The organism is Vibrio agarilyticus, assembly GCF_012641465.1.
Taxonomy (GTDB): Bacteria; Pseudomonadota; Gammaproteobacteria; order Enterobacterales; family Vibrionaceae; genus Vibrio; species Vibrio agarilyticus.
The window spans coordinates 1-57,671 of the sequence record NZ_JABAIK010000020.1 but is presented as its reverse complement, the minus strand read 5'-3'; the positions used below and the strand labels follow the sequence as shown (position 1 = coordinate 57,671).

At 45.2% G+C, this 57,671-nt stretch carries 44 protein-coding genes and 1 pseudogene (1 of these 45 running past the window's edge); 26 read left to right on the top strand and 19 right to left on the bottom strand.

What is annotated here, in order from left to right; all coding sequences use genetic code 11:
- The 6 genes and pseudogenes from HGP28_RS16180 to HGP28_RS16155 form a co-directional block, all read right to left on the bottom strand.
- Positions 1-1,114, bottom strand: partial view of a response regulator gene (locus HGP28_RS16180; protein WP_168837513.1) — the 5' portion only. It extends 794 nt beyond the left edge of the window; the window shows 1,114 of its 1,908 coding nt (coding positions 1-1,114); the start codon lies at positions 1,112-1,114; its stop codon lies beyond the left edge, outside the window.
- Positions 1,115-1,119: 5 nt separating this feature from the next.
- A complete protein-coding gene (locus HGP28_RS16175; RefSeq protein ID WP_168837512.1) occupies positions 1,120-3,579 on the bottom strand; it encodes an ATP-binding protein in 2,460 nt (819 codons plus the stop codon).
- Positions 3,566-4,689: pseudogene (locus tag HGP28_RS16170) on the bottom strand (cytochrome-c peroxidase). The gene HGP28_RS16175 and the pseudogene HGP28_RS16170 overlap by 14 nt, the downstream one beginning before the upstream one ends.
- A 200-nt stretch (positions 4,690-4,889) precedes the next feature.
- On the bottom strand, positions 4,890-6,371 hold the full coding sequence (locus tag HGP28_RS16165) for a YfcC family protein (protein WP_168837511.1): 1,482 nt from the start codon (positions 6,369-6,371) through the stop codon (positions 4,890-4,892).
- A 109-nt stretch (positions 6,372-6,480) separates the two neighbouring features.
- Positions 6,481-7,611 carry a beta-aspartyl-peptidase gene (gene iadA, locus HGP28_RS16160; protein WP_168837510.1) on the bottom strand — a complete coding sequence of 377 codons (1,131 nt, stop codon included), beginning with the start codon at positions 7,609-7,611 and terminating at the stop codon, positions 6,481-6,483.
- Positions 7,612-8,760: 1,149 nt separating this feature from the next.
- The gene (locus HGP28_RS16155; protein WP_168837509.1) at positions 8,761-10,173 is read right to left on the bottom strand and encodes an endonuclease/exonuclease/phosphatase family protein; all 1,413 of its coding nucleotides are present in this window, start codon (positions 10,171-10,173) and stop codon (positions 8,761-8,763) included.
- A 545-nt stretch (positions 10,174-10,718) separates the two neighbouring features.
- Between HGP28_RS16155 and cyaB the strand changes: the two genes are divergently transcribed.
- The 4 genes from cyaB to HGP28_RS16135 all read left to right on the top strand — a co-directional run bounded on the left by cyaB (position 10,719) and on the right by HGP28_RS16135 (position 13,364).
- Entirely contained in the window at positions 10,719-11,279 is a 561-nt protein-coding gene (gene cyaB / locus HGP28_RS16150) for a class IV adenylate cyclase (protein ID WP_168837508.1), read from the top strand.
- Between the two features lie 171 nt (positions 11,280-11,450).
- Positions 11,451-11,672, top strand: a complete 222-nt coding sequence (locus HGP28_RS16145) for a DUF7661 family protein (protein ID WP_168837507.1) — start codon at positions 11,451-11,453, stop codon at positions 11,670-11,672.
- 182 nt (positions 11,673-11,854) lie between these two features.
- Complete coding sequence (locus HGP28_RS16140; protein WP_168837506.1) at positions 11,855-12,727, top strand: pirin family protein; 873 nt, start codon at positions 11,855-11,857, stop codon at positions 12,725-12,727.
- A gap of 79 nt (positions 12,728-12,806) precedes the next feature.
- Complete coding sequence (locus HGP28_RS16135) at positions 12,807-13,364, top strand: GNAT family N-acetyltransferase (protein WP_168837505.1); 558 nt, start codon at positions 12,807-12,809, stop codon at positions 13,362-13,364.
- Here the strand turns inward: HGP28_RS16135 and HGP28_RS16130 are convergent.
- The 6 genes from HGP28_RS16130 to HGP28_RS16105 all read right to left on the bottom strand — a co-directional run bounded on the left by HGP28_RS16130 (position 13,361) and on the right by HGP28_RS16105 (position 19,787).
- Complete coding sequence (locus HGP28_RS16130; protein ID WP_168837504.1) at positions 13,361-14,584, bottom strand: MFS transporter; 1,224 nt, start codon at positions 14,582-14,584, stop codon at positions 13,361-13,363. The genes HGP28_RS16135 and HGP28_RS16130 overlap by 4 nt on opposite strands.
- 10 nt (positions 14,585-14,594) lie before the next feature.
- On the bottom strand, positions 14,595-14,765 hold the full coding sequence (locus tag HGP28_RS16125; protein ID WP_168837503.1) for a hypothetical protein: 171 nt from the start codon (positions 14,763-14,765) through the stop codon (positions 14,595-14,597).
- A 132-nt stretch (positions 14,766-14,897) separates the two neighbouring features.
- Positions 14,898-16,196, bottom strand: coding sequence for a hemolysin family protein (locus HGP28_RS16120; RefSeq protein WP_168837502.1), 1,299 nt, complete (start codon positions 16,194-16,196; stop codon positions 14,898-14,900).
- 114 nt (positions 16,197-16,310) lie between these two features.
- Positions 16,311-17,858, bottom strand: a complete 1,548-nt coding sequence (locus HGP28_RS16115; RefSeq protein WP_168837501.1) for a DHA2 family efflux MFS transporter permease subunit — start codon at positions 17,856-17,858, stop codon at positions 16,311-16,313.
- A gap of 130 nt (positions 17,859-17,988) precedes the next feature.
- Positions 17,989-19,026, bottom strand: a complete 1,038-nt coding sequence (locus tag HGP28_RS16110) for an HlyD family secretion protein (RefSeq protein WP_168837500.1) — start codon at positions 19,024-19,026, stop codon at positions 17,989-17,991.
- A gap of 212 nt (positions 19,027-19,238) precedes the next feature.
- Positions 19,239-19,787 (bottom strand): MSHA operon transcriptional regulator, encoded by a 549-nt coding sequence (locus HGP28_RS16105; protein ID WP_168837499.1) that lies wholly within the window; start codon positions 19,785-19,787, stop codon positions 19,239-19,241.
- Between the two features lie 348 nt (positions 19,788-20,135).
- Between HGP28_RS16105 and HGP28_RS16100 the strand changes: the two genes are divergently transcribed.
- The 5 genes from HGP28_RS16100 to HGP28_RS16080 all read left to right on the top strand — a co-directional run bounded on the left by HGP28_RS16100 (position 20,136) and on the right by HGP28_RS16080 (position 23,930).
- Entirely contained in the window at positions 20,136-21,032 is an 897-nt protein-coding gene (locus tag HGP28_RS16100) for a LysR family transcriptional regulator (RefSeq protein WP_168837498.1), read from the top strand.
- 800 nt (positions 21,033-21,832) lie between these two features.
- Positions 21,833-22,261: a hypothetical protein gene (locus HGP28_RS16095; protein WP_168837497.1), complete on the top strand. Its 429-nt coding sequence runs from the start codon at positions 21,833-21,835 to the stop codon at positions 22,259-22,261.
- Positions 22,262-22,278: 17 nt separating this feature from the next.
- Entirely contained in the window at positions 22,279-22,803 is a 525-nt protein-coding gene (locus HGP28_RS16090; protein WP_168837496.1) for a hypothetical protein, read from the top strand.
- 168 nt (positions 22,804-22,971) lie between these two features.
- Positions 22,972-23,466: a hypothetical protein gene (locus HGP28_RS16085; protein ID WP_168837495.1), complete on the top strand. Its 495-nt coding sequence runs from the start codon at positions 22,972-22,974 to the stop codon at positions 23,464-23,466.
- A gap of 2 nt (positions 23,467-23,468) precedes the next feature.
- Complete coding sequence (locus tag HGP28_RS16080; RefSeq protein WP_168837494.1) at positions 23,469-23,930, top strand: hypothetical protein; 462 nt, start codon at positions 23,469-23,471, stop codon at positions 23,928-23,930.
- A gap of 146 nt (positions 23,931-24,076) precedes the next feature.
- Here the strand turns inward: HGP28_RS16080 and HGP28_RS16075 are convergent, their stop codons facing one another.
- The 3 genes from HGP28_RS16075 to HGP28_RS16065 all read right to left on the bottom strand — a co-directional run bounded on the left by HGP28_RS16075 (position 24,077) and on the right by HGP28_RS16065 (position 29,830).
- Positions 24,077-26,905, bottom strand: a complete 2,829-nt coding sequence (locus HGP28_RS16075) for an Hsp70 family protein (RefSeq protein WP_168837493.1) — start codon at positions 26,903-26,905, stop codon at positions 24,077-24,079.
- A 367-nt stretch (positions 26,906-27,272) separates the two neighbouring features.
- On the bottom strand, positions 27,273-29,204 hold the full coding sequence (locus HGP28_RS16070) for an Hsp70 family protein (RefSeq protein WP_168837492.1): 1,932 nt from the start codon (positions 29,202-29,204) through the stop codon (positions 27,273-27,275).
- Entirely contained in the window at positions 29,204-29,830 is a 627-nt protein-coding gene (locus HGP28_RS16065; RefSeq protein ID WP_168837491.1) for a DUF2760 domain-containing protein, read from the bottom strand. Before HGP28_RS16065 ends, HGP28_RS16070 begins: the two co-directional genes overlap by 1 nt.
- 255 nt (positions 29,831-30,085) lie before the next feature.
- On the opposite strand from HGP28_RS16065, the gene HGP28_RS16060 reads away from it, so the two are divergent.
- Complete coding sequence (locus tag HGP28_RS16060) at positions 30,086-30,616, top strand: 3'-5' exonuclease (RefSeq protein WP_168837490.1); 531 nt, start codon at positions 30,086-30,088, stop codon at positions 30,614-30,616.
- Positions 30,617-30,640: 24 nt separating this feature from the next.
- Here the strand turns inward: HGP28_RS16060 and yddG are convergent, their stop codons facing one another.
- The 4 genes from yddG to HGP28_RS16040 all read right to left on the bottom strand — a co-directional run bounded on the left by yddG (position 30,641) and on the right by HGP28_RS16040 (position 33,401).
- Positions 30,641-31,522 (bottom strand): aromatic amino acid DMT transporter YddG, encoded by an 882-nt coding sequence (gene yddG, locus HGP28_RS16055; RefSeq protein ID WP_168837525.1) that lies wholly within the window; start codon positions 31,520-31,522, stop codon positions 30,641-30,643.
- Positions 31,523-31,697: 175 nt separating this feature from the next.
- Entirely contained in the window at positions 31,698-32,144 is a 447-nt protein-coding gene (locus HGP28_RS16050; RefSeq protein WP_168837489.1) for a tellurite resistance TerB family protein, read from the bottom strand.
- 76 nt (positions 32,145-32,220) lie between these two features.
- Positions 32,221-32,592 (bottom strand): VC1380 family protein, encoded by a 372-nt coding sequence (locus HGP28_RS16045; RefSeq protein WP_168837488.1) that lies wholly within the window; start codon positions 32,590-32,592, stop codon positions 32,221-32,223.
- A 230-nt stretch (positions 32,593-32,822) separates the two neighbouring features.
- The gene (locus HGP28_RS16040) at positions 32,823-33,401 is read right to left on the bottom strand and encodes an FMN-dependent NADH-azoreductase (RefSeq protein ID WP_168837487.1); all 579 of its coding nucleotides are present in this window, start codon (positions 33,399-33,401) and stop codon (positions 32,823-32,825) included.
- 196 nt (positions 33,402-33,597) lie between these two features.
- Between HGP28_RS16040 and hrpA the strand changes: the two genes are divergently transcribed.
- The 16 genes from hrpA (at position 33,598) to HGP28_RS15960 (ending at position 57,598) form a co-directional block, all read left to right on the top strand.
- Positions 33,598-37,578: an ATP-dependent RNA helicase HrpA gene (hrpA, locus tag HGP28_RS16035; RefSeq protein ID WP_168837486.1), complete on the top strand. Its 3,981-nt coding sequence runs from the start codon at positions 33,598-33,600 to the stop codon at positions 37,576-37,578.
- Between the two features lie 147 nt (positions 37,579-37,725).
- A complete protein-coding gene (locus tag HGP28_RS16030) occupies positions 37,726-38,205 on the top strand; it encodes an outer membrane beta-barrel protein (RefSeq protein WP_168837524.1) in 480 nt (159 codons plus the stop codon).
- Positions 38,206-38,481: 276 nt separating this feature from the next.
- Positions 38,482-39,702 carry an outer membrane beta-barrel protein gene (locus tag HGP28_RS16025; protein WP_168837485.1) on the top strand — a complete coding sequence of 407 codons (1,221 nt, stop codon included), beginning with the start codon at positions 38,482-38,484 and terminating at the stop codon, positions 39,700-39,702.
- 14 nt (positions 39,703-39,716) lie between these two features.
- Positions 39,717-40,262, top strand: a complete 546-nt coding sequence (locus HGP28_RS16020) for a polysaccharide biosynthesis/export family protein (RefSeq protein ID WP_168837484.1) — start codon at positions 39,717-39,719, stop codon at positions 40,260-40,262.
- Between the two features lie 41 nt (positions 40,263-40,303).
- Positions 40,304-42,538, top strand: coding sequence for a GumC family protein (locus HGP28_RS16015; RefSeq protein WP_168837483.1), 2,235 nt, complete (start codon positions 40,304-40,306; stop codon positions 42,536-42,538).
- Complete coding sequence (locus HGP28_RS16010; RefSeq protein ID WP_168837482.1) at positions 42,538-43,251, top strand: hypothetical protein; 714 nt, start codon at positions 42,538-42,540, stop codon at positions 43,249-43,251. Before HGP28_RS16015 ends, HGP28_RS16010 begins: the two co-directional genes overlap by 1 nt.
- A 10-nt stretch (positions 43,252-43,261) precedes the next feature.
- Positions 43,262-43,996 carry a CpsB/CapC family capsule biosynthesis tyrosine phosphatase gene (locus tag HGP28_RS16005; protein WP_168837481.1) on the top strand — a complete coding sequence of 245 codons (735 nt, stop codon included), beginning with the start codon at positions 43,262-43,264 and terminating at the stop codon, positions 43,994-43,996.
- A gap of 102 nt (positions 43,997-44,098) precedes the next feature.
- Positions 44,099-45,364, top strand: a complete 1,266-nt coding sequence (locus HGP28_RS16000; RefSeq protein ID WP_168837480.1) for a hypothetical protein — start codon at positions 44,099-44,101, stop codon at positions 45,362-45,364.
- A gap of 25 nt (positions 45,365-45,389) precedes the next feature.
- Positions 45,390-46,787, top strand: a complete 1,398-nt coding sequence (locus HGP28_RS15995) for an O-antigen ligase family protein (RefSeq protein ID WP_168837479.1) — start codon at positions 45,390-45,392, stop codon at positions 46,785-46,787.
- 522 nt (positions 46,788-47,309) lie between these two features.
- Positions 47,310-48,449 carry an efflux RND transporter periplasmic adaptor subunit gene (locus tag HGP28_RS15990; protein ID WP_168837478.1) on the top strand — a complete coding sequence of 380 codons (1,140 nt, stop codon included), beginning with the start codon at positions 47,310-47,312 and terminating at the stop codon, positions 48,447-48,449.
- 2 nt (positions 48,450-48,451) lie between these two features.
- Positions 48,452-51,499, top strand: coding sequence for an efflux RND transporter permease subunit (locus HGP28_RS15985; RefSeq protein ID WP_168837523.1), 3,048 nt, complete (start codon positions 48,452-48,454; stop codon positions 51,497-51,499).
- Between the two features lie 756 nt (positions 51,500-52,255).
- Positions 52,256-53,359 (top strand): TRAP transporter substrate-binding protein, encoded by a 1,104-nt coding sequence (locus tag HGP28_RS15980; protein WP_168837477.1) that lies wholly within the window; start codon positions 52,256-52,258, stop codon positions 53,357-53,359.
- 225 nt (positions 53,360-53,584) lie between these two features.
- Positions 53,585-54,121, top strand: a complete 537-nt coding sequence (locus HGP28_RS15975; protein WP_168837476.1) for a TRAP transporter small permease subunit — start codon at positions 53,585-53,587, stop codon at positions 54,119-54,121.
- Between the two features lie 11 nt (positions 54,122-54,132).
- Positions 54,133-55,416: a TRAP transporter large permease gene (locus HGP28_RS15970; RefSeq protein ID WP_168837475.1), complete on the top strand. Its 1,284-nt coding sequence runs from the start codon at positions 54,133-54,135 to the stop codon at positions 55,414-55,416.
- Between the two features lie 195 nt (positions 55,417-55,611).
- Positions 55,612-56,967: a cache domain-containing protein gene (locus HGP28_RS15965; protein ID WP_168837474.1), complete on the top strand. Its 1,356-nt coding sequence runs from the start codon at positions 55,612-55,614 to the stop codon at positions 56,965-56,967.
- Positions 56,960-57,598 carry a response regulator transcription factor gene (locus HGP28_RS15960; protein WP_168837473.1) on the top strand — a complete coding sequence of 213 codons (639 nt, stop codon included), beginning with the start codon at positions 56,960-56,962 and terminating at the stop codon, positions 57,596-57,598. Before HGP28_RS15965 ends, HGP28_RS15960 begins: the two co-directional genes overlap by 8 nt.
- The last annotated feature ends 73 nt before the right edge of the window (positions 57,599-57,671 follow it).

The following is a 57,671-nucleotide window of genomic DNA, read 5'->3' as shown; positions in this document are numbered from 1 at the left end:
GGGCAAAATCGCACACCAGTTCGCAGTTAGGCGAGTAACGGTTTATCAGTTCAAAGTGGATTTGGTCACGCAGTGCTAATTGGGTCGCAGCTTCACGTGTTAAATCCATGCTGTTTGTAAGCGAAATTTGGCTTGGGCTGGCGCTTAGGTTATTGAGATCGAGTTGCGACAAAGTGGTGGCATTCTCAACACTGTATTTTAGCGCCAGCGCCACGCGATAACAGTGAGTCACCATGGTGTGGTGGCTCTCTTTTGCTAATGTTAATTGCTTGGTGATGTCGAGAAGGGTGCTAATAGGCTCTTTAAGCTGTTGGTTCATTGAGGTAATCAGCTGCGATTTCACGTCTGTGGTGTGAATTGCTTGGCTGGCTTGTTCCACCAATCGGTGCTCTAACTCTTTACGCTTGGTGATATCCCGTTCAACCGCAACAAACCGAACTAGTTTTCCTTGTTCGTAAATGGGGTTGATTGATAAATCGAGCCAATAGGGCGTGCCATTTTTATGGTAGTTAAGGATCTCTAATTCAATTTTTTGCCCTTGTTTTATAGCTTCCGATAAACGTCTAATATCGTCAAGTTGAGTCCCTTTACCTTGCAATAAATTACCCGGTTTTTTCCCCACTACCTCGTCTAAGGTATAGCCAGAAATATCGGTAAACGCTTTGTTGACCCAGATCACCAGCCCGTTTGCGTCGGAGATGATCACCGCATCGCTTGCGTACTCGGCTACTTGACCTAAGGTGGCGCGAAATTCAGACAGCTGCAGTTCGGAGGTTAGCGTCATCATTTTCTTTGTGCGCTCAAGTAAAATCAGCGACACAATCGCGACCGCCCAAATTGCATAAATCGCCAGACCTCGGTTAGAAGTCACTTTCCAGGTGTCGCTGCCCAATGGCGATAAGTAGTAACCAGTCAACGTCAGTAGGGTGCAGACAATAGCCCAGATAAAGGTGGTCGACTGATTTTTCGACAACAAGGAGACTAAAATCACCGTGATATAGGGAACCCCAGCGGCGACACCGAGCGGAATATTGAGGTCGATAGTAAAAATGGCCCCAGCAATCAGCGCCAATATCAGATGCTCTTTTAGCGCATGGGGTAAGTGTGTTTGCATGGGTCTTATCCCGTTTCGCGTTGTTGATTGAGTTTGTGAATGACGCGTTGCGCTTGATGGCTATTGACCAGCATGCGGTTAATGAGCTTTTGCAGTGTCTCGACATTTGGAATGTCACCGGAATAGGCCTCTTGCTCAATATGTTGAGTAAGGCGCACCATTTCACGCATACCAAACTCAAGCGCAGTGCCTTTGATTGAGTGAAGCACACGATATAACGCATTGGCATCTTCTTCGGTGTAAGCGCTGAAAAATGCGTCGGTTTTTTCATCAAATTCGGATTGGAGTGAGCGCAGCAAATCCACCGTTTCTTCAAAGCTCATCTCTTCGTCATTGAGTAAGCTGCTTGACGATATTTCTTCTTCCGTCATTGGCAATTGGGTCACAGGGTAGCGCACGAGTGGAACAACATTATTCGCGCGTGCAAAAGAGTCGGTATCGGTGATTTGGTCAATAAATTGCGCGATGGCATTTTCCAAGCTCACCTTTTGCAGCGGTTTGGTGAGCACAAAGTTAGCGCCAGCTTGCAGAAATTCATCGTGGGCTTGTTGAAACACATCTGCAGTATAGGCAAACACCACAGTGCTGATATTGAGCTCTTGGCGTAACCTGCGAATGGTTTCGATGCCACCAAGATTGGGCATGTGATTATCCATAATAATCAGGTTAAATCGCCGCTCATTTAAAATGGTCAGTGCTTGATGTCCATCGGTGGCTAATGTGATGTTGTGACCGAGAGAGTGAAGAAAACGCTCAGCAACCGCTGCGTTAACTCGGTTGTCATCCACGAGAAGAATATCAATTGAGGCGGTTTTTACCGACAACGCGTTTTGAGCCAATGCAATGGGCGTTTGGGGCGTAGTATTGCGCTCCGCAGCGATAGGCAGCGTATGGTTTGGTATTGGCGTGTTTACCTCTTTTGGCGTCGATAATTCGAGCGCCTGATTGAATGGTTGCTCTGCTTTAGTGGGTCTGGTTTCAAACATTTCCATCGCAATCGGAAGGGTAAGAGTAAACTGCGACCCGATGCCGGGTTGGCTGAACACAGTGATAGTTCCGCCCATTAGCTCAGTTATCTGTTTAACGATGGAAAGCCCCAGCCCAGTGCCGCCAAAACGCCGAGTGGTTGACAGCTCTGCTTGTTCAAATGGGGTGAAAATACCGGTTAATTTGTCTTTTTCAATCCCTATCCCGGTATCAGATACCACAATTTTGATGCCTTGATGCAGTTCACGTTGAGTTTCATGATGCGATAAGGGCTCGACGGCTACTTTGACATTACCCTCAGTGGTGAACTTGATCGCATTACCCGCAAGATTGAACAAAACTTGGCGCAAACGTGAAGCATCACCAATCAGACGAGCACGTTCGTCGAGCTGATTGCAAATCTCAAAGCGGATTCCTTTTTCTTTGGCAAGTGGGGTTAAAGAGTTTTGCAGCGGAATGAGTATGTCTGACAGAGCAAAAGATTTGCATTCCAAAACCATTTTGCCTTGCTCAACTTTTGAAAAGTCCAAAATGTCGTTGAGTAACGTCACCAGATGTTGACCTGAGGTCATGATCATCGCTGCGTGCTCTTGAATTTGAGGCTCTTTAGCGTCCTCTTGAATAATCTGAGCCAGCCCTAGCACGCCGTTCATGGGAGTGCGCAGTTCATGACTCATGGTAGCAAGAAACAGTGATTTGGCTTGGTTAGCCCGCTCTGTTCGTTCGATGGCTTCCTGATAACTGGCGTTGTTTCGTTTGAGCTCACTTACCCGCATCAAGTAAGTAATGACTATGGTAACGGAAACCACCAAAATAAAAGCAAATAACAGTTGAATCATATTATTGCGAACGTGAGAAGCCAGTTCTGTCATCGCTTTTTCGGAGTTCTCGACAAACGCCATATTTTCATGAGAAAGCAGCAGTGTAAAAAGGCGCTGTTTTTGCTGCTCGACGCGCTGAAAGGTTTGAATGCTGGCACCAAACTCGGAGCTTTCATCGACAAAGAACTCAATACCATCGATGAGCAGGGCTCTTGCCGCGCTATTGTCATTGGTGTTTAACACATTGAGCTGATGAGAAACCGACTCAAGTAAAGATTCTTTGACAATAATAATGCCAATGACGTTATCAAGTGCATCGGTGATTTTGATTAGTGATTTGGTAAATAAGTCAAGTTGAATAAAAGTCTCCATTTTATACAGACCAATATTTTGACGTGCTTCGAACTCTTGCATAATGGCTTGTGCTTGGTGCTCTAGTGCCACTAAGGTGCGGGTAAGGTGATAGGGATCGGTTTGAGTACTTATTTCATAAAGTGTCACAGCGTCGCGTATTTCAATCACCTCATGGCCAACCTCAGTCACCATGGCGCGATATTCAGAAATACGTTTGTATTCGGCGTAAAGCAAGGTCATCGCCGCTATGATACTGAGGCATAGTAATGCAGATATGCTAAATAAGAGTCTAGTTCTGTCCATCTTCGAGCTCCTTCAATATGGCTGGGCGCGGAGCTGAGAGCGCGGTGAGAAGGCTTTGATATCTTGTACGGTTTCTGGGGAAAAACTGCGCCCCAATTGACTTTTCGCCATGATAGAAACGGCTTCTTCGAGGGTTTGGGTTCGGCCATCGTGAAAGTAAGGCGCGGTGTCAGCAACGTTGCGTAAGCTGGCGACACGAAATAGGAACAAATCTTCACGCTTGCCCGTATTCATGTGGCGTCCGGTATCGGTTGAGCGATTGGCACCGCGAGTGTCATCACCAAAAAAACCGAAATTGATCACCATGCCTCCACCGATATTGGTGCCACGGTGACATCGCGCGCACCCTTGATCTTGAAAGGTATTCCAGCCACGAATTTGCTGCTCAGTCATTGCGGTTTCATCGCCAAGCAAGTAGCGATCAAAGGGTGAGTGTGGCGTGGTTAAACTGGTCATAAATTCCACCAGCGCGTGTTTAATGGTTTCGGTGGAAATAACGATATCAGCTTTGTCAAATAGGTCGTTGTAATGCTGCGAACGTTTTACATAGGTTTCGACTTGAGGCCAGTTTGAATCCATCTCGACCACGTTATGAATCGGCCCATCTAATTGGTCGTGTAAGTTATTGACTCGTCCATCCCAGAAAAAACGGTAATTGAACGCAGTATTATAGACGGTTAAAGAGTTACGAAATCCTTTGCCTTTCACCCCCGTTGACACTTCTATATGTTCAGCGCCATTGGTTTGCAGTTGATGACAAGTTTCGCAGCTCACAGCTTTATTGGAAGAGAGGTTGGGATCTCGAAATAACACCCAGCCTATTTTGGCTAAATTGCGGTCAATGTTCAGTTGAGTTGGGATTGGGGAAATGTCGCTATGATTGACGGCAGCAAGGCGCGTTGGCGCTTGTGACTGGGCTTGCTGACTGAGAAGGGGCTCAGTATCTGAGAGGCGATGTGCATCATGGTCGTGACCTGTATCGCTGTGCTCATGATGAGCAGATACGTTGTGATGTGAATCAGGAGATGTCATCACAGTTTCAAAAACCAATAGGCCAATTGAGAGCACTGTTACAACTGCGCCAGCGGTAAACCAAAGTTTATTTTTCATCGCATCACATCCAGTTTTGCGCTTATCACCATTCCTTGTTCAGAACTGCGTTCCGAATATGACTATTACTAACTTAGTTGCATAATGTTAAAAGGTAAAGCATTTGAGCCAGTCTGATTGTTGCGAGTGGGGTTGAGACAGAGAAGAGGCAGCGCACGTTAACTCAATGGCTAAGTGCGCTGAGAAAGAGAAGATAAAACTTATGCAGCGATATATAAAATCACACATGAACCGATGAATACTGCGCTAATGTATGGAATCACCCATTTAAAGAAGCGACCATAAGGGATATTAGCCATTGCAAGCCCAGCGACGACGGTTGCGGCGGTTGGTGCAAACAGATTTATCCATCCGGAGCCCAGTTGATAGGTGGTGACGACAATGTCGCGGTTCACTCCAGCAAAGTCGCTCATCGGGCCCATCAAAGGCATAGAAACAGTAGCTAAGCCAGAACTTGAAGGAATGAAAAACGCTAAAACAAGATGCGCGAGATAGCTGGTCACAGCAAAAACGCCGCTGTCTAAACCAACGACAGCACTCTCTGCCCAGCTCAGTATGGTGTCCGTGATGTTAGCGTCGTTCATTACGACATTGATGCCTTTTGCAACGGCAATCACCATCGCAACGCCCATCATATCTTTACAGCCAGCAACGAACGTGGAGACAAATTCACTTTCAGACATGCGATTAATCAAGCCGATAATAATCGCCGCGGTGAGATAGACGATAGAGATTTCTTGTAACCACCAATTTAAAGCAGGAACAAAGGTGACACCAATATCTTCCCATGGCACAACACCGTAAATCATCAATGCAAAAGCACCAAAAAACACCGTCATAGTTAAACGATGGCGGCCCGTGAACTCTATGGCTTTCGGCGTTTGAGAAAATTGGTCATTAAAAGTAATGTCTGCAAGAAGCGAATGCTTGGGATTTGCTTTTACTTTTGCTGCGTATCTCATGATAAAAACGCAGGTGATAAGGTAAAAAACGGCGAATGTAAACAAGCGTAGTAAAATACCGTCACCGAGTTGAATTTCCGCAAAACGCGATGCTACACCAGTAGCAAAGGGGTTAACGGTACTGGTCGCGACACCTATGCCACTGCCAAGTAGAATCATACCGGCAACGACGAGTCGGTCGTAGCCTGCGGCGATAAAAAACGGCAATAGGATCACCCATAGACTGACGGTTTCCTCACTCATTCCGTAAGTCGTTCCGCCTACCGCAAGAATAAATATTAAAATCGGGATCAGCCACTGCTCTCGGCCAGCAAAGCGTTGCGATATAGCATAAACCGCTGCATCCATCGCGCCAGATTTGATGGTGACGCTTAAAAAACCACCGATCATTAAAACGAAAAGAATAATCGAGCTTGCTTCACTAAACCCAGTCAAAGGAGCTGCGAGCAGATCAATGACGTTCTGTGGGTTACTTTCCAGTTCGGTGTAGGAACCAGGAATGGGTAATAAACGTTCTCCTCCTGCGTAATTGGCAACCTCAGATCCTTCAATAAGTACATTGGAATTGGCGGTGCGATAATCGTATTTTCCCGCAGGAACAAACCATGTAAGGACGACGACTAAGGCTGTGATAAAAAATAGCAAGGTGTAGACGGTGGGCATTTTAAACTGCCATTTCTTAGTGGCTTTGGCCGATTGTGTCACAGAGTGTGTACTCATATATTTGCTTCCTATTTGCAATAAAATGGACCTTGCGCTTGCTATGCAGAAAGACATTTTTCTTTCAATGCGTTAAGCACGGCTAATACGCTCCGCAAAAGCGAAGCTGCTAGATTCGAGCGATGCCTTGGCTCCAAACTTGTTGAATTTCAAGTGAGTTGGGGTCAAGAAGAACAAAATCGGCATCGAATCCGTATTCGATATGGCCTTTATGGGGTAATCCTAAACGTGCTGCAGGGTTGCTCGTGATACAGCGCAACGCGATTTCAAGCGGAATATCACAAGATAAAACCGCATTACGAACGGCTTCAAATAGTGAACTAATGCGGCCACTGTCAACGCCGATTACCTCACCCGAAGCGGAAAATCTCGGCAGACTGGCATTCGCATCCGAGCTAAACGTGATGTGATTAATATGAACACCAGCGTTTAATGCACGCTGCAACGCTTGTGGGGATGGTACTTCACCATCTTCAATTAACCCGGCATTGGTACTGGTCGTAAAATCAATGTAGCCACCGTCCAATGCGAAATTGAGACCTGTTTGGAAGAGGTTGGGGTTGCGATTGATGTGGGTTGGAAGGAAATATTCGGCCGTTATTTCCGTTTGTTCAATGATTTGAGTGAGTAAAGATAATTCTTCTTTGCCATCACCAAGATGGCAAAAAACGATGCCTTTTTTGCCTGCAAGATTGGCCGAGGTGCGCACTGTACGACCGATATGAAGTAGGTCATCAAAGTGAACCACGGAACCTCGGTGATCTGATAAAGCTAACTCACCAACGCCTAATATTTCAGGTATGTAAATCAGATCTTCTTCAAGTGACGGGGTAAGAGTGCGAAGCGGCAAGTGGTAAGATCCAGAATAGAAATAGCAACTTATGCCTTTAGCTTGCAGTTCTCGACTTTTTCCAAGCAAATTGGCAAGCGAACGTGTGACAGCATCGGTACCAAGTGCGCCAACCGCGGTTGTGACGCCAGCGCGCAGCATCTCTTGCGCTGTTATTTCGAGAGTTCGATTACCAAACCCACCTTCGCCGCCGCCACCAACAATATGAGTTAATACATCAATAAATCCAGGGACTAAATATGCGCCTTTGCCATCGTAGATATCAGCGTAAGGTGGGTGAGTGCTATTTATAGGCTTCAAAGAATGCACTCGTTTATCAGTAATGACAACATCACACAGTGAATGAGGTTCTGGTGTAAACACCTGAACATTTTTAATGATGCGCAGCATTGCAACGCCCTCAAAAATGAGCGAAAGGATCGCTGTGATAGTGTATACCCAATTATTATTCGACTAGTGTAATGAGCATTCCCCATGACTGCTTAAGATGAGTGGCATGTCTAATGAAAATACTCGTTATCATGTCAATATATTAGGCATGTTGATTTAAGCGAAGTTAATTAATCTTATTTCCCTTCTTTGGTTACGTGTCATAACCAAAGAGAGGGAAAAACTTGGCTTATTCTGATATATCGATAATTAAAATTGGGTAACAATATTCTTACGCTGTATAACTTAACGATACATATTCCCTTACTACTTGAAACTGCGGTGCGGGGGGCAACGTAAAGGGTTCGCTAGCGCAAAGCTCATCACATAGTCGTTCATGCTAGAAGGCTTTGCTGGCTTGCCACTTATCTGTAACTTACCCGTAATTCCAAGTTATTTGGGTTCAGGCGACGGATTTGTTGCAACTCATCAGTCTATTTGTATTGTTTAGATAAAATAGCGTTCGGTGAAATATCGTACCGATAAATCATATCGATTTCTTAGGAGAGGAGGGCTACTCGTTGCACCATTCACTGAGTGCATGACGAGTTAATTTATAGAATCCGATTACGGTAACTGCCGTAATAGTAGAGAAAGCGCAGCAAATTGCTTGTTTATAATCAAATTTATTTTGGATTTGAATATGCATTTGCAGCACCTAATCATGACAATGATTCTATATTATGTAACTTGAACAATAAATCAATCTGCTTATTTGTCTGATCTTAATGATTTTAGAAAGTAACGGGTGAAGTTAGGTGAATAATTATATAGTGATGATGGGGTTGTGGCGCAATATAATGTGCTATAAATTCACATAAAGTGCATAATTCAAAGCGTATGTTAACTTTGTAATTTGTGGCTTTGCTCACGTTAGGAAGGTGGATGGTCTTTGTGAGGAGTGTCGTAAATTCAGTGCCCAAGTGGGCACTGAATGAAACAACTACAAACTTTGTGGTTGTATTGCAATATCCTTTCTAATTGAAGCTGCAGGGCTTTGCATTACAAAGTCAGGGGTTGGCTTCCGCAAATCTCATCACATAGTTTGCCTATGTTTAGAGGTTTTGCGCATTTGCCACCTACCTGCAACTTCAAGTCGTTTGGGTATACTTAGTTCACTTTAACCGTTGACCAAACAAAGCGGTGATCAGATGAAACTTCTTTACTGTTACCGTACTTACCAATACGAGAGTCGTTAAACAGTAAGCGGCCTTCTTCATTTTCTGCTTGCCAGTAAACACCTGTATTCAATACTTCAAGGTCGGCAGAAGGGACTGCGTAGTCAACGCGGCTGCCAAACACTGCGGTGCGCGCTTCTGGGTATGGGTGGCCTTTGTCGTTGTTTTCAGCAACCGCGCCAGTAGATTCTGGTGTAAATTCATGGCCAACGTGTGCAACCGCTTGATGAACGCGTGAGTCGTTCATCAATTCATAAACGCCGTCAAAGCGCGCATCGGTGGCATCGCCAAATTCTGCATCGGCGTTCAAATCACCCATGATGACAAAACTTTCACCAGTAAAGCCACCTTGTGTGCCAGCATCATCATAGATGGTTTCGCCACCCTTGATGTATTCGTGCCAGAAACGGTTCTCGTCGCTGTTGCGGTGTTTGTTGTTATCACTTACCGTGTTAAAGCCCATTGGTGTTGGGTGAGCCAACAGAGCGTGAATCACTTTGTTACCGTCTTTGTTAGGAATGATGATAGGTGCATCAACGTGGTTTTTTGACGACATAGGAATGACATTCCATTCATCAGCGCTAAACCAAGTATCACCACACGCCATGCCTTCAGGGATCTCTTTTGAACCATCACATACGTTGATTTCTGGGTTCACCGCACCTGGCAGATCTTTGCGCTTAAAGTGTTGGAAGGTACGCGTGTTTGCTGTGTCGATTTCATATTTTGACATCAATGCAAAGGCGTAGTGACCATGGTAGAAACCAAATCCCATGGCATCGTCTGGATTGCTTGGCTCAATTTTGCCATCGTTATTCAGATCCATCTCTGAGTGCAGGCCCGTATTGGTCGCGTAGTTTTGCACAAATGGGTAATGGATTGGTTCTAGTAGGTCACCACCGTCGACACTATTTAAACTTTGCGGCACTGATAGATAGTTCTTCTGGAAGCCTTGGAGTGCGGCGTAATCGCTGCCGGTGCCATCGTTATTGAATTCGGTCAGTAGCAGAACATCAGGGCGATTTTTTTGAATGATAGCGGCAATATTACGAATTTGAATGATGCGCTCAGCAATGTTTTCATTCGGGTAGCCATTATTGACACCTTCGTTATTATTTTCTTTCCATTCCGCGATAAATTCATTTTGCTGATCAAGGGTATAGCTCATGTATTGAACCCATTGATCATAGCTTTGATCGTAGTCGGCTGTGGCGCCACCGTCATGGGCAAAAGAGACGTTAAATGAGGCGAATTTTACCTGTTCAGGCGTTTGCTCAGCATCGTTAGAGTTACAACCCACTAAAAGGGCAGAAGCGATTAGGGTTGCTAAAAGTTTTGTTTTCATAAATATCTCAAATACAAACCGCCCATCCATTAAGGGCGTCGCATGATAATTTATAAAAAGAGGTAATGTAAACGTTTGCTGGAATCGTTTGCTTAAAAAGGAATCATTTTTATAAAACTTTCTGTAACGAATCATTAGCTACGTTCACATATCTAAATAATTCTAGGCAGGTAGCCTAGTACCTCGCATCAAAGGTGTTACTACACCCTTTCCAATTGAAGTTGCAGAACTTTTTGATTAAAAATTAGGGAGTTAGCCATATATGGCCTCATCAGATAGTTCGTCTTTGTTCACGAAGTGCGCAGAGGCTTTGCTCGTTTGCCGCCTATTTGCAACGCCAAGTTGTTTGGGTATAAAACGGCCCGTATTAGTGAGTGGCTGAATGAGACCTGTGTACTACAAAGTGGCAGTGGTTAAGAGTACACTGAGAGACCAGCCCACTTGAAATTGCAGCGTTTTTCCAAGCTGTTTGGGTACCAGTCACTCTGGATGAATCACGCATCTTGAGGTGACGATGAAATATTGAATTAATTAGAGTGATAGATGTGAGCCAAGACCATTTTAAAGGGCGATTTGAAGTTGAATTAAAGTATCGCCTCACCTCAAAAAACGACTTTCTTGCTGTGCTTCAACGTTTTCCCTATGAGGTTATGGTTGAAAATAATCTTGAAACCGATTGGCATTTTGATAGTCCATCATTTGCGCTGAGGGAGCAAAATAAAAGTATCGTTATTCGCCAAATGCAGCCATCGGGTATTTTACTTTGGATTGTTAAGGGGCCAGAACCTGACCGTTGTCAGGCGGTGAATATCAGCGATGCCCTTAGTGCGCGTTCGATGTTGGAGACAATGGGGTATCAATTGGTTATGACTGCGCAAAAAACGCGTAGCATTTATTTCCTTGGTGAGTTTCACATTACTTTAGATTCGCTTGAAGGGATCGGTGAGTTCGCAGAATTTGCGATCATGACGGATGATGAATCGCGTCTCGAGGACTATCGGAAGGCGTTGGTCGAATTGGCGAAACAATTTGGTTTGACTGAAAACGATCGAGAACTCTCGTCATATAAAGCGTTACAGCACGCTTATCAGTCACGTTTTGAGTGATAAGAACGAAAACAGACATGCGGGCGTAGAGGCAACATATACCCGTCCTACTTGAAGTTGCAGTGGTGTTGACGGGCACTCACAAACCTCATCACATAGTTATCTATGCTCAGAGGCTTTGTTCGCTGGTCGCCTACCTGCATCTTCAAGTTGTTTGGGTATAGGTAAATTATGACCAAAAATTTCAATGTATTTGGTAAGCGCATGGTAGTAGTGCGGCACTATGATGAATGGCAACTGTTTTCCATTTCCGAAGTAGGGATGCGATCACGAATTTATGATGTGGTGATCCCATCAGATCTTTGTGAATCGAAACTCGTCCAATATCTTGATGACATTTATCATGAGATGGCTACGCCACGTCATCCTAAGGTGGTCGAATTTAGGGTGTGATGTCTGCACCCCATCTCATTCAATTTTACTGAATGAGATGGTCACATTTCATAGGGTCTATTTGTTCACTTCATGATCTAACCTAGGTTTAATCGATAAGTTATCTCGAATGATTAACCTGATAAATCCTAATGAGAAACGTATTGAAACTCACACGGCATCATCAATCTAAGGAGTGAACAATGAAAACACGTCATATCACCAAGTTAATCAACGCGCACCCGGCTTCCGATGGCGCTGGCGTTAAAATACATCGAATACCTGGCTTTAACGATACTGCGTTTTCACCTTTTCTAATGATTGATGAGTTTAAGTCTACTCATAGGGATGATTATATTGGTGGTTTCCCTCCTCATCCTCACCGTGGAATTGAAACCTTAACCTATATGTTAGAAGGGCATTTCCAACATCGTGATTCTATGGGTAACGTTGGTGAACTTAAAGCTGGCGGCGCACAATGGATGGCGGCTGGCCGTGGTGTCATACACAGTGAAATGCCCATGATGGATAGAGGGGCGTTGCATGGATTTCAGATCTGGATCAACCAACCAGCGCGCAATAAAAAGCAGCCTGCACACTACTTTGAGTTGCCCAGCGACCAAATAGTAGAACGAACCGTTACTCAGCAAGGGACCATGCGCCTTCTCACCGGCAGTGTTACGATTGCTGGTGAGCAGTATCAAACAGGTTTGCGACAAAGCGGCGTTGAGGCGACCGTGCTAGATTGGAATGGTGCAAAAGATGAGCTGATAACACTGACATTACCAAACGAGTTTAACGTGCTGCTCTATGTATATCAGGGTGAAATTTCAATTGATGGAAAATCGGCTAAAGTTGGACAGTTGGCGCAGTTTTCCGTTGGTGATGTAATTCAAATAGAATCAAATATGATAAGTGGTGCCTTATTACTTGCTGGTCAACCAATCAATGAACCAATCGTTCATCATGGTCCTTTTGTGATGAATAGCCTAGACGAAATTGAGCAAGCGGTGAATGATTACCAAACAGGAAAATTTGAACAATATGCAGTGACGAGTGCGAAAGAACCAACTTAACTTCGTGAAATTAACGCTGCGTCGTAGTACAAGACATTAGGGCAATAGTTTTTGAAGGTCATGCAGCAAGGAGAGAGCGATGATTGAACTGCGCGCGGCGAGACGAGAAGAGGCAGATTGCATTTACCAATTGATGCTTTCGGATATGAGTTGGAAACAATTTGATGCGCCTTATGTGCCTTTTGTTGCGCCAAGCCTGCGTGAGTTTCGCCGCGGCATGTTTAGTAAGCTGGTGGTGGGTGATGAGATGCAGCTTATCGTGGTTGACCAGCGGCCGATTGGTATTGTTACGCGCTATTGGGAGTGTCATTCAACGCGCTGGCTTGAGGTTGGGATTGCCATTTACGACTCGAGTTATTGGCAACAAGGCGTCGGTTATCAAGCGCTCATTAGCTGGATAAGCCATCTATTTGCTCAGCAGCGGGCTATTGCACGCATCGGATTAACCACTTGGTCAGGCAACCCTCGAATGATGGCGTGCGCCTCTAAGCTTGGAATGACTTTAGAAGGACGATTGCGTAAAGTGCGTTATTTTGAGGGAGTCTATTATGACTCCCTTCGTTATGGGGTGCTGCGTGAGGAGTGGGTCGCGCGTTACGGCGATAGATTAACCCAGCAGGAGTTTCTATCTCGTTAGGCTATTGCAGGAGCGACCGCTCGCTCAATGGGCTTGTCATTAATGGGCAGGTGAATCAAAGCAGCAATAAACGCAAGCACCACCGTTGACCACCAAATGGGTTCATAAGAGCCGTAGTAATCGTAAATTCGACCGCCAAACCAGGCACCCAGGAAGCTGCCTACTTGGTGCGTGAAAAAGACCAAGCCATATAGGGTGGATAGATAACGCGCGCCAAAGATTTGGCGAACCAAACCTGAGGTAAGCGGCACAGTACCAAGCCAACAAAATCCAATCGCTGCGCCAAAGATAGCTGCGCTGTTTTCAGTCACTGGCAGCGTAACAAAGCCTGCTATTACCGCAGTACGGAAAAGATAGAGCGCTGACATGACGTGTCGCTTACTAAATTTATCCCCCATGACGCCCCAAAAGTACGAGCCAAAGATATTGAATATGCCCACATAGGCCAGAGCCATTGCTGCGGTTTCCGCGGCAAGCGCTTTGTCGGCCAAATAACTGGGTAAATGCGTTGCGATAAACATAACGTGAAAACCGCAAACAAAGAATCCCATGTGGATTAGCCAGTAGCCTTTGTGGCGAAATGCTTCACCGAGCGCTTGTTTTAGCGTTTGCTCTGGCATTGCTTGTGCAGTCGCTGTTTGCGTCATGGCACCGTTTTGATTGCCACGCATAAATAGGGCGAAACCTATCATTAATGAGCACAGAAGACCAAAAACCAAAAGCGCGTCTTGCCAACCAAAATGGACAAGCAGTGCTTGAGCGCCTGGGATCATCGCAAACATACCAAACGAACCGGCTGCGGTGGTTAAACCAAACGCTTTAGCGGCATGTTGTGGCGGAACAACTTTGGCAACCGCGCCAAGGATAATCACATAGCTAGTGCAGCTAAGCCCAAGTCCAACCAACACGCCAAGCGACAGATAAAGCACACTTGGTTCGGTGGCGATTGAGGTCAAAATGAGTCCCAAAGCATACGCTATCGCACCAACGATAATAATGCGCTTGGAACCATAGCGATCGGCTGCGATACCAACAAAGGGTTGAAACACGCCAAATAGCAGGTTTTGTAGGGCAATTGCCAAGGCAAAGAACTCTCGACCCGTGCCAAAGGTGTCTGAAATCGGCATCATGAAAATGCCAAACGACTGGCGAATCCCCAGGCAGACAATCAAAATACCAATACCCAGCCAAACCAGCGGTGGAAAACGGAAAATACTCATGAAATTAACCTTAGTGATGATGTGGCTGAGCATGTTCAGCGTGTTGCTGGTGGCAACCACTGTCCATAGCGTAGTGGGCAAAAAGTGAGATCAGCTGTGGTGACTGGTGTAACACAATTAAACTGAGCACTAAAAGTGCCGTCATGCGGCAGAGCTGCGCGAAAAGGGTTTGCGAATACATATCGACGCTTCGTTATAAAATGAGCGCGAAGTGTATAGATTCAGTACTATGCATGCAAATGACATATAAGAAGGGGTGCTATGCGTTTTATGCATATACCCTCGCATGCTGAGGGTATAGGTCGATTGACAATTAATGTGAAATATCTGTATCCGGTAGCGCTTGATAATGGACATCGACCGACAGAATTCGATGGTCTTTAACTTCGGTGATAGTGAATCGCCAATGGTTGATCATCACTTCATCACCAACATCAGGCAGAGTTTCAAATTTCCATAGCAGTAAGCCGTTGAGCGTTTGGTAACCCGCTTCCGCCTCGCCTTCGAGTTGATTGAGATCCAGCCGCTGTTTAAGTTCGGCAATTGGAATTGATGCATCCATTAACCAATGTTGTGGTTCAAGCTCCTCAGCCCAAATGTCGTCCGGGGCGAGTGAAAGCTCACCTGCAATCGCCTCAAGAATATCGTAGTAGGTGACCAGTCCTTGAATATCACCGTATTCATCGACGATAAACGCCATTTCCGCCCCAATCGCTTGTAAATGGTTAATCAGCTGCAACCCTTTCATTGACTCATGAATGTAAACGGGTTGCTTTAGCAAATTGGCGACCGTGGGGATGGAGAGATTATCCAACTGGTTGACGAGAGCTTTGGATGAAATCGTGCCAATTACGTTATCCAAATTGCCGCGGCAAACAGGAAAAACACTGTGCTTAGTTTGACGCAGGCGACGCACCAAGGTGTCAATGGGCTGGTCGATATCGATATAATCGATATCGCGACGAGGTGTCATTAATGAACTGACAGGCCGGTCATTGAGATGCAATATATTACGGATCATCGTTTGCTCGCGCGGTTCGATAGCCCCTGTTTCTGAACCTTCATCGACCAATGCGGTGATGTCTTCTTCGGTGACACTTTCAATATTTTCGTCACGTTGACCAAGCAGGCCGAGAAGACTCTTGGTGGAAAAAGCCAGCAAGCTCACAAAAGGGCGAGTAAAGGTCGAAACCCAATGAATGGGGTAAGCCGCAAGTACCGCAATGCGCTCGGCGTTGCTTTGAGCAAAACGTTTTGGCACGAGTTCACCCACAACAATGGCAAAGTAGGTGATACAAACCACCACGACAGCGGTCGAGAGAATATTGGCTGATTGCTGCTCAATACCGTGTCCAACGAGCCAGTGCTCAAACGGTTTTGATAAGGTCGCTTCACCGACAATACCGCTGAGCAACCCTATGATGGTGATGCCAATTTGAATCGTCGAAAGAAAGCGCGTGGGGTTCTCTTTTAGGTTAAGCGCCACTTGCGCCGCACGTTTCGTTTCAGCCAATGTTTTTAGACGGCTTGGCTTTGCCGCGACTAGCGCTATTTCAGACATGGCGAAAAAACCATTTAGAACGATAAGCGCAACGAGAAAAATAAATTCCATATTTTTAGTAAATTAACAATAAGCGCGCATAGCATAACGGCGTTATCGCTTTGACATTGTGATGTAAACGCAATTTCTCATCCCCTTTGTGCGACGAAATCATGTCAAATTGTGTCATTCAACTGGTGCGGGTGTGTTCTTTTTGACTAATTTAAAGAAAATCAAAAAGGGCAGCAGCGCCAAATAGGAGACCATTAAAAAGCCAAAGGTAAAAACAAACGCGGTTAAGGTCGATTGCTCAGAAAGTAATTGCTGAATCAGAGCGAGAAAACTGGGATCGGTGATCGTGGTGCCTCGCTCGGTCGCCAACTGTTGTAGAAGCAGATTGCTTTCACTTAACGAACCACCCAATTCATTCCACTCTTGTTGCTGAGTACGGAAAAAGTAGGTGTTCACAATTGAAATGCCAAATGAGCCACCGATAGTGCGACAAAGGTTATAACACACTGCGCCACCGACCGTGTCTTTCGGCGCTAGTGTGGTGTAAGCAAGTTGACTGAGCGGGGCAAACACCAACCCCATGCCCGCGCCTTGGATCATACTCGGGAAAAGAACCCAAAATAGGTCGATTTCCAGCGAGTACTGCATCATAAAATAGGTGCCAAGCGCGTTAAGCACTAGGCCAATTGCAATTAACTTACGCGGGTCTAACCTATCCATATATTGCGCCATGATGAGTAGCACAGCGGCAGAGACTAGGCCACGTGGCGCCATAACAAACCCTGTGGTTTCGACCGGATAATTGAGCAATTGTTCGAGCATCATGGGTTGTAATTGAGTGATACCAAACATGCCCATGGAAAACCCAGCCATTACAATGCACGACATGGCGAGATTTCGGTCTTTAAGCAGCCAGACCGGCGCAATATCGCCTTTGGTGTAAATCGAGCGAGCAATAAAAAAGATGATAGCGATGGCACTGATGATGGTCGAAAATAAAATTTCATTACTGGCAAACCAAGACTCTTGGTTACCTCGGTCGAGAACCATTTGCAGTAAACCGATACCGATTGCCATCGCAATCACAAGTGGCCAATCGATAGTTGAGGGGCCACGTCCATCGAGTTTTACAAAGAAAAACAGCATGGTAAGGCAAATCAGGCCGATGGGGGCATTGACATAAAAAATCCACCGCCAATCCAAATGTTCCGTGATAATGCCGCCAAGTGTGGGGCCAAGTATCGGGCCAAGTAAAATACCGACACTGAACATCGCCATCGCTTTGCCGCGTTGATTTGCAGGGTAAATTTGTACCATGATCGATTGCGAAAGCGGGATCACCGCCGCGCCAAACGCGCCTTGCATAATTCGAAAAATTACCATTTCGGTAATACTGTCGGCTTGACCACACAAAGCGGAGCTAATCACAAAACCGCTCACTGAAATGAGTAGCAGTTTTCGAATGCCGACACGAAGCGTGAGAAAACTGGCAAGCGGAATGAAAATTGCCTCTGCCATTGAGTAGGAGGTGAGCACCCAAGTGACTTGATCTGAGGTCACGCCGAGTGCGCCCATCATATGCGGCAACGCAACGTTGGCGATTGTTAAATCAAGCAACACCATGATTGCAGAGAGCATAACAGCAATTGTGATCAAAAGGCGGCTGTTGTCACTCATACTGTCGGGCTGAGATTGCGCTGGCGCGCGGCTAATTTCGGCCATGATTATTCCATCGCTGCGTTGTTTGCCTTGCCCTTAGTCCAGTGAGTGCCCGTCAACACCGCTGCAACTTCAAGTGGGGCGGGTATAGGCGCTGAATTTGGCATCGTGATGTCACTTATGCATCAATGAGTTAATGCTCGTTTGTTGTGCCCGCAAGGGTGTCGACGGTTACCGATGCGCTCGCGCCCACTCGTAACGGAAAATCGGGATGTTCGTTTTCATTGGTAAATTGAATGAGCACGGGAAATCGCTGCGGCACTTTGACCCAATTACCGGTTGCGTTTTCAGGCGGCAAAAGTGAAAAGGTGGAACCACTGGCAGGCGAGATCGCAATGACCGTGCCGTGATAGGTAACACTAGGGTAAAGATCCAAATTAATGGTGGCGGGCATTCCTGGTTTAATTCGGCCCACTTCGGTCTCTTTGTAATTGGCTTGAATCCAAAATGTGTTCGACTCAACCAGTGGGGCGAGTGCTTGACCACTACTTACCACACTGCCAACGTGAACACCCATTTTGCCCAATGTGCCATCGTGCGGTGCGAAAATATTGGTATAGGAGAGCGAGAGGGTTGCCTGACTTAAGGCCGCAGATGCTTTTTTGACCGCAGGTGCTGCATCGCCTTGAGCGCCTTGTGATTTGATCAACTGTTTCATTTTAGCGCGCGCGGCAATGACGGCTTGTTCGGCAGAGCGTAGCGTTGCACGCGAATCATCAAGCTGCTGTTCGGGTAAGGTTTGTTCTGCGACCAATTCGGCAACGCGCCGGTAACTCACTTGCGCATCATTGAGTTGCGCCACCGCACTTTTTACTTCGGCGCTGGCCGCCAGTATTGCATCACCGGTCGCAGCATTGTCTTGCAATGCGATTTCGTAGGCTGCGCGAGCTTCATCAAGTTGTGCTTGGAATGGCGCTGGGTCGATTTGCAATATCAAATCGCCTTTAGTGACGGTTTGATAGTCTTTGACGTTATCCACTAACACTTTGCCGTCAATTTGCGGTGCGACATAAACAATATTTGCGTGAATATACGCATCATCAGTATTGGGGTAATTTCTTTGATGCTCTACATACAAATACGCCGCACCACCAAGTAATGCAGCGACCACAAGAGCGATAATAATATTGCGAATTAAATGAGATTTGGGTTGTTCTGGTGCATCACTCATCGGCGAAATCCGTTTAAAAGCAAAATGGCTGCTTAAAGCGTAGCAGTGATGATTGAAGCAATAGTGAGAAGTTATACTCATTCCACTTGAAGCTGTAGGGGTGTTGGCTGGCTCTCGCAAACCTCATCACATAGGTCGTCTATGTTCACGAAGTGCTCAGGGTTTTTGCTCGTATGCTGCCTACCTGCAATTTCAAGTTGTTTGGGTATATATTAGACAAGTGCTTTTTTAACAAAATAAGGGTTACTGTAGCGCTTTTCTGGGCCAAATTCTGATTGCACCAAGCGATTCCATAGCGCTTTGTCAAAATGCTCTTTGGGAACCGATGGATAGAGCGTTTCTACCTCTTCGCGTGCGTACTGCAAAAATTGTTTTTTCTTAATTTGATTGTATTTTTTTGCGATACGATTGTGCTTGCGCGCCCACTCTTGTTTAAAGCGACGTAATGCGGGCTCGGCTTCTTCCATCGGTAAACGCGAAAGATAAATACGTTTATAAGCCACTTTGCGATCGACCATGGTTCGCATAGCCGTTTGAATGTATTTTCCGTGATGAGTAATCGAAAAATCGTTTTCGTCTACAAGGGGGATATTCCAACCTTTTGGAAAGAACGCGCGTTTATGGAAAAAATCATTGCGAACTTCGAGCGCACGATGAAGCACGATATCAGACGTGCCGCGAAAAGTTTGTTGCCAGCGACCAATACGAATTTGTAAGGAGCCGGGCAAGCGATAGATATTGGTAAATTTATCTGGTTGCATTCAGTATCACCTCACGAATTAACAACGTGTATCTGTCGTGCTTTTTGTCTGATGCCAAAGCATTGATGGTCACATTTGAGTCGACTCTTGAAGACCAGCGAATCATCTCAATTCAAAGTGCCAATGTTATACCTCAAGAAAGCGAATAATGGGCATTGTATAACAAAAGAAATTCGTCAATATCTGCAATATATTCACACTGTTTGGCGAAGCGTTAATTGATGATGCTATTATCAGGCTAACCATCTGGTAAAATCAAATCTTCTTCAAGAAATGGTGCAAGAAGCGTGATCGAGTAATCTTTGCTCGTTTCATCTGTTGGCTGTTTGGAATAAATAAGCAGGAACTATGCTCAATACATTGTGGCTCAAAACCTTTAAGACATTGATTGATCTTGGTCATTTCACGCAAACGGCAGAAAAGTTGCACATGACGCAGCCGGGCGTTAGTCAACATCTGAAAAAACTGGAACAAGCGTGTGGCGCAGTCTTGCTCAAGCGCGACAAAAAGCAATTTGAACTTACCGAGCAGGGGCGTTTGGTTTATCAATACGCTAATGAACTGGCCAATAGAGAGACGCGTCTGATTGAGTCGCTGCATTTTGATAATCCCGATGAAGGTCATTGCAGTATCGCCTGTTCTGGTGCAATTGCATTACGTTTATATCCTCTTCTTATTGAATTGCAAAAGACACGCCCTAATTTAGCCGTTCATTTGGAGGCGGCGCCAAGCCATAAAGTGATAAATGACGTGCAAAGTGGTGAAATCGATCTCGGTATTGTCACCTACGCGCCTAATGGCAATGTGTTTGATGTCACCCTGATTGGGAAAGAGGCGCTCTGTTTGGTGCTTCCAGTAACCTATGCCAATCGAGAAATAACGCCGGAACTGCTGTTACAGTGCGGTTTAATTGACCACCCTGATGCCAAGCACTATCTTTCGCTCTACTTTGAACGCTGCGGAGTCAAACGGTTTGCCGAGATGGATCTTGAGAAAATCAAAGTCAGCGGCTACGTCAACCAGCTGAGCCAAATTTTACTGCCAGTGGAGCAGGGGATCGGCTTCACCGTGTTGCCACAAAGTGCGATTTTGGCTTATCCCGCTACTGAGCGCTTGTACATCGCAAACTTAGGCCGTCACGTGAGTGAGTCTTTGTATCTTATTGCAAAGCGCAATCGGCGCCTACCGGTGCGCTATGCTCTGATTGAGCAAGTGTTGCAAACATCGCTTGGAATTGATGGTTAAAACACGACTAAAGTAAATCATCATAAAAAACAGCCAATTGATATTAGTGTATACCCAAACAACTTGGAGTTTCAGGTAGGCGACAAGCGAGCAAAGCCTCTGAGCATAGATGAGCTATGTGATGAGGTTTGTGAGTGCCAGTCAACACCGCTGCAACTTCAAGTGGGACGGGTATAATACGAAATACAACCGCGAATAGTTAGATACGCGCCAGAAATTGCATTTTATAAAAAAATATTTTGCCATGCAGTAGGCGCGCTCGGCGTTTGATGGAAAAATAAGCTCGTTGAATACACTAACGGCGGCATAGTCAGCCGCAGATATCGCTTTACTTTAAGTGGTTACGATGTTGATTGGCAATCACAAACCTCATCACATAGTGCATTCAAAATTCAAAGTCATCTTGCCTGAGATTAAGTAATATAGAGAAAGTAGTGTATGAAGCGGTATGTTCTATTGTTCATATTCTCTTCTAGCGTTTTGGCTCATGGACACTGGCCTCAAAACGTTAAACCGAGATACGTATTCACCAATGTTTACGAAATGGAATTTACACTGAGTAACTATTTTAGGAAAAAAACATGTTTTGATATTGAAATTAATGGGCAAATATATGCTCCTTATGGTGCTTGTCTTGCCTCTGGAACCAGCAAGGAAATGAGTGTTTGGGTGCCATCACCTCCGGATGTCGAGACAACAAATAAAGTATGTAGTGTTGCACGAAATAATGGTTCAATAAGAACAAGGATGTGTACTACGGCGAAGACTCTATTTCCATATTCAAAGCTGAAAGGTAAGTAATGAAGCTAATAATATCCACTTTTATATTGTCAACTATTAGCATCACAGCACAGGCATTTACAATGCCCAGCGCACCTAATACTAATACATCATTTGATGAGATTCGAACAACGGATGGAGCGGTATGCCGCTCATCCAATGGGGGTAATTTCATTATTCACGGCGGTGTCTCTGATGCAAATAGTGATTTTAACAATCATTATTATGGCAGGGGAATAGATGATGAGCAGGGTATATATGTCGGTTTTGCATACTCTTTTGGTGGCGGTGAACGTATTGATTGCTCGCGGTTAGCTAAAATTGAATTTGAAAAAGCGGAGTTGGAATTGCAAAAACTGCGCGCTGAAATTGAAGCCTTAGAGCAATTGAAAAATCTTCAAGCGATGCAATTAAATGGTGAACTACCACCATTATCTTATGAACATTAATGCGGTTTAGGAAATTTATGAAAAAGTCAGTTTTAATTACCCCTATTTTTTTCTCACTTTTATCGACCAGCGTATTAGCAGTGACAGAAGACTTTGACTACGCGGGCACGGAAACGGTCATAACCGCGGTGGGTGAAATTCCTTTAGTATGCGGTATTACTGACCCGACAAAGGTGGGCGCTGCCGCTGGTGATATCGAATTTGCCTTGTTAGAGCAAGGTGCTTCAGTACCTGCCAGTGATGATCTGTATGTATTGTCGGTGAGATCAAATTCAGTTAGCCCAGTCACTTATGACATTGAATACAATAGTACAACCTTAGTGAAGGCAAGTGATTCGAGCGCTGCGGTAGCGGGTACTGATGCCTACTTTACATTGGATGGCACAACTAAACTTTTAGCCGCGGACAACCCAATGACGAAAGTTGCCGATGGATACAGCGCGAATATTTTTGCCGTGACTGCTGACAGCTTTGCAAGCTATGCAAAAAAACCTAGCGCAAGATTGGTTGGAACAATCACAGTGAATTGTCCAGATAGCTAAAAATACCCGTTCGACTTGGTGTTGCAGCGTGTTTTGAAATTCAGGGACTGATATTCACAAGCCTAATCACATTACATTGCTTAGAGGCTGTATTCGCTTGTTACCTATCTGCAACCCAAGTTGCTTGGCTATAAACCATGAAGTCATCTATGGCGTAGGAGGATTTGTATGAGATTAAGGCTGTTTTTATTCTCGGTTTTTATATCCACAAACGTTTACAGTCATAATTATCTTGATGGCGCAAATTTGTCAGGTAATATTACTATTGATAATGCAGATTGTGCGATTATTTCTCCTTTGCATAATAATAATCTGTTTATCTTTGAGCGTGATAATATTCCGGGTTTTGATGCGACTGGAACACATGTTTTGCATGTGAATACTGGTGCAGGATATTCACCTCGTATGAGTTTAATCGGTAATGTTGAGGTGAGCGGTCTTAATAGTGCATCTGGAGTGGCATCTGATGATGTTAAACTTAAAGCACTTAATTCTGAAGTACGAATCGTTACTAATTCACCAATGGCAATGACTCTTGAAGATGGTAGTATTTATTCATATAAAGAATCTCTGTTCTTCCAAACGGAATTATTATTTGAAAATTATCTTCCAGGTGAAATATCAGCGACTGCCTCTGTTTTAGTGGAATGTGTTGCGGAGTGAATATGATGATTAAACTATTGCTGATTATTATCTCCTTAGGTACATCGTTTATAGTGAACGCTCACTCTTCGATATGTACAGCTGATTATATTGGTGAGCATACCGAGATTCGTATATTTGATATCAATGCACGTCCAACAGTTGCCGACTTAATGGATTATAAACTGGTTGTTACAGCGCAAGACGGTATTATTCCGTATTTGAATTTACAATCTCTACCTGAAATCGAAAATTTAACACTGCGAACTGGCGAAGCAGCCGCATCCGATGAAGTAAAGTTTATCTATGTTAGCCCTGATAATCATTACCATGTTTTAGAGGTTGGAGGTAGAGCTAATATGGTTGCAGATCATGAGGGAAATTATCATGGTCATTTCTTTTTTCAAACCCAACGACCACTTCTTATGTATCAGAACGCTGATGTCGAAATGAATGTCAGGATACATACGAATTGCGAGCATTAATTTATACCCAAGTAGCTTCAAGATGCTGGATTCAGAGCCAGCTCACTGGGATGAGAGCAAGGCAAACAACACTGCAGCCTCCAGTGGAAGGGGTATAATATGCCTAAATTGCACTCAAGCGACTCAAGTGCAACATCAGGTTATTGCTAAGTTAATAATGTCAACCCATGAGGCAGCGCATCGCCAAAGGCGCGTTTGCTTTCGGTCTCTGATAGTGTCTGGACTGACTCAACCAGAGTGAGCCAGCTTTCAGGCAGGCGACTGCTACGCAGTTTTTCAAGGATGTTACTGCGCATATCATCGTCAATGTCGAGGGTGCGATCGCCTGTTTTACGCGACATCATCACTGCTGCAAACCCGGCCATGGGCTCTTTTTGCCAGTCGACATCCAGCATTTTATGAAGCCATTGAGTCACTTGCTCGCGAGGCACCACGTTATGCTGACTGCCATAAAGTGGCACGCGAGCGGCAACTCGTCCCAGCGCCCACCAATGCGCCTGCTCAAATTGCGTGAGATTAAGTGCTTTGCTGAGAAACCAGCTTCCCAACAGAACTTTGTCATCGAAATGCAAGTTTTCTAACGCAGCGGCAAGACGCACTATGGCATCGTAACCCATCTCATGAGCGGTTTTGGCACTTTGAGGGTTTTTCATCGCGCCGGGGTGCAAATATTTTGCGATGTCACCCAAAATGGTCTCTTGCTGCTCTTGATTTAAGCCACCGCTGACTCGACGCCAAAAGACCCACCAATCGGTCCAGCCCTGTTGATTCTTAAATTGGATGCTTTGTGCGTAAAGTCGCCAAACATGCTCAATGCGCCAACTGTCGGTCGGTGCACCAAAGCCTGGGCGCAGCGCGTATCCTGCCAAACGTAACCACTGTTTTTCATGTGCTTCAGAGCGGCGGCGGCGCTTCGCGCCAGGTTGCAATGTGTCAAAGAGTTGTCTAAGGGTGGCAAAATCCCATTCATCACGTTTACCAAGTTGCTTTTCCAGTGTTTTGGTTAGGGTTTTGATCTCGCGATTATCACTGGCTTTTTTATTACCGCTGTACGCGTGAGTGATAAGCGATAAACTGGCTGCCAGCTGCTTGGGCAGGGCGCTATCTTCCGTGTTGTGAGACGCTTGACGCAGTTCAAATTCCATCTGCCAACGCTGAGATTCATCATCAATGGCAACGCACTCTAACTTTAATGTGCCGACTTCAGTTAATTGACAGGCAATTTGTACTTCAACGCGCTCTTTTTGGTTCGCGTGGAGCGCGGCGCCTTGGCCGTCAAGCGTTGCGACATAAGGTGGCAGCTGCTGAAAAGTATCTGCTTCAATTGGGTACAGTTGACCATTTTGAATCCGCTGTTCGCTCGATGAAGAGGTTTTCAATGAATCAAACGTGGAGGTAAGCAAATGAAAATGGACCGGCTCGCCCAGTGTAAGTGAGAAACGGCGTCCAGTTAGGCGAATTTCGTCGCCTTCTTCGGTCCCTTTTGCCAACAAACAGAGCGCTTGGCCTAACCCTTTTTTTTCTGGCAACTGTAGAAAGTAAGAACGAGCTGCGCCACCGCCAATTTTGAGTTGGGCGCCGTGTCTGGCCTTCGCATATGCCACTGCGCCAAATGCGACCGCTAAATCCGGATGGGGGTTGTCAAGTAAGGTGATGGGGGTGCCGCGCCAATGACTTAACAAATTAACTAAGCGTTCAGTAATGAGAGCGCTGTTAAACACACCGCCATTAAGCAATAGACCAACAGGAAGTGCTGGTGTGGTTTCGCTCAAAACGCCATCATCATCGGCGCTGAGGGCTTGCTGCGAAACGCCCTGATGCTGATGCAGAAATTCGGCAATATGTTTTGACACTGCAGCGTCAGCCGCGTAGGGCAAGCCAAATTCGACCACAGCGCGGCGGCGTTTATCCGGTGTTTCAGAAAACTCAGATAGTGGAAAAAAACCATTGAGAGCAATGGTATTCACATCCGCCTTGGTGAGTGGGGCGCTTTTGGTGCCACCTAACAGCTTAGAGCCGCTGCCGAGAAGCGTGATTTTTACCTCATTGGGTGCATTATCTGCCAATAATTGTTCTTTAGCTCGGCGAGTTTGCTGAATGAGTTTGCTAAGATTAGCCGCGTTTAATCGGCCACTGTTTTCAAGGCGCTGTTCGGCAAGATGCGCCAGGGCGAGGTCAATATTATCGCCCCCAAGCATTAAGTGTTCACCAATGCCGATGCGATCAAGAGCCAGTGAGTCTTGGTGACTGCTTGCAGCAATCAGACTTAAATCGGTTGTTCCACCACCGACATCACAGACCAATATCAGCGGCACTCGTTCAAGTTGTTGCGCTGCGGTGGCTTGGTAACGGGCATACCAGTCGTAACAAACTGCTTGAGGCTCTTCAAGCAGTAGAATGTTGTTGAGTCCCGCAAGTTTTGCCGCTTGAAGGGTAAAGTTACGCGCCGCTTCATCGAAAGAGGCAGGAACGGTGATAACCACCTCTTGCTTGGCCAAAGGATGCTGCGGATGACGATGATCCCACGCTTGTCGAATATGATTGAGATAACTGGCGCTCGCGATGACAGGTGACACTTTTTCGACATCCTGCGCACCTGCCCAAGGTAAAATATCAGATTGTCGGTCGACACCGCTGTGCGAGAGCCAGCTTTTGGCTGACGAAACTTGACGTCCTTCGACTTTTGCGCCGAGCTCACGTGCCCATTCACCGATAATGACTTGGTCAATATCACCGGAAACAGCTTGGTGCTCCCATGGCAAAACAAGATCGCTCTTAGAGACTTGCGCCGCCGCTGGGTGGTAGCGAAAAGAGGGGAGTAACGGCCTACGTGCGACCTCACCAGGCCCGATCAATTGGTCTATGTCAAACAGAGACACTGGCGAACTATTGAGATCTGCCTGCTGTTCACAATACGCAACGACGGTATTGGTTGTGCCTAAATCGATGCCGACCAGATATTTCGGTGCCGCCATGGTGTTGTTCCTGTTTGTTTGAATGGTGCCAGTTATACCCAAGTAACCTCAAGATACAGGGTTCAGCGAGAATGACTTGGTTTGTCAGTGAGGCGAGGATTTGAAGATTGAGTGGCTCTCAATCGAAAATCGTCAATAAAGCTGATGAGCCAAGGCCGCTCGCCCTTTGGGAGCCGATCACTGAACTGATGGCTGCGTTAAACACCTTGAAAATAGACTGGCTATTTCGCTACGTTGTTTGCCTTGCTCTCAGCCCAGTGAGTCCGCTCTGAATCCTGCATCTTGAAGTCACTTGGGTATATACCTGCAGTAGGTCCTTGACAAATCAAGGCCTACCGCATTGTTAAGTTGCTTAGGGGCAATCACGTTAAGCGGATGTTAATGGACTCTCATCACGAACATCAAACTCAACGTGCCACTTTTGACCGTTGTCTGTTGCAATTGCTTCTAAGTATAAGGTGCCAAGCTCAGTGACTCGCGAAGCCAGAGTAACAGGAACCACCTCGCCTTCACGGCGTCCATCTGTTGCAGCGAGCGTCACCTGAATTTCTGGCAGCTCTTCAAGTTCATCTGGCGCCCAGTGGTCAAGGTGAGTGCCGGCGCTATCGTCACGCCGCACTGTGGAACCAAAGAATTGGAAATGAACTGGTTGACCAATCACCAAACCGAATTCTTGACTTGGAACCGCGGCATCAGAGCCTTCTTCCATGCCAAAAGGGGCGACACAGAGGGCTTCAAGCGGTGGTGCCATACCGGGAATGGCGGGCATAGCACTTTCGATGCCGACATAATACGCCGAGGCGATACCGCCACGAATGCGCACCCCTTGTCCATGACGAACCGCGCCATAATAGGCAGCGCCACTTGCAACCGCTAGGTCCAAATCGACACCCGTCAGTCGGGTGGCAGAATTAGCATTTGCATTGGCTAGCCATTGATTAATGGTCTGCTCTAAACGCTCAGCCAGAAGATTTGACTTCAGAACGCCACCGTTAAATAAGATGGCAGTGGGCTGGATAAAAGCATCGTGATTTTCTGCGTTACTGCTGGGATCTGAGCCCGGCATTCCTGGCATACCCGCAAATGGGTTGTAGTCGCCACTGGCTTCATTTTCACCACTGACGGCTCTGGCTTGCTTGGTGAGAAAGGCGGCAATATGACGCGTGATCCCAGCGTCTTGTGCATAGGGCAGTCCCATTTGAGTCAATGCACCACGAGCGCGCTGCACCGGGTGATCACTGATGCCTACCTTAGGGAAAAAGCCATCGACTAAAGTCTGTTGGACTTCGTCTTGAGTCAGTTCCGTTTTGAGGGTCGCGCCTAGCAGCTTAGAACCACGACTTGGCACTACGATGGGGACGGATTGTAGCTCTGCATCGTTAAGAAGTGCTTCTTTTGCATCGCGGCAGGCATGAGTCATGGCTTGTACTTGCCAAGGCTGTAACTCTTTACCCTCTTGAGCTAATTTCATTTTTAGTCGAAAGGCGAGGGCGAGATCCATATTATCGCCACCAAGAAGAATGTGTTCTCCGACCGCAATTCGTTTTAGCGTAAGGTTACCTTCGTCTTCAGTGACTTCGACTAGGGATAAGTCAGTCGTGCCACCGCCAATATCGACCACCAGTACGATATCACCGACACTCACTTGATTGCGCCAATCGTCATTGCTGTTGTCAATCCAGTTATACATGGCCGCTTGTGGCTCTTCGAGCAATGTGAGCTGAGTTAAGCCAACATTACGCGCCGCTTCTGCGGTTAAGTCGCGAGCGCCAGGATCAAACGACGCAGGAACGGTTAAGGTAACATCTTGCTCGCTGAGTGGATGGCTAGGGTGCGCGTGATCCCAAGCGTTTTTTAGGTGCTCGAGATACAGTTCAGTTGCACGCAGTGGCGACACCTTTTCCACTTCTTCAGGGCTACCCGCGGGCAAAAAGGCTTCACGGCGATTCACCCCAGCGTGACAGAGCCAAGATTTGGCACTCGCGACTAGGCGAATGGGGGTTTTAGCACCGAGATTTCGCGCAATTGCGCCAACCAGTGCGCTTGGCTCTGACGTCCACGGTAAAACGCGTGAGGCGGGGTTCATTTCATGCTCATGAGGTTGATAGAGAAATGAACCAAGTTGTAAGCGCTCTTCCACCGTACCTGGTGCCGTTAATTGCGCGATGGGCATAACAGTCACGCGCGCATTTTCATCTTGTGTGTCTAGGTATGACATAACGCAGTTGGTTGTGCCAAGGTCAATACCCACGCTGTACTGGCTGCGCGGTGTTGCTTCAATATTTGACTGGTTGTCCATTACAGTTCTACCTCTGCAGGCGCGATGACGGATGCGTCGTAATTTTCAGCCAATTTAGGCAGTTCAATAGCACGAGCTTTCCAGCCTTTGTGAATCAGTGTGCCGTGGAACGGCGCGTCGCCAGTCACGTTGCCTGTTAAACGAATTTCTTGAGGGTTAAAGCCTGCGTCAACGGTGACGCGAGACTCTTCGTCTTCGTTACGAATCGGTTCAAGTGTTAGATAATCGTTTAGCACTTTCAGGCCGCCTGAGTGGATCACGCGAGCCGCCGCACCGACATCTGCATCAGAAAATGCCGTTACGTCTTCTTTTAGAAAATCGATGAGGCGCGCTTCCTTTTGCAACAGTGCTAACAGCTGTAATGCCGAATCGGTGTTGGCCGTTGCCAATTTGGATTCTACTTCAACAACCTTTTCCACCACTTTTTCGACGACTTTTTCGACTTCAACGATTTTTTCAACCGGCTTTTCCACTTCGATAATTTTTTCGACCGGTTTTTCAACAATTTTTTCCACTACTTTCGGTTTGCGAGTAAACGTTACTATTAAGAGTAGCAGGGCAATGAGCAATAAACCGATGTGCAGCAAATCAAGGGTATTGGGAACAGCATTCAAATCAACAGTCATAATGGTTTCTCTCGTTACGTGAGGCTCTGTTTTGATTGAGGTATAAATGATGGCCGATATTAGCATATTCAAGGGGAGGTGCATGGGATTTCATTGGTTTCAGCGCTTTGCTGTTGCATTGGTTGGCGAAAAAAATGGCGATAAAGGCAAAAAATGATCGATTGTTAAATCACTCGCGGTCTTGGCTATCGAAGTTCGTGAAAAGTTACGCTAGACTCTAGCGCCTATTTTGATTGACCTAAGTAACCTTGAGATATGAATCATAACCGTATTGTCTGCTTTGATCTGGAAATGTGCTGCTGGAATGAAAATGGCGTTGGTCGCACAGGAGAGATCATCGAAGTGGGCTTGGCGGAGATTGATTTAGTAAAGGGAAGCATAGTTAAACGGGCGCAATACTATGTGAAGCCAGAAAGGGATGAGGTTTCGATGTTTTGCACAGAGCTTACTGGTATTACACCTCGGAAAATAGATAAACAAGGCCGTCCACTGGCTGAGGTAGTGAAGTCTATGGTCAAAAACTTTGGCGGCAGTAATAAGATTTACGCGGCTTGGGGGCATGACGAACGGATTTTATTTGACGAATGCCAAGCGAAAGGCATTGCAGAGCCGTTTAATGAGTTTATTAATTTAGCGACACTTTACCGCATTCAACAGAGGCTGAAAGATAAGCGTATAGGGCATAAGCAAGCTCAAGAGGCGCTAGACATCGAGTGGGAAGGGCGCCAACATTCAGGTTATGTTGACGCTTACAATTTAGCTAAGCTGGCACTCAAAATGCTTTAGGATAAAGCGTGGCCTTAGTGCAGCTTACTTACGCGTTAAATGCCAGCAGAGAAGCGATGCCACCGAGACTAAAATCACCCCCTGCCAAAACGAAACACCAAGGCTAATACTAAAAACTGCAGCAGAGAAAAAGGCAGAAAAAATAGGGGTAAAATAGGATAGTGTCGCGAGAAGCACCATATTGCCGCCCAAAATAGCCATGTTCCACAATCCGTACCCACCCGCCATAGCAATGGCCGCACACATTAGATTTATCACAGTATCACCACTCCACATCATAGTCGGTTGCGGTGCACTAATGTATTGCATCCATAACGCTACCGCAGTGGCGATGAAAAACCAACTGATTGCATTTTGCCCCGCTGCGAGTTGTTTAGTGACATTGCAATAAATTGCCCAGATGAACGCCCCGGTAAATGCCAGCGTATAACTGACCGGATTCGTCGCGATGTTGTGTGTAAGGTGCGAAAGAGATAAGCCTTGTTCACCCGTGACAGTCCATACAACACCTAAGAAGGCGCATAATATGGCAGGGTAAAGCCAATAACTGACTTTTTGACGATTGATCATGACGGTGACGAGCACGGTAAGTGCAGGCCATAGATAGTTGATCACGCTCATTTCGACGGTTTGCCGCGAACTATTTGCCATCCCCAGCGCGAGAGATAGGCAAATTTCGTACATTACGAACAGTGAACCACCAATCAAAAGGTAACGTGGTGAGAAACGGCTTAAACGTGGGGCACCGACAAAAATCACCAGCAAAACCGAGCTTAACGAATAAATCATTGCCGCGCCACCAACTGGGCCGAGCTGCTCCGCAACATTGCGGATAAAGGCGACAATGGTGCTCCAAAGTAATATTGCAGCGCAGCCAGCTAAAGTGTATTTGTGTTTAGCAAAGATTGGGCGTAACCGAGAACGCTGAATAATTGAGGTGTTGCTATGCACGAATGACCGCCAAATTTAAGAAAATCGGCGGAAATTATCGAAGATTCTAGTGGTTAGTCAATTGAAATTGACGCTATCTCCTTCCTATACAAGGCTGAAACGTCAAATGGTTTCGGTGCGTTGGAAGAATTTATTTGCCTATCACCTGCAGTTTGGCTCGAATAAACTGGCTATGATCAACATAAATAAGTTCAGCGGTTTTACGAATCACTGCCTCTTCAAGTGGGTCAATTGTTCCATCTGCATAGGCGACCTCCCACATTCCTTTAATGAGTTCAAAGCGTTGCTCTTGGCTCAATTCGCGTAGCTGAGTGGTAAACTCATACAAAGAGGCCGATTGAGTACGTCGTTGCTCAGCTTGGGCAATGAGTGAATTTGCTGCATCAGTATCGATGCCAAGTAACTTGGTTAGAAAGTGACATTTTGCGTCTTTTTCTCGCGGATCGAGTTGGTGGTCGGCCCCTGCGACTTCACTGAGTAAACACGCTATGGCCAGATCTGGCGTGGCTGTGGCAGTTTGGCCGAGGTCGCGGCCATCAAGTAACTCTTTAAATAGGGATGTGAGGGTAGAAAACATAGTAACAATCCTTATTCGAATGAGGTGAAATAGGCAGTTAAAAAATCTAGTTTATAAGCTAATGAGTATAGACTCATCAGTTCAAATAAGACTCATCAAAGGCGTGTTCTGAGGCATCTTCTAACATTTCAATTACTTCGGTGCTGCTTCGCTCGTGCCCGAGTAAAAATAGTGCCAGCAAGGCGTCACTTTTGGTCGTCATTGGCTCATCGCAATTTAAAATGCTGTCCAAGCGTTCGCGGATTAAAGCGATTTCGTGCTCAACAAAACCTCGTGCTTCGTCTCCTTCGCTCTCCTCTGGCGCACTGTCGAAATGCAAAAACAACAGATTATCATCGAGCTGTGTAGTGACAAGCCGCTCCGGGAGCCAGTTTTCGCCGGTCACAATATCAGGATCGAGGTGTGCAGGTAGAGCGTGTAGTTGTTTTGAGAGTTCTGAAGCTTTCACTAGGGAATGATTTCTGAAGGTCAAAAATGCAGTGTATAGAGTTATCAGTAAGATGTGAATTTTATTATTGGCCGATACCCGTTCCACTTGAAGTTGCAGTGCTTTTCTTTTAAAAAACTAAGGACAGGTTTTCACAAACCTAATCATATAGCTTATCTTCACGAACTGCTCAGAGTTATTGTTTGTTTTACGCCTGCATGCATCTTCAAGTGGTTTGGGAATAAAAGGATTTATCTTTCGTTTAACGCATTGAGTGCCTTTTGAGCATCCGCTAGTCCATTCGCGACACTGTCGTCACCCATTGCTAGCCCTTCCGCATAGACAAATTCGATATCGACAATACCGACAAAACTCAATACAGCGCGTAAGTAGGGCGTGACAACATCGCTCGGCTGCGCTTTGTGAACGCCGCCACGCGTGGTGATGACAATTGCTTTCTTGCCCGTCAATAAGCCTTGAGGTCCTGCCGAGCTGTAGCGAAAGGTCACGCCAGCTCGTGCAATTAAATCAAACCAGTTTTTCAATTGTGTAGGAACCGTAAAATTGTACATCGGCGCGCCAATAACCAAAGTGTCAGCAGTTTTGATCTCTTCAATCAGCGTGTTTGAGAGTGACACAATAGGGTGCAGCGGATCGTTTGCTGTGAGTGCTGCCATGGCAGCCGCATCCAAAATTGGCAGAGGTTCGGCGGCGAGATCACGAGTGATGACCGCTGAGTTAGCAGGTTGACTTATAAATTGTTCGACTAATTTGTTAGATTGAGAGTGTTCACCGAGAATGCTTGATTTAAGTGCAAGAACTTGAGTCATGGTAATTTCCTTTCCTATGAGCTTGTTTGATTCTCAGTATAGAGAGCATTTTCGCTGAGAAAATACGACTACTTCGTTGCAGATGTTCAATTTTTTCGAACAAAAAGGGCAGTGCTATCTCGTTGTAAACGACACAAGAAAGCGCTGCTCAACTGAAACTGGGCTGTGTTACAATTGGTGCAGCTGAATAGATTCCATGACAATAGGACATGTTTTGACCTCGTCTTCATCAGAAAGTAATAAAAATCAGAACGTTGAATCTTCAACGTCATCAAAAGCCAATTCAACTTCATCAATCGCTAATTCACCTACGGCGCTACGTAATGCGTTAAACGACTGCATGATTCGCGATCGTTTTCGATTTAGTAAACGGATTGCTGGAGCAAGCAAAATCAAGAAGGAGTCGGCGCGTCACAGTGCGCTTGATGCTATCGCATTTGATATTGCAAAATCGATGATGGAAGCGCAAAGCCGCGCGGCATTTCATGCCAAAATTGAATATCCAGAGCAATTGCCAGTCAGTCAGAAAAAAGACGATATCGCTAAAGCGATCGCTGAAAATCAGGTGGTGATTGTTGCTGGTGAAACGGGGTCGGGTAAGACAACGCAGTTACCGAAAATATGCGCTGAACTTGGGCGAGGTAAATTTGGTTTAATTGGCCATACTCAGCCTCGTCGATTGGCTGCGCGCTCTGTGGCAAATCGTATTGCTGAAGAGATGGAAACACCGTTGGGTGATTTCGTCGGTTATAAAGTCCGTTTTAATGATGTGCTTTCTGATAAGACGCAAATCAAGTTGATGACAGACGGTATTCTATTGGCTGAGATTCAAAACGACCGTTTTTTGAATCAATATGACACCATCATTATTGATGAAGCGCATGAGCGCAGTCTGAATATCGATTTTATTTTAGGTTATTTAAAAGAGTTGTTGCCTCGTCGCCCAGATCTAAAAGTCATTATTACTTCCGCAACGATTGACCCCGAGCGGTTTTCAAAGCACTTTAGTGGCGCGCCAATCATTGAAGTGTCGGGGCGAACCTATCCAGTTGAGACGCGCTATCGCCCGCTAATGGGGGAGGAGGATAGTGATCGTGACCAACTGGCTGGGATTTTTGATGCCGTTGATGAGTTATGCGACGAAGGGTACGGGGATATCCTCATTTTTATGAATGGGGAACGCGAAATTCGTGATACTGCCGATGCGTTGAATAAACGTAATCTGAAATCGACCGAGGTGGTGCCGCTCTATGCACGATTGTCAGCAGGTGAGCAGAACAAAATCTTTCAGCCACACGCAGGCCGTCGTATTGTACTTGCCACTAACGTAGCAGAAACCTCACTCACGGTTCCCGGGATCAAATACGTTATTGACCCGGGGACAGCGCGTATCAGTCGTTATAGCTATCGCACTAAAGTACAGCGCTTACCGATTGAACCGATTTCTCAAGCAAGTGCCAACCAGCGTAAAGGCCGTTGTGGTCGTGTGGCCGAAGGTATCTGTATTCGTTTGTACTCCGAAGAGGATTTCAACGCCCGTCCTGAGTTTACTGACCCAGAGATTTTGCGCACCAACTTGGCGTCGGTTATTTTGCAAATGACCGCCTTAGGGCTTGGCGATATTGAAGCGTTTCCGTTTGTTGAAGCGCCAGATAAGCGCAATATTCAAGATGGTGTGCGTCTACTTGAAGAGCTTGGCGCCATTGATGAAAAAGCGCGTGACGTGAAAAAACGGCTGACCCCGATTGGGCGTCAGTTAGCACGATTACCGATTGACCCTCGTTTAGCAAGAATGGTACTAGAAGCACCGAAATTCGGCTGCTTAAAAGAGATGATGGTGATTGCGTCTGCACTGTCGATTCAAGATCCTCGTGAACGCCCAAGTGATAAACAGCAAAGTTCTGACGACAAACATCGTCGCTTTTTCCACGAAGAGTCGGACTTTTTGACCTTGGTAAATCTATGGGATTACATTCAAAAGCAACAAAAGTCACTTTCTGGAAATCATTTCCGTCGCCAGTGTAAACAAGATTATTTGAATTACTTGCGCGTGCGTGAATGGCAAGATGTCTATTTTCAAATTCATCAATCGATGCGCGAGATGGAGTTCAAGCTTAACGATGAGCCGGGCAGTTATCAGGGAGTTCACAGTGCGATTTTAGTTGGCTTGTTGTCGCATATTGGGATTAAGGATCAGGAAAAAAACGAATATCAAGGCGCTCGAAATGCGCGCTTTCATATTTTCCCAGCCTCAGGTTTGTTCAAGAAGCAGCCGAAATGGATCATGGCCGCTGAGCTTGTCGAAACGTCAAAACTGTGGGGCCGGATTATCGCCAAAATTCAACCGGAATGGATTGAGCCGCTGGCAAAACACTTAATTAAGCGCAGTTACAGTGAGCCGCATTGGTCGAAAAAACAGGCAGCAGTCATGGCGTATGAGAAAGTGATGCTGTATGGCGTGCCAATTGTGCCCAAACGTTTGGTTAACTACAGTCACATTGACCCTACTGTGTGTCGTGAACTGTTTATTCGTAGCGCGCTGGTAGAAGGTGAATGGGAGACCAAACACGCGTTTTTCAAACAAAATCGTAAGTTGCTTGAAGAAGTTGAAGAGCTTGAGCATAAGTCGCGTCGTCGAGATATTCTAGTAGATGACGATGAGCTGTTTGATTTTTACGATCAACGAGTCGACACCGATGTGGTCTCAGGCCGTCATTTTGACACTTGGTGGAAGCAGGCGAGCAAAGAAAACCCTGAACTGCTTAATTTTGAAAAAGCGATGTTGCTGCGTAATGACGCCAGCCACGTGACAGATTTGGATTATCCAAATTTTTGGTATCAAAATGACTTAAAGCTCAAGCTCAGTTATCAATTTGAACCCGGTGATGATAGTGACGGTGTCACGGTGCACATTCCATTGCCGATTCTTAACCAAGTTGAATCTGCTGGTTTTGATTGGAATATCCCAGGGCTACGCCATGAACTGGTGGTGTCGATGATCAAAGCATTACCAAAGACATTGCGGAAAAACTTTGTTCCAGCGCCAAATTACGCCGATGCATTTTTAGCGCGAGTGACGCCACTTGAACTTCCTCTTCTTGATGCACTTGAAAAAGAGCTGCGGAAAATGACGGGGGTTGAATTACTTAGAGATGACTGGAATTTAGCCCAAGTGCCAGAGCATCTCAAAGTGACGTTCCGTGCTGTGGATCACCGCAATCGTAAACTTAAAGAGAGCAAAGATCTTTATGCGCTCAAAGAGAGTTTAAAAGCGAAGGTGCAAGAGACGCTGTCTAAAGTCGCCGATGATGACATTGAGCAGCAAGGTTTGCACACTTGGAGTTTCGGTGAGTTGCCAAAAGTGTACCAGCAAAAGCGCGGCGGTTATGAGGTTAAAGCCTATCCTGCGTTAGTCGACGGTAAAGACAGTGTTGAAATCAAATTGTATGAGACAGAGCAAGAGCAGATGCAGGCCATGCGCGCAGGGCAGCGCCGGTTAATTTTGCTTAATGTGCCATCACCAATTAAATATTTGCACACGAATTTGCCCAATAAATCCAAGTTGGGACTGTACTTTAATCCTTATGGCAAAGTGCTTGATCTTATTGATGATTGTATCGCATGCGGCATTGATAAACTGATAGAAGAGCGCGGCGGTTTGGTTTGGCAACCCGAGCAATTTGAGGCGTTAAAGGAGCATGTGCGTGCCGAGCTGGGCGATACCGTGGTAGAAATCGCCAAACAAGTTGAGACTATTTTGACTACAGCATTTAATATCAATAAAAAGCTAAAAGGCAAAATTGACTTTACGATGGCTTTTGCGCTGTCAGACATTAAAGCGCAAGTAGAAGGTTTGATTTTCAAAGGTTTTGCAACCGAATGTGGCTGGCAACGTTTACCCGATATTTTACGTTACATGAAAGCCATTGAGCGGCGTATGGAAAAATTGCCGATTGACCCAAATAAAGATCGGCTGCATATGCTCAAAATTGAGTCTGTGGTACAAGATTATAGGGAATTACTCAATAAAATACCCAAAGGAATGGCGGTACCTGACAATGTGAAAGAGATCCGCTGGATGATTGAAGAGCTTCGAGTGAGCTTTTTCGCTCAGCAGCTAGGAACGCCATACCCGGTCTCAGATAAGCGAGTCAAAAATGCAATAGAGGCTTGTTAATCTCATTTAAAAATGGTCAATATTTTGGCGTGTTGACGGCACAAATGTTGCAGCACGTTCTGGCTATTTATGGTTTCACTGCCATTTGGGGATAAAGTTTGCCGCATTGAACATGAACGCGGCAACACTAATATAAGAAGGTTTATGATGAAAAAATCATTACTCGCGCTGGCACTATTTGGTGCATCAACCAGCGTATTCGCAGACTCTTGGATCTATGGTGGAGCGTCTGTCGGCGCGTCTGATTTTGATGGTAAGAGCGATACTGCCTATAACCTGCATGTTGGGACTGGGATTTTACCGATTATTGGTATTGAAGCCGGCTTGACGAACCTTGGTACTTTTGACATTAAAGGCAAAGACAATAAAATCACGACATATTACGCGGCATTAAAGCCAAGTATTGATTTGGGTCCACTGCATGTGTGGGCAAAAGGTGGTTTTCATGCCTGGGATAATGAAATCTCAGGCGCCGCAAATAAAGATGGTACTGATTTGATGTTCGGTGTCGGTGCAGAATATTTTGTATTTGGCCCAATTTCAGTTGGCGCAAGCTATATGAATTACACTATTGACAATAAAGAGGCGGAAACGTTTTCACTTAACGCGAGTTTCCATTTCTTGTAAATCTGACTTGCGAGTATTCTGTTACTCGTAAACCAGTCTAAAGGCAAAGATGATTAGCCGCTTTTTAATTAAAGCGGCTTTTTTATTTGCTATTTGTTGACCATAATTTAAAACGTGATGTCGATTCAGTGCGGTTGCGCATTTGTTGCAACAATTCACGTGAATTATATGATATTCGAAAGTGTTGGGTTGTGCTGAATGGATGTTTGTGTTGAAATGATGTGAAACTAAGTGAGTATTTTGTGAAAATACATCACGATGGACATGGAGCAAACAATGAGCACACGAGTTATGAGCAATAATAAACCGCTAATTGTCAGAAGTCTTACCTTTTTCCTAGCCTATCCAAGCATTGGATTTGCAGCCTTATCGCCCAACCCAATTGATACCAGCAGTGGAATATCCGTCACCCCTTATCTCAATCTAGAGTGGGCCTACGATGATAACTACACCCAATCATCGAAGCCAAACAGCTCACATATTTATAGCGCTTCGCCACGACTTGAATTTGTTGCTGAGCGAGGTGCAAGCAGTTTTGGCCTTGATGTAAGCTCAAGCAGTAATTTTTATTCTACTGACAGTAATTTCGATCACACCAATTTCTATGTCGATGCAAACGCGAATTTGGATCTCAATATTCGAAACCGTCTCATACTCAATGCCGGTTATGCCTATGAATATGACACGCCGGGATCGGGGGCGACAGAAGGGCTAGGAGATGTGATTAATGAACTGACCAAATATGACGATGTAACACTACAGGCGTTGTATCAATATGGCGCTGACGGTGCAAAAGGTCGTTTGTCGGTGTCTGGACAGTACTTTAAGAAACGTTATAAAAACTTTCGCCATATTGAGGGTGAATTTGCCAATCGGTCAACGCGTTTTAAGGATAATGACAAAGTGACTCTAGGCGCTCAATTGGATATTAACGCTCGCGATGATGTTTATTGGTTTGTCGATGTTTCCGTGGCAGACAGTAAGTTCCCAAATGATTCAATTCAAGATAATAAGCATTATCTCTACTATATCGGCACATCTTGGGATCTGACAGGTAAAACTCAAGGGAGCTTAAAAGTTGGTTGGCAGGATAAGAGATACGATACGACATACAGTGATTTTGACAGTTTATCGTGGAGTGTCGGTTTAACATGGACACCATTTGAACACTCAACCATTGGCTTTGACACTGGCAAGGTCGCAGAAGATCCGAGTGTTGGTAATGGGACCAATGACAGTACCAGCTACAGTGCGTATTGGAAACACAGTTGGTTTAGCGCCTTTAGCACTCGACTGGCAACCAACTATAAAGATGACCGATATACCGTGGGTGGTCGTAAAGATAAAACCCGAGGGTTTGGTGGTAGCGCGACGTATCAATTTAATCGTTGGTCAGAAATGACGCTTGGCGCAGACAGAACGATTAAAGAGTCGAATAGAGAGAACTTTGGTTATGACCAATGGATCACATCGTTAGCGCTTGTATTTACTATCTAACTGAGACGTGAATTATGAAATATTGGCAGCAAAGGATTGCTGTAATTATCACTGCGGTCTTAATTTTTATTAGCCACAACACGTTAGCGTCCGATGCAAGTGCTTATGTATTGGGCGCCGGCGACTCTATCTCTATTAGCGTCTATGACGAAGAAGAGCTGTCAATGGATCTTATGATTGATGCGAGTGGTCAGTTTGAGTATCCCTACCTAGGAACGATTATGGCAGCCGGAATGACCGTGCATCAGTTGCGTCAAGCGATTCATGATGGACTGAGAGGTGATTATTTAATCTTGCCGAAAGTACGAGTCAACGTCACGTCATTTCGTCAATTCTTCGTTAATGGTGAAGTTAAAAAGCCGGGAGGGTATGAATACCAGCCCGGTCTCACCGTTGACAAAGCAATAGCGCTAGCGGGTGGCTTTACTGATAGAGCGAATCGTAATTCCATTGAGGTGACCTCTACCGTAACGTTGGCTGATAAAGTGACGCGTAAAGCCCCGCTGACCGCAGCGGTAAAGCCTGGCGATATTATAGTTATCGACGACACCTTCTTTTAATGTGAAAAAAACCAGTACGAATTAACGCTGGATGAGTATAAATGGACGTTTCTCAAACACAAAAAAATAAACCAGATCACGATGAAATTGATCTGGGTAAATTGTTTCAAATTCTCAGGAAGAGAATTTGGGTTATTTTTCTTTTTACGTTACTTTGCGCAGCACTAGCAACATTGTTCGTGAAATCGATTCCGCCAGGCTACACAGCCTCGGCAACTTTGCTTTTAGATAGCCAGCAGAACAATACGGTTTCAATTGAAGATGTTGTTGGTGTTGATAATTCCAAAAAGGAATACTTTCTCACTCAACTAGAGATCTTAAAGTCAAATCAGTTGGCTGAGCGAGTTATTGCCCAGCTGCGCTTAAAAGATTTGCCTGAGTTTAATGGCTATCTTGAGGTTGACGATTCAAGCTTATTAAATCAAATTCAGAGTATCTATCGGTCACTTCCTGTCTATAAAGCCCTATTTGAAAGTGAGGGGCAGCAATTTGATCCCGCTTTAGAACAAGAAAAACTACGCCAGCGAGTGCTAAATAATTTTCGCGCTGGGTTAACCGTCGTATCGGTGGGTAAAACTCAGTTAGTAAAAATCAGTTTTACTTCGTTAGACGCTAAATTGGCGGCGAGAATCGCAAACGAAGTTGGGCATACTTATATCGATATGACGCTGGAGTCAAAAATTGGTGCCACTCAAGATGCGAGCTCGTGGCTCAGTCGTAGAGCGGAAGAGCTGAAATTACAGCTAGCGGAGTCAGAAAGGGCATTAACTGATTTTCTAACCAGCGAAGGTTTAGTCGACTCCAGTGGTATTGATAACCTTACATCAAATGAGCTTGCCGAATTAAGCAAAAAACTATCAGATGCTCGTAGTCGTAGAGTAGCGGCAGAATCGATTTTTCAAGTACTTAAAGACAACAGTAGTACCGATATCGTCGCAATGGCATCGGTGTCAGAGATTGCCAATCATCCTCAAGTCAAGAAGATGTTAACGTTAGAAACAGAGGCAGAAAATCGAATCAACGAACTCGCAAAACGGTATGGGCCGAAACATGACAAAATGATTCAGGCTCAATCTCAATATTCAGCGGTAAAAGCACAATCTGAGACTTTTATTCGCAAGCTTGCCAGCGGTATTGAACAAGAGTTAAAAAGTGTTCGCCAGCTTGAAGTCGCACTCAATAATGAAATGCTTGAGAAAAAAGATGAATTTCAAGAAATTGCCGTTAAAAGAGCGCGTTATGACATCTTAAAGCGCGAAGTTGCCACCAATCGAGAGCTATTTGAACTCTTTCTAACTCGGCAGAAAGAAACCAGCGCTACCTCTGACTTCACGCCTATCTCGGTACGATTCACCGATGAGGCACTAGTGCCCTTAGTGCCTTCTAAGCCGAAAAAGGCATTAATTGTTGTACTCGCATCTTTGCTAGGTCTTATGGTTTCTGTTGCTTCGACTTTGCTACTTGAAGTCTTTAGGAATACGTTTCAAGCCACAAATGATTACTCGGAAGAGTTTGGGCTTACGCCGTTAGGATGTGTTCCCTATGTCGCGAATGTAAAAAGCACAATTAATGCCGATTATTTTGCAAAGGACTTTAATCAACATAGTAAAACAGGATTCAGCGAAGCGTTTCAGAGCATTAGAACCTCATTACTAATTAATTATTTGAACTCGGACAAGAAGATTTATGCTGTGACATCTGCACTGCCCTCTGAAGGAAAAACAACCACATCACTAAATATTGGTCTGGCAATGGCGGCGTCTGAGAGAGTGTTATTGATTGACACGGATTTAAGACGGCCTTCTCTTGCAGGTCGATTTGGGTTGAGCAATACAGATTCAGGTCTTACGCATTATCTTCTTATGGGGCACGATATTGATAGCTGTATTCACCATATAGAAGCGCACAATATTGATGTTATGCCAGCAGGTTTTGTTGCACCGAACCCTCAGCAAGTCCTTTCATCGGAACGATTTGTTCAGTTATTAGATGATCTTGCCACTAAGTACGATAGAATTATTGTTGATACACCACCCATGTTGCTTTTTAGTGATGCGTTAACAGTATTATCATTGATCAAGAGCGTTATTGTCGTAAGCCGCATAAATCAAAGTAAAAAAGAGCAATTAAGACAAACTCTAGATAAGTTGTTTACCCACAACATTCATTTGGATGGTTTAGTTGTCAATGGAATAAAGCGCAAAAACGAAGAAAGTTACAGTTATTATTCAGAGTATCAATATCACTATCATAATGATGTATCGGGGAAAGCGTAATGATGCGCGCTGGAATTAAAGATAATTTTTTATTTTTTGTTCCATTAATATGGCAAAAAAGAGTGTTTCGAGCTATCGTTTTAATTGGGGTGCTCGGCATTATAATTGTGCCAGTTAATTTTGGACTAGCGAATGTTTTTTCTCAATTGGTCGCTTATAAGCATGAACGTTGGCTAGGTGAATACAATGTTAACTCAAAACCAGATCTCGAAGATATCAAGGGTGTAACAACGTTAGTTGAGTGGATGCGAGCATTGGATGAACAGCACCCACATTACCTAAGCTTGGCCAGTTCACATTATGTGTGGCTGTCGATCTTTAATCCGGTTGAAAAACGTTTTTATCTTGAGTTGGCATACGAATTGGAATTAAAAAGTGTTCAGCGGCGACCAACTTGGTTCATGTCTTATGTTAATTTAGCAAAAATTGGTTATTTTATAGGGCGTAATCCTGAACAATGGTTGATCTACGCAGAACGTTATGGACCACATTCAATTGAGGTAAAGTCGACTTACGTTAGTATTGTCTTTGAACACTGGCTTACAGCTGATAGTAATTTAAAAGCGGGAGCTACTCGTTCATTATTTTCACTGATTCGCTTTCAGCCGTCTTTAGCGACAAGAATTATTAGCGATTTATCCAACGATGCAAAGGATAGAGCGTGTCGTCTGGTCACAATGACACAAATAATATTGCCAGGATGTAATACCTAAGGGGTGATAGGTGTACGATATTCATGCTCATGTAATACCGAACATTGATGACGGACCAAAAGATTTCAACACGTCACTAGATATACTAAAAGAGATGTATCAGCAGGGTATTGAGGGGGTTATTGCGACACCGCATATTCGATTGGGAAAGTTTAATAATACAATATCTACCTTGTCCTCAGCATATCATCAGTTTTGTTCAGATCTTGGCGAGCGTCATGATATTCCCAAGTTAAAATATGCAGCAGAAGTTCATTTAACACCTGATTTAGTCCCGTGGGTAAAAAATAATAAAGTACCTTACTTAGCAAAAAAAGATCAAACTCAATATGTTCTTCTTGAATTGCCGGAAAATCATTATCCTAGTGGTACAAATCAACTCTGTAAGTGGTTGTTAAATAATGGCGTAATACCCGTCATTGCTCACCCTGAACGTTGCCGGTACTGGTATAACTCATCAGCCGGGATAAGCGCTTTAGTTGAAATAGGGTGTTTAATGCAAATTACCGCAAGTTCAATAATCGGCCGTTTTAGACAGGAAAGTATGGCTCTTGCCATGGGACTCATTGAGAGTAATAAAGTGTTTTGTATCGCTTCTGATACACACAATCTTACCCATCGATCATGTCAAATGCTTAGTGCTAGAGATAAAATTAACAATTATTTCGACAAGGAAATAGTCGATGATCTCTTTGTTAATAACCCCAAAATGTTGTTTGTAAATTGCATTAATGATTGTGCTTAAAATATTTATATCCAAGTGATTATCTATTTAACCACGCTTCACGAGGTTACTTGGCTGTAGAAATATGTCAGTGAAATATTATACGAGTTAAAAGGAAAGACAATGATGTCGATTAAACACAAAGTTTCGATGATCACAGCAATGGTACTGTTTTCATTACCCGCCATCGCTCAGGAAAAGGATAGCCTTAAAATTAATGTATTGACGCAAGCGCAGCAAAAGCAGCTGACTGATGCTGCAGCGGAATCGCCTGAAGCGCTGCAAGCGGTAATAAATGCCATGGTCGCAGCAGGTAATGTTGAAACAGTTGCTTCTGCACTGGCGTTTGCGGCTGAAAATTCGAGTGTTTCGGTTGAAGCGTTGGCACAAAGTGCGATTCAGGTAGCGCCAGAAATGGCGGTAGTGGTGGTTGAAGCGGCGGTGACTCAGACCGACGATCCTACCGCCATTATTGCGACAGCGATTCAAGCGGCACCAGAAATGGTCACCGCGGTTGTTGAAGTTGCCGTTGCACAAAGTGAGAACCCAGCAGCTGTTGTTGCTGCAGCTATTCAGGCTGCGCCTGAAATGACGGTCGCTGTTGTGGAAGTGGCTGTGGCTAATACCGATGATGCAGTTGTCGTGGTTGCGACTGCGATTGAAGCGGCACCTGAAATGACGGTCGCCGTTGTGGAAGTGGCTGTCGCTAATACCGATGATGCGGCTGCGGTGGTGGCTACGGCAATTGAGTCTGCTCCTGAGCTTGCCGTGGCGGTTGTTGAAGCCGCCGTCACCCAAACAGATAGTCCGGAAGCTGTTGTCGCAGCCGCAATTCAAGCAGCCCCTGAGGTTCAGACCGACATAGTTGAAGTCGCTATTCAGGCTGCACCTGAAGCTGCCACAGAAGTGTTCAATGCCGCTGTCGCGGTCAGTGATGACGCAGAGGCGATTATTGAGGTCGCCTTGGTCAATGGTGTTGACCCCACTGAAATTACTGAGGCAACGCCTGCTGCAGGTGTTGAGGGCAACGATGAAGCGAGCACCGAGGAGGCTGCAGAGGAGGCGGGCACTGAGGAGTCCGCTACTGACGAGACAGATAGCGCCGAGGAAGCCACATCTGAGACGCAAGCTAGTGATGATTCAACGTCATCAGATTCTGCAGAAAATGACAATGCGCAGCCGGATGCGACCGCGCCAACTGACACAAATAACGACTCAGGCAGTGATGTGACTGATGTTGCGCCGTCACAGCCTAATAATTCAGGTAACGACAGTGGCAGTAATGACTCTGGCAGTAGTGGTGACTCAGCTCCATCAACGCCGACGTTTCCTGGCACAGGCAGTGGTGGTAGCGGCAGCGGAAGTGGTGGTGTGGCTTCACCAAATTAATACGGTAAGAATGAGATAAGACACAATGTTATTAAAAAGACGTGTTGATTCTGTCATTTTTGCTTTGGTATTGGTAACCATTGTTTGGTTGCCAATACCATTGGGCTCAAATCGCCCGTGGGCTTGGTCCATTTTTCAAGTGATGGTGATTGTTCAGACTTGTGCTGTAATCTGGTGTTATCGCTCGACTATACCTTGGCGGCAAGTTAAAAGCATCTTGCCTTTGTTATTGCCGCTCATATTATTTCAAGGTTTTACAGCGTTCCAACTGGTCCCGTTACCGCTTGATTGGCTCTCTGCGCTATCGCCGAACTCAGCTAAGGCGTATTCTATATTTAATCGCGATTACGCCCCTATTACTCTCGATATTCATCATACTCAGTTGATGCTCATCTTGGGATTCGCGTACTGTTGTTGGGTATTGAATCTTTCGATTTTAATTGACCGACGCAGCAGGCTTTATGCGCTGGTTTTAGCAATTATTGTTTCGGGGACAATTCAAGCCTTTTATGCGAGTATGTTGGCGCTCAGTGACAGTTCCTCGAGCCCGATATTTGGTTTGCCAACACAAAATGGCGCAAATGGTTCATTCGTGTATCGTAATCACCTTGCTAATTATTTATTACTTTGTCTATCCCTGGGCATCGGTTTAATTGTTGCTCGCATGTCACATACAGGACCAGAGCGACTCTCGATGGCTGAGCGTATGCAGCGACTTATTGTGGTATTCATGAGTGATAAGATGATTGTGCGCTTAAGTCTGATCATTATGGTTATCGCCTTAATTATGACGCGCTCTCGTATGGGTAATACAGCATTCATGATGAGCACCGTTATGGCAACCTTGATTGCTTTTTTGTTTTATAAGAATAAGCCTCGAGCTCTTGTGGTGCTAATCATCAGTATTTTGGTCATTGACGCTCTGCTCGTTGGGGCTATTTTCGGTCTTGATACCGTAAAAGAACGTATTGATAAAACGGTAATTGCCTCTGAGGCTCGTCCGGAAATTGTGGCGTGGAGTTTACAAGCGATAGGTGATCATATCTGGTTTGGCTCCGGTGCGGGTTCCTTCTACAGTGTGTTTCCTGCGTACCATCAACAGACAATTACCCAATTTTTTGATCACGCCCACAATGAGTATATTCAGTTTTTATTCCAATCGGGAGTACTTGGAACGGCGATTTTGGTTTGCCCTGTTATCTATTGTTTGATGTTATCGATTCATACATTACGCACTCGACGAAGCGGCATGATGAAGGGGCTCTCACTAGGTTGTTTGATGGCGATGCTTGCCATGCTTATTCATATCTTGGTTGATTTTAACTTGCAGCCGACAGCAAACGCCGTGCTTTTCTTAACGGTTCTCTCAATAGTTTGTATTTGTGCAAAAATGCCTCGTGAAGGATATCAGCATTTCAGATAACGGTTTTTGTTCATGCCTCACATGCTTACATAACTTGCAGTTGTATACCCGTCCTACTTGAAGTTGCAGCGGTGTTGACGGGCGCTCGCAAACCTCATCACATAGCTTGTCTATGCTCAGAGGCTTTGTTCTCTGGTCGCCTACCTGCATCTTCAAGTTGTTTGGGTATAGCCTTTTTATTGACGATTGAGAGCCACTCAATCGTCAATTCCCCGTCTCACTGACAAACCAAATCATTCTCGCTAAACCTCGCATCTGTAAGTTGCGTGGGTTTCGCAGTTACCCCAGCTCTTTCTGCTTTTATGATACAGATTGCATTTTTTAACATGAGTTGATCGATAAAATTATAACCACGAAAGAGAGTGATACTCTCTCTTGGTAAAACAAACTTACAAAAATGTACACTCACGAGTTTACTTTCTTTGAGAGAGCAATAAAATAAACTCATGAGTTTACTTTTGTGTGGCATGTTGTCGCATTTCAACGCGATTTCCGATCGCCTTAGATGAGGTCTATAAAACCATGAGTCTATTTTCGTTAACGCCGAGCTTATTTCAGCGACCCGCTCTGAAGCGATGCTACCTAAATGGTAAGCGAACGTTTTTGTTCACTGCAGTGAGTGCCTCTATTTTATTAGCGACAGGGTGTGGCCAGGAGCCAGAATCCGATGTCGTTGTCGCACCTGTGATTAAGCCCGCTCTTATTGAAGTCATTACTGCTCAGCGTGGAGCGGATCTCAGTTTTAATGGTGTTGTTAGGGCGGCAGAGCGGGCCGATCTTTCGTTTCGCACCAGTGGACTGCTAACGGATGTCAATGTCAAAGAGGGCGATCAGGTCAAGCAAGGGCAGTTATTGGCACAGTTAGATGACCGCGATGCAAAAACAGCGTTGCAGTCTGCTCGTCTTGAACTTGATAACAGTAAGGTTGAATACGACAGAGCTCGCGCGATCTACAACAAGAGCAAAGCGATTGCTAAAAGTGATTTAGATGCCATTACAACGCGTTATAACTTAGCAAAAAACCATGTTGCTGAAGCTGAGCGCCGACTTGAATACACTCGATTGTATGCGCCATTTGATGGAATTATTGGGCGGAAGCTGAGCGATAATCATGTTCAAATTCAAGCTAATGCGCCCGTTTTCACTCTGCACAATCTCGATGATCTTGAGGTCGTTATTCAGATACCTCATAGCGTGATCTTAAATGGTCAGAAAGAGGGGAATGTTGAAGCTGAGCTTACCGCAATTCCTAATCAGCGCTTCCCGTTATCACTGCGCACCTATGCCACTCAGGCAGACGCTGTGACACAAACGTATTCTGTTGTGCTCGGGTTTGACGATCTTAAAGGCTATCGGGTGTTGCCTGGAATGGCCGTCAAGGTCATGCCGGTCGCTAATGAGGCTGACACTGATAATCTTGTGACTATCACCGTACCGCTTACGGCTTTGGTGCCGGATAATCAAGGTGGCCAATTTGTTTGGGTTGTCGATGAGCAAAATAAAGTACAACGCCGCGCGATTGAAATTGGTGCTTTGAATCAAGATCGCGTGGAAGTAAAAGCCAATTTGCAACGTGGTGAAAAAGTCATTATTGCCGGTGTGTCGAGTGTACAGGAGGGGATGGAAGTTCGCCCCTACACTGATGAAGGCCGTGGAGAGTAATGATGGACTTAGCACGCATAACACTGGCAAAACGCACCAGTGTCTGGGTAATGATTGCCCTTGTACTCATTGGTGGCTACATCAGTTACCTCAAACTCGGTCGATTTGAAGATCCCGAATTCGTTATTCGGCAAGCGATGATTTATACCCCATATGAAGGGGCAACCGCACAGGAAGTCGCAGATGAAGTCACTGACGTGATTGAAGGTGCAGTACAATCTTTGCAAGAGCTAAAAGAGGTGCGCTCGGTTTCAAAACAGGGCATGTCTGAGGTGACTGTTGAGATTAAACTTGAATTTGCGGCTAATGCAAACGAACTGCAGCAAGTTTGGGACAAACTGCGGCGAAAGATCAGCGACGTACAACGCTCTTTACCGCCAGGTGCTGGGCCAAGCATTGTAAACGACGACTTTGCTGATGTGTACGCGCTCTTTTTTGCCGTCACAGGGGAAGGGTTCAGCGATAAACAACTGCAAGAGTACGTTGATGAACTGCGCCGTGATTTGGTGCTTGTGCCTGGCGTGGCAAAAACCGCAACACTGGCTGAGCAGCAAGAAGCGATTTTTATCGAGATGTCTCGCGAGCAGCTAGCAAACTTTGGCGTGTCAGCACAGAAAGTGTATCAAGTGCTACAGAAACAAAATATGGTCACGGTAGCGGGTAGTGTTGCAACCGACTCTATGCGTATTCCGGTGATCCCGAGCTCAAACATTGATTCATTTACTGATCTAAAGAATCTGCAAATTGCGGTCGGTGATAACAATACTGTGCTGCGTTTGGGCGATATAGCGAATGTGGTACGAGGATATCAAGAACCCGCGACCATGTTGATGCGATATAACGGTGAGCGCGCTATTGGCTTTGGCATTTCAAATGTTTCCGGCGGAAATGTGGTTGATATGGGGGATGCGGTAAAAGCGCGCCTTGCCGAGCTTGAGGGGCAGCGTCCTCTTGGAATGGAATTGCATGTCATCTCAATGCAGTCAGATTCGGTTCGCGCGTCAGTTGCAAACTTTATTGACAACCTGATCGCTGCTGTCGTGATTGTGTTTGTTGTACTGTTAGTCTTTATGGGGCTTCGCTCAGGCATCATCATTGGATTTGTTTTGCTGCTTACGGTTGCTGGTACCTTATGCATCATGCTGATAGAAAATATCGCGATGCAGCGGATCTCTTTGGGTGCTTTGATCATTGCGCTTGGCATGCTGGTAGACAATGCCATTGTTGTGACAGATGGCGTATTGGTGCGATTGCAACAAGACCCGAATGAAGATCGAGCAAACATTGTCTCTGATGTGGTGCGCTCAACCCAATGGCCGCTGCTTGGTGGCACAGTGGTTGGTATTTGTGCTTTCAGTGCAATTGGATTGTCGCCATCGGATATGGGAGAGTACGCCGGTTCGTTATTTTGGGTGATTCTTTATTCGATGCTGCTGAGTTGGCTCTTTGCTGTCACTGTGACACCCATGCTTTGTCATGACTTCCTCAAAGTGAAACCAGTTGATCCTAATCGTAAGCCGAATGCTATGGTGGGTCTGTATAAGGGTTTATTAACTTGGGTATTACGTTATCGATTGATAAGCACGGCTGCAATTATTGCTTCACTCTGCGCTGCGATTTGGGGCGTTCAGTTTGTGCCTCCCGGCTTTATGCCCGACTCCCAGCGGCCACAATTTGTGGTAGACGTCTTTTTACCTCAAGGGAGTGACATCAAGCGAACTGAGGCGGTGATCGCTGAGATTGAGCAGGATGTAAAACAGCAAGAGGGCGTCAGTAACATTACCAGTTTCATCGGTGGTGGTGGTTTGCGCTTTATGTTGAGTTATTCTCCGGAAGCACGAAACAGTGCTTATGGGCAGTTGCTCATTGATATTGACGACTATAAAAAAATCGCGCCTCTGATCACGACGCTACAAAACGAGCTTGATGAAAAATACCCAGATGCCTCAATCAAAGTTTGGAAGTTTATGCTTGGCCGTGGCGGCGGTAAAAAAATCGAAGCGGGTTTCCGTGGACCAGACAGTCAAGTATTGCGCCAGTTAGCTGAGCAAGCGAAGGCGCTAATGCACGCTGATCCTAATTTGATTGCCATTCAAGACGATTGGCGCCAGCAAGTGCCAGTGCTTCGTCCCGTCTATTCCAGTGAAGAAGCGCAGCGATTTGGTTTAACAACGCAAGAGATAAACGGCGCTATCGAGCAGACGCTAGCGGGTAAAAATGTCGGTGTTTATCGCGAAGGGGATGATCTCATTCCTATCATTGCGCGCGCGCCTGAATCTGAGCGTCAGCATCAAAGAGCGATAGAAAACAGTGAGGTCTTTAGCTCAGTAACCGGAACCTTTGTTCCTGTGAGTCAATTGGTCGAATCGGTCGATCTTGAATATCAAGACGCCATGTTACGTCGTATCGATAGAATGCCCACTTTACTGGCACAGGCAGATCCTGCCCCTGGTGTATTAACCGCTGATGCGTTTAATTCTATTCGCGAGAAAATTGAGGCAATGACCCTGCCTGCGGGCTATGAACTGACTTGGTATGGCGAACATAAAGCTTCAAAAGAGGCGAATGAAGGTATAGTAATTTCCGCGCCGTATGGCTTCTCGGCAATGATTCTGGCGGTTATTTTCATGTTCAATGCAATTCGACAACCTTTGGTTATTTGGCTTACTGCGCCCTTGGCCCTTATCGGGGTAACCGTTGGCCTGATATTGTTCCAGACTCCGTTTGAATTTATGGCAATTTTGGGCTTCCTAAGTTTGATTGGTATGATGGTCAAAAATGCGATTGTTTTGGTTGATCAAGCGGATGTTGAAATCAGCCAAGGAAAAGCGGGGTTTGACGCGATTATCGATGCCGCATTGAGTCGTGTGCGGCCGGTTATGCTGGGCGCTTTGACCACAATATTGGGTGTAGCGCCATTATTGATTGACCCGTTCTTCAAGAGTATGGCGGTAACCATAATGTTCGGTTTGTTGTTTGCTACCATATTGACTCTAGTGGTTATTCCGCTTTTTTATGCGATGTTTTTTCGTATTAAAGTCGCACGCTAGTTAAGCCTGTATACCCAAACAACTTGAAGTAGGAAGGGTATAAGTCAGTGTATAAAAGCCTCGGTCACTATTGATGCCGAGGCTTTTTTATAACTATCCCCGTCCTACTTGAAGCTGCAGCGTTGTTGACTGGCACTCACAAACCTCATCATATAGTGTATCTATGTTCACGAAGTGTACAGCGGCTTTGTTTGCTGGTCGCCTACCTGCACCTTCAACTAGTTTGGGTATAGATCTAACAGCAACGGTAAGTTGTCTGGACATGAGTAACGGATGAGATGCGTGCGATCACAAAATAATCAAATCCCATTAACGTAAGTCATCGTATCTATACGTGCGTATTAGCGCCTTGGTCTTTAGTGACTGTTTCTTTTTGTTCTCATTGATTTTATTTTTAATTATTTGATTTTAAAAATAAAAAATTATGTTTCGTGAGTTTTTCTCCAATCAAATAACCATGCCTAACATTATCTTACGCATTAATACGTAATACTAAGGTCGATATTGATGCTTTTTTTGTTACTGACTGTATTGGCGCTGTGCGTGTTCTTGCCAATGTTTTCAACCTATTTACTCGGCATAGTGAACGCTCTGGTCTGCATATACCCAAACAACTTGGAGTTGCAGCTAGGCGGCAAACAAAGCCTCTTAGCATAGATTGACTATGTGATGAGGTTTGTGAGAGCCAGCCAACAACGCTGCAATTTCAAGTGGAAAGGGTATAACCAGCATTAACGTGACGAAAGGATGAACATAATGAGCGTAATTCAACAATTATTACAGCGAGTTTGGAAAACAATAACCAAAACCACAGTAGTAGCCACTATTTTGACATCGTTAGTTGCCACTAACGCATTGGCGGCAGATAAAATCTATCGTTTGAAGCTTGCAGAGACGTGGGGACCTAATTTTCCTATCTTTGGTGATGCCACTAAAAATATGGCAAAAATGGCGAAAGAGATGTCCAATGGTCGACTCATTATTCGTATCGACTCTGCCAATAAGCATAAAGCCCCATTGGGTATTTTTGATATGGTGAAATCAGGCCAGTATGACATGGGCCATTCAGGTTCTTATTACTGGAAAGGGAAAGTGCCTAACACACTCTATTTTACATCGATGCCGTTTGGCATGTTGCCAACCGAGCAGTACGCTTGGTTTTACCATGGCGGTGGTATGGAGTTAATGGAGCAGGTTTACGCCCCTCATAACTTGTTGTCATTCCCAGGCGGAAATACTGATACTCAAATGGGCGGTTGGTTTCAAAAAGAGGTTAATACAGTTGCTGACCTTAAAGGGTTAAAGATGCGTATTCCTGGATTTGCAGGAGAAATTTTAGCTGAACTCGGTGCAAAACCAACTAACATTGCACCGGGCGAGCTCTATACATCACTTGAGCGCCGAACGATTGATGCACTAGAGTGGGTGGGTCCATCGTTAGATTTGCGCATGGGCTTTCATAAAATCGCACCTTATTATTACACCGGCTGGCACGAGCCGGGTACGGAACTGCAGTTTTTGGTTAATAAACGTAAATTCGATAGCCTTCCAAAAGATCTACAAGCCATCTTAACCATCGCCATGAAAACTGCGGCTTACGATATGTACACTCAATCAAAGCACGAAAGCGGCAAAAACTGGGCCTCAATTCAGCAAGATTATCCAGATGTGAAAGTGAAGAACTTCCCAGAAGAGGTGATGGCGGCATTGAAAACGGCGAATACCAAATTACTTGCTAAGCACGCTGAAGGAAACCCATTAGCGGCGGAAATACAGCAATCACAAGCGGACTACATCAAACAAGTTCGCCCTTGGTCCACCATTTCTCACGGTGCTTATCTTAATAGCCAAGCAGAATAACCTATCCCTTCCTACTTGAAGTTGCAGCGTTGTTGACAGGCACTCACAAACCTCATCACATCATTTATCTATGTTAATGAAGTGCTCGAAGGTTTTGCTCACTTGTCGCCTACCTGCAACTTCAAGTTGGTTGGGTATAAATACCTAACTGTGTAATTTAGGGTGGGTTATTCATCAATAAGCAGAGTGAGTGGTGTATTCACTCTGCGTTATAGGCCAATACAAATGAGAAAACTGATATACATTGAACGCTTATTCAATCGAATTGCCGACGGACTAGGTTGGCTGTCGAGCATGTTGTTTTTATTACTGCTTATAAATGTGACCTACGATGTTGTGATGCGCTATGCATTTAATGACGTGTCTATCGCATTTCAAGAATTGGAATGGCACCTGTTTTCTGCGGTATTTTTGCTTGGCGTACCTTATGCCATTAAAGCTGGTGGGCATGTTCGAGTAGATTTATTCTATGAACGTTTGTCGACAAAAGCGCAAGCGATCATTGATATTTTAGGCACCACAATATTTTTAATTCCATTTTGTCTTTTGGTCGCTTTCTACGGCATTGACTTTGCAAAAGAGAGTTACCTTCTTGGAGAAACGTCAGGCGATCCTGGCGGGCTTAGTCACCGGTGGATTATTAAGGCGATGATACCACTTTCATTTTTCTTAATGGCACTCTCAGGTGTCGGCTTGATACTTCATTCACTTAATAAAATTTTTAATCCATATCTGATGCATCAACCGTCAAATAGGTCGTAGAGGAGCGGGCAATGATCGGAATAATTATGTTTTTTGTCGCGCTGTTTGCCTTATTACTAGGCTTTCCAGTTGCGTTTACATTTGGTGGCATCGCACTTATTTTTGGCGTGTGGGCTGAAGGTTGGGAAATGTTTGCTTTTATGCCGTATCGCATCGAGTCCATTATGCGTAATACGGTATTGATGGCAGTGCCACTCTTTGTTTTTATGGGTTTAGTGTTGCAAAAAACGCGACTTGCTGAACAGCTTTTGGAGTCGATGGGACGCCTTTTTGGTGGTGTGCGAGGCGGTATTGCCATCTCGACCGTATTAGTAGGCGCATTACTTGCAGCCTCTACTGGCGTGGTGGGAGCATCAGTGGTCGCAATGGGACTGATCTCTCTTCCTGTGATGCTTAAATACCAATACGACAAAGGATTAGCCTGTGGCACGATTTGCGCATCTGGCACGCTCGGGCAGATTATTCCGCCATCCATCGTATTAATTTTATTAGGCGATGTGCTTGGCGTCCCCGTTGGTGACTTGTTTCAGGCAGCGATCTGGCCAGGGGTGATTTTGGTCGGTGCGTACATTATCTACATTCTTATTTACGCAAAAATCTATCCTAGCGCTGCCAGAGCAATGGAACGTGACCCCTCAATCAGTCGACAAGCGGAAGTGCGTAATGCGTTAAAAGCGGTCATTCCGCCACTTGCACTTATTATCGTGGTTTTAGGGTCAATTTTTGCAGGAATTGCGACGCCGACAGAATCAGCTGCTTTGGGTGGCGCTGGTGCGATTGTATTGGCAATTGTGTATCGGCAATTTAGCTGGCGAATGATTTATGATGCAGCAAAAGAGACCGTGAAAGTCACGGCGATGGTATTTGCTATTTTACTCGGAGCGACAGCCTTCTCAATGGCTTTTACTTATACAGGCGGTGACTATTTAGTCGAAGAATGGATGTTACAAATTCCTGGTGAAAAGTGGGGCTTTTTAATTATCACCATGCTAGTGATCCTAATTTTAGGCTTTTTTATCGATTTTGTTGAAATCTGCTTTATTATCGTGCCAATTATTGCACCCGTCGCAGAGTTAATGGGCTTAAATATGGCGTGGTTTGCCATTTTGATCGCAATGAATTTACAGACATCATTTCTAACGCCTCCATTTGGTTTTAGCTTATTTTACTTAAAAGGCGTAGCACCAAACGGTGTCACAACTCGCGATATCTATCGCGGTGTGGTGCCCTTTATTTTGATACAAATTGCAGTATTGGCGTCAATATTATTCTTCCCACAATTTTATGGTTTTTAGGTAAAAATCAAACCTGTGATGTGGGTGTTTAAATTTTGTTAATTATACCGTTATACTTTTTCCTCTTGGAGTCACTTAGGTATATCTAGATATACGAAGTGCTGCTTTGTTCGTTTGTCGCCCGCCTGCATCGTCACGTGGTTTGACTATAGCAATGTCCTAGCCGAATGGCTGTAGGGGAATGAAAGGTGAGTCATGCCATTAAAAGTCAAACTTATCCTATTAGCGCTCGTGCCATTGCTTTTGGTCTCTGGTGGGATAAGTTGGATTTCCATTTATCAAGCCCGCTTGTTAGGTGAACGCGAGATAGCGATTTTTGAGAAAAGCTTGATTGCCTCACACGAGCGAGCACTCAAAGATAGTGTTGATTTAGCAATGAGCGCTATCGCACCGATATACACAGAAAAATCACTACCCAAAAGTGAAGCTCAGCAAGCAGTTCGCAACATATTGACTAATATGCGCTTTGGCGATGATGGTTATTTCTTTGTATATGACCGTTATGGGGTCAATATTGTTCATCCAGTTCAGCCTCAATTGGTTGGAGAAAACCTTCTTAATCTTCAAGATAAACAGGGTAAATATTTAATTCAGTCGTTACTGCAGCAGGCGCAAGCAGGCGGTGGATATGAACAGTATTTATGGCAAAAGCCCTCGACAGGTGAGACGGTGTTGAAACTCAGTTACGTACGGTGGCTGGATGATTGGCAGTGGATGATTGGAACGGGGCTCTATTTTGAGGATGTCAGTCAAGAAGTGGCGGCAATGCATGCAGTGATTCAGCGCAATATTGAGACGACATTCTTTTCTGTCGTGGTGATCTTATCGGTGATGGTTGCTGTTATTGTTGTCATAACCCTGGCTATTAATATGCATGAGCATAGATTGGCCGATCGTAATCTGAAAGAGCTATCTTACCGCACCGTAATGTTTCAAGAAGATGAAAAAAAACATCTTGCGCGAGAGCTGCACGATGGGGTTAATCAACTGTTGGTATCGAGTCGTTGTCATTTGGAGCTTTTGAGTGACAAACTGACCGATCCCGTAATGAAAACCCATTTGCAAAAATCACAATACTCATTAATTACGGCGATCAATGAAGTGCGTCACTTATCTCATCAGCTTCGCCCTAGCGCATTAGATGATATTGGGCTCGAAGCTGCGTTGGCGACCTTGTTATCCGATTTTCGTTCACATTCTGGTATCGAAGTTGAATCTTATCTTGAGATGCAAGGGTATCGACTGAAATCTGAAGTAACGACCACTTTATATCGAGTGACGCAAGAAGCGTTAAATAACATTGAAAAACACGCAAAAGCGCGTTGTGTTGTGGTGAATTTACAGCGGCTGCAGAATATTTTTCAATTAATGATCCGCGATGATGGTATTGGTTTTGACCCTCATAATCGAGCAATGAAGCAGGGCATCGGTTTGCGTAATATGCAAGAACGGGTCGAGTTTATCGGCGGCGAGTTTGAACTGGTTAGTGAACCCGGGCTTGGCACTGAAATTACGGTTATGCTCGAGTTAAAGGAACAACATTATGGATGAATCAATCAAAGTTGTGCTAGTGGATGATCACCAAGTCGTTCTCGATGGTTTTTCTGCTCGATTAGAGTGGGAGGTGGGAATTGATGTGATTGGCACCGCCAGTAACGGCTTAGAGGCAGTCGATACTGTTGCTAGGCTAAAGCCGGATGTGATCCTAATGGATATTAGCATGCCGATAATGAATGGTATTGAGGCAACGAAGCTGATTCGCGAGTCAAATCCAGAAGCCAAAATATTGATGCTCACTATGCACGATAAGCGGGAATACATCATGGAAGTGATGCAGGCTGGTGCCTTGGGTTATATGCTCAAAGAGATCTCTGCTGAAAAAATGGTGCAGGCGATTAAAACGGTTCATCAGGGGGCGACGTATTTCTGCGAGTCAGTAGCACAAACACTATTTACGCAAGAAGTGATACCTAAAGTATCAAAGTCGAATCCATTAAGCCGCCGCGAAGAGGCCGTATTGAAATTCGTTGCTCAGGGCCATAGTAGTAAAAAGGTCGCTTCTCTTTTAAACATTAGCTACCGTACCGTCGAAACTCATCGACAAAATATTAAGCACAAGCTCGATATTCATAGCACCGCTGAGCTTGCTAAATACGCACTAGAAGCTGGGTTGATTGAGTAGGGTATATACCCAAGTAACCTCAAGATGCATGGTTCAGCGAGAATGACTTGGTTTGTCAGTGAGGCGAGGATTT

Coding starts and splice junctions, on each gene's coding strand:
- HGP28_RS16175 (WP_168837512.1), bottom strand. CDS start 3,579: ATGGACAGAACTAGACTCTTATTTAGCATATCTGCATTACTATGCCTC.
- HGP28_RS16165 (WP_168837511.1), bottom strand. CDS start 6,371: ATGAGTACACACTCTGTGACACAATCGGCCAAAGCCACTAAGAAATGG.
- iadA (WP_168837510.1), bottom strand. CDS start 7,611: ATGCTGCGCATCATTAAAAATGTTCAGGTGTTTACACCAGAACCTCAT.
- HGP28_RS16155 (WP_168837509.1), bottom strand. CDS start 10,173: ATGAAAACAAAACTTTTAGCAACCCTAATCGCTTCTGCCCTTTTAGTG.
- HGP28_RS16145 (WP_168837507.1), top strand. CDS start 11,451: ATGACCAAAAATTTCAATGTATTTGGTAAGCGCATGGTAGTAGTGCGG.
- HGP28_RS16140 (WP_168837506.1), top strand. CDS start 11,855: ATGAAAACACGTCATATCACCAAGTTAATCAACGCGCACCCGGCTTCC.
- HGP28_RS16135 (WP_168837505.1), top strand. CDS start 12,807: ATGATTGAACTGCGCGCGGCGAGACGAGAAGAGGCAGATTGCATTTAC.
- HGP28_RS16130 (WP_168837504.1), bottom strand. CDS start 14,584: ATGAGTATTTTCCGTTTTCCACCGCTGGTTTGGCTGGGTATTGGTATT.
- HGP28_RS16125 (WP_168837503.1), bottom strand. CDS start 14,765: ATGTATTCGCAAACCCTTTTCGCGCAGCTCTGCCGCATGACGGCACTT.
- HGP28_RS16120 (WP_168837502.1), bottom strand. CDS start 16,196: ATGGAATTTATTTTTCTCGTTGCGCTTATCGTTCTAAATGGTTTTTTC.
- HGP28_RS16115 (WP_168837501.1), bottom strand. CDS start 17,858: ATGGCCGAAATTAGCCGCGCGCCAGCGCAATCTCAGCCCGACAGTATG.
- HGP28_RS16110 (WP_168837500.1), bottom strand. CDS start 19,026: ATGAGTGATGCACCAGAACAACCCAAATCTCATTTAATTCGCAATATT.
- HGP28_RS16105 (WP_168837499.1), bottom strand. CDS start 19,787: ATGCAACCAGATAAATTTACCAATATCTATCGCTTGCCCGGCTCCTTA.
- HGP28_RS16100 (WP_168837498.1), top strand. CDS start 20,136: ATGCTCAATACATTGTGGCTCAAAACCTTTAAGACATTGATTGATCTT.
- HGP28_RS16095 (WP_168837497.1), top strand. CDS start 21,833: ATGAAGCTAATAATATCCACTTTTATATTGTCAACTATTAGCATCACA.
- HGP28_RS16090 (WP_168837496.1), top strand. CDS start 22,279: ATGAAAAAGTCAGTTTTAATTACCCCTATTTTTTTCTCACTTTTATCG.
- HGP28_RS16085 (WP_168837495.1), top strand. CDS start 22,972: ATGAGATTAAGGCTGTTTTTATTCTCGGTTTTTATATCCACAAACGTT.
- HGP28_RS16080 (WP_168837494.1), top strand. CDS start 23,469: ATGATGATTAAACTATTGCTGATTATTATCTCCTTAGGTACATCGTTT.
- HGP28_RS16075 (WP_168837493.1), bottom strand. CDS start 26,905: ATGGCGGCACCGAAATATCTGGTCGGCATCGATTTAGGCACAACCAAT.
- HGP28_RS16070 (WP_168837492.1), bottom strand. CDS start 29,204: ATGGACAACCAGTCAAATATTGAAGCAACACCGCGCAGCCAGTACAGC.
- HGP28_RS16065 (WP_168837491.1), bottom strand. CDS start 29,830: ATGACTGTTGATTTGAATGCTGTTCCCAATACCCTTGATTTGCTGCAC.
- HGP28_RS16060 (WP_168837490.1), top strand. CDS start 30,086: ATGAATCATAACCGTATTGTCTGCTTTGATCTGGAAATGTGCTGCTGG.
- HGP28_RS16050 (WP_168837489.1), bottom strand. CDS start 32,144: ATGTTTTCTACCCTCACATCCCTATTTAAAGAGTTACTTGATGGCCGC.
- HGP28_RS16040 (WP_168837487.1), bottom strand. CDS start 33,401: ATGACTCAAGTTCTTGCACTTAAATCAAGCATTCTCGGTGAACACTCT.
- hrpA (WP_168837486.1), top strand. CDS start 33,598: ATGACAATAGGACATGTTTTGACCTCGTCTTCATCAGAAAGTAATAAA.
- HGP28_RS16030 (WP_168837524.1), top strand. CDS start 37,726: ATGAAAAAATCATTACTCGCGCTGGCACTATTTGGTGCATCAACCAGC.
- HGP28_RS16025 (WP_168837485.1), top strand. CDS start 38,482: ATGAGCACACGAGTTATGAGCAATAATAAACCGCTAATTGTCAGAAGT.
- HGP28_RS16020 (WP_168837484.1), top strand. CDS start 39,717: ATGAAATATTGGCAGCAAAGGATTGCTGTAATTATCACTGCGGTCTTA.
- HGP28_RS16015 (WP_168837483.1), top strand. CDS start 40,304: ATGGACGTTTCTCAAACACAAAAAAATAAACCAGATCACGATGAAATT.
- HGP28_RS16010 (WP_168837482.1), top strand. CDS start 42,538: ATGATGCGCGCTGGAATTAAAGATAATTTTTTATTTTTTGTTCCATTA.
- HGP28_RS16000 (WP_168837480.1), top strand. CDS start 44,099: ATGATGTCGATTAAACACAAAGTTTCGATGATCACAGCAATGGTACTG.
- HGP28_RS15995 (WP_168837479.1), top strand. CDS start 45,390: ATGTTATTAAAAAGACGTGTTGATTCTGTCATTTTTGCTTTGGTATTG.
- HGP28_RS15990 (WP_168837478.1), top strand. CDS start 47,310: ATGAGTCTATTTTCGTTAACGCCGAGCTTATTTCAGCGACCCGCTCTG.
- HGP28_RS15985 (WP_168837523.1), top strand. CDS start 48,452: ATGGACTTAGCACGCATAACACTGGCAAAACGCACCAGTGTCTGGGTA.
- HGP28_RS15980 (WP_168837477.1), top strand. CDS start 52,256: ATGAGCGTAATTCAACAATTATTACAGCGAGTTTGGAAAACAATAACC.
- HGP28_RS15975 (WP_168837476.1), top strand. CDS start 53,585: ATGAGAAAACTGATATACATTGAACGCTTATTCAATCGAATTGCCGAC.
- HGP28_RS15970 (WP_168837475.1), top strand. CDS start 54,133: ATGATCGGAATAATTATGTTTTTTGTCGCGCTGTTTGCCTTATTACTA.
- HGP28_RS15965 (WP_168837474.1), top strand. CDS start 55,612: ATGCCATTAAAAGTCAAACTTATCCTATTAGCGCTCGTGCCATTGCTT.
- HGP28_RS15960 (WP_168837473.1), top strand. CDS start 56,960: ATGGATGAATCAATCAAAGTTGTGCTAGTGGATGATCACCAAGTCGTT.